Origin of the sequence: Streptomyces mexicanus (genome assembly GCF_902506575.1) — a bacterium.
Lineage (GTDB): Bacteria > Actinomycetota > Actinomycetes > Streptomycetales > Streptomycetaceae > Streptomyces > Streptomyces mexicanus.
This window is the reverse complement of record NZ_LR732544.1, coordinates 2,824,395-2,882,065: the sequence shown is the minus strand read 5'-3', so window position 1 is coordinate 2,882,065 and position 57,671 is coordinate 2,824,395. Positions and strand designations below refer to the sequence as shown.

41 protein-coding genes, 2 tRNA genes and 1 pseudogene are annotated in these 57,671 nt (G+C 71.7%); 36 read left to right on the top strand and 8 right to left on the bottom strand.

All coding sequences use genetic code 11. The annotated features are described in order from the left end of the window. The first annotated feature begins 49 nt into the window (after positions 1–49). The 18 genes from GV126_RS12870 to GV126_RS12780 all read left to right on the top strand — a co-directional run bounded on the left by GV126_RS12870 (position 50) and on the right by GV126_RS12780 (position 27,611). Positions 50–2,674 (top strand): valine--tRNA ligase, encoded by a 2,625-nt coding sequence (locus tag GV126_RS12870; protein ID WP_159665821.1) that lies wholly within the window; start codon positions 50–52, stop codon positions 2,672–2,674. 75 nt (positions 2,675–2,749) lie between these two features. Then, positions 2,750–4,270, top strand: coding sequence for a bifunctional tetrahydrofolate synthase/dihydrofolate synthase (gene folC, locus GV126_RS12865; protein WP_159665818.1), 1,521 nt, complete (start codon positions 2,750–2,752; stop codon positions 4,268–4,270). A 6-nt stretch (positions 4,271–4,276) separates the two neighbouring features. Further along, the gene (locus GV126_RS12860; RefSeq protein WP_159665815.1) at positions 4,277–4,642 is read left to right on the top strand and encodes a DUF4233 domain-containing protein; all 366 of its coding nucleotides are present in this window, start codon (positions 4,277–4,279) and stop codon (positions 4,640–4,642) included. 56 nt (positions 4,643–4,698) lie between these two features. Next, entirely contained in the window at positions 4,699–5,112 is a 414-nt protein-coding gene (ndk, locus tag GV126_RS12855; protein WP_028422118.1) for a nucleoside-diphosphate kinase, read from the top strand. A gap of 321 nt (positions 5,113–5,433) precedes the next feature. Next, positions 5,434–6,453 carry a rod shape-determining protein gene (locus GV126_RS12850; protein ID WP_028422119.1) on the top strand — a complete coding sequence of 340 codons (1,020 nt, stop codon included), beginning with the start codon at positions 5,434–5,436 and terminating at the stop codon, positions 6,451–6,453. A 164-nt stretch (positions 6,454–6,617) separates the two neighbouring features. Next, positions 6,618–7,670: a rod shape-determining protein MreC gene (gene mreC, locus GV126_RS12845; RefSeq protein ID WP_159665812.1), complete on the top strand. Its 1,053-nt coding sequence runs from the start codon at positions 6,618–6,620 to the stop codon at positions 7,668–7,670. Between the two features lie 15 nt (positions 7,671–7,685). Beyond that, a complete protein-coding gene (gene mreD / locus GV126_RS12840) occupies positions 7,686–8,363 on the top strand; it encodes a rod shape-determining protein MreD (RefSeq protein ID WP_159665810.1) in 678 nt (225 codons plus the stop codon). Between the two features lie 158 nt (positions 8,364–8,521). Next, complete coding sequence (gene mrdA, locus GV126_RS12835) at positions 8,522–10,789, top strand: penicillin-binding protein 2 (RefSeq protein WP_159665808.1); 2,268 nt, start codon at positions 8,522–8,524, stop codon at positions 10,787–10,789. Next, positions 10,786–11,985 (top strand): rod shape-determining protein RodA, encoded by a 1,200-nt coding sequence (gene rodA / locus GV126_RS12830; RefSeq protein WP_159665806.1) that lies wholly within the window; start codon positions 10,786–10,788, stop codon positions 11,983–11,985. The genes mrdA and rodA overlap by 4 nt, the downstream gene beginning before the upstream one ends. A 151-nt stretch (positions 11,986–12,136) precedes the next feature. Next, positions 12,137–14,062, top strand: coding sequence for a TIGR03960 family B12-binding radical SAM protein (locus GV126_RS12820; RefSeq protein ID WP_159665802.1), 1,926 nt, complete (start codon positions 12,137–12,139; stop codon positions 14,060–14,062). A 230-nt stretch (positions 14,063–14,292) separates the two neighbouring features. Next, positions 14,293–15,078 (top strand): TIGR03936 family radical SAM-associated protein, encoded by a 786-nt coding sequence (locus tag GV126_RS12815; RefSeq protein WP_159665800.1) that lies wholly within the window; start codon positions 14,293–14,295, stop codon positions 15,076–15,078. A gap of 277 nt (positions 15,079–15,355) precedes the next feature. Continuing rightward, complete coding sequence (locus GV126_RS12810) at positions 15,356–19,210, top strand: Rne/Rng family ribonuclease (RefSeq protein ID WP_159665799.1); 3,855 nt, start codon at positions 15,356–15,358, stop codon at positions 19,208–19,210. Positions 19,211–19,519: 309 nt separating this feature from the next. Beyond that, complete coding sequence (gene rplU, locus GV126_RS12805) at positions 19,520–19,840, top strand: 50S ribosomal protein L21 (RefSeq protein WP_028422127.1); 321 nt, start codon at positions 19,520–19,522, stop codon at positions 19,838–19,840. Positions 19,841–19,854: 14 nt separating this feature from the next. Further along, positions 19,855–20,109 carry a 50S ribosomal protein L27 gene (gene rpmA, locus GV126_RS12800; protein ID WP_023550764.1) on the top strand — a complete coding sequence of 85 codons (255 nt, stop codon included), beginning with the start codon at positions 19,855–19,857 and terminating at the stop codon, positions 20,107–20,109. Between the two features lie 150 nt (positions 20,110–20,259). Continuing rightward, on the top strand, positions 20,260–21,705 hold the full coding sequence (gene obgE, locus GV126_RS12795) for a GTPase ObgE (RefSeq protein ID WP_159665796.1): 1,446 nt from the start codon (positions 20,260–20,262) through the stop codon (positions 21,703–21,705). 316 nt (positions 21,706–22,021) lie between these two features. Then, positions 22,022–23,794, top strand: coding sequence for a stealth family protein (locus GV126_RS12790; RefSeq protein ID WP_159665794.1), 1,773 nt, complete (start codon positions 22,022–22,024; stop codon positions 23,792–23,794). Then, positions 23,791–24,780 (top strand): hypothetical protein, encoded by a 990-nt coding sequence (locus tag GV126_RS12785; protein WP_159665792.1) that lies wholly within the window; start codon positions 23,791–23,793, stop codon positions 24,778–24,780. Before GV126_RS12790 ends, GV126_RS12785 begins: the two co-directional genes overlap by 4 nt. 5 nt (positions 24,781–24,785) lie before the next feature. Continuing rightward, the gene (locus GV126_RS12780; protein ID WP_159665790.1) at positions 24,786–27,611 is read left to right on the top strand and encodes a stealth family protein; all 2,826 of its coding nucleotides are present in this window, start codon (positions 24,786–24,788) and stop codon (positions 27,609–27,611) included. Between the two features lie 93 nt (positions 27,612–27,704). Here the strand turns inward: GV126_RS12780 and GV126_RS12775 are convergent, their stop codons facing one another. From GV126_RS12775 to GV126_RS12765, 3 genes are all read right to left on the bottom strand, one after another. Continuing rightward, a complete protein-coding gene (locus tag GV126_RS12775; RefSeq protein WP_159665788.1) occupies positions 27,705–29,909 on the bottom strand; it encodes a S1 family peptidase in 2,205 nt (734 codons plus the stop codon). A gap of 83 nt (positions 29,910–29,992) precedes the next feature. Then, entirely contained in the window at positions 29,993–30,535 is a 543-nt protein-coding gene (locus GV126_RS12770; protein ID WP_236569973.1) for a hypothetical protein, read from the bottom strand. A gap of 230 nt (positions 30,536–30,765) precedes the next feature. Next, complete coding sequence (locus GV126_RS12765; RefSeq protein WP_159665786.1) at positions 30,766–34,212, bottom strand: ALF repeat-containing protein; 3,447 nt, start codon at positions 34,210–34,212, stop codon at positions 30,766–30,768. Positions 34,213–34,619: 407 nt separating this feature from the next. Here GV126_RS12765 and galE point away from each other — a divergent pair, with 407 nt between their 5' ends. Continuing rightward, a complete protein-coding gene (galE, locus tag GV126_RS12760) occupies positions 34,620–35,591 on the top strand; it encodes a UDP-glucose 4-epimerase GalE (RefSeq protein WP_159665784.1) in 972 nt (323 codons plus the stop codon). 233 nt (positions 35,592–35,824) lie between these two features. Here galE and GV126_RS12755 read toward each other — a convergent pair whose 3' ends face one another. Next, the gene (locus tag GV126_RS12755; protein WP_159665782.1) at positions 35,825–37,669 is read right to left on the bottom strand and encodes an FG-GAP-like repeat-containing protein; all 1,845 of its coding nucleotides are present in this window, start codon (positions 37,667–37,669) and stop codon (positions 35,825–35,827) included. A 112-nt stretch (positions 37,670–37,781) separates the two neighbouring features. Further along, positions 37,782–38,303, bottom strand: a complete 522-nt coding sequence (locus tag GV126_RS12750) for a hypothetical protein (RefSeq protein WP_236569972.1) — start codon at positions 38,301–38,303, stop codon at positions 37,782–37,784. A gap of 788 nt (positions 38,304–39,091) precedes the next feature. On the opposite strand from GV126_RS12750, the gene GV126_RS12745 reads away from it, so the two are divergent. From GV126_RS12745 to GV126_RS12715, 7 genes are all read left to right on the top strand, one after another. Continuing rightward, on the top strand, positions 39,092–42,520 hold the full coding sequence (locus tag GV126_RS12745) for an ALF repeat-containing protein (RefSeq protein ID WP_159665780.1): 3,429 nt from the start codon (positions 39,092–39,094) through the stop codon (positions 42,518–42,520). Continuing rightward, a complete protein-coding gene (locus GV126_RS12740; RefSeq protein ID WP_159665778.1) occupies positions 42,514–42,906 on the top strand; it encodes a hypothetical protein in 393 nt (130 codons plus the stop codon). Before GV126_RS12745 ends, GV126_RS12740 begins: the two co-directional genes overlap by 7 nt. A 284-nt stretch (positions 42,907–43,190) precedes the next feature. Then, positions 43,191–44,297 (top strand): glutamate 5-kinase, encoded by a 1,107-nt coding sequence (proB, locus tag GV126_RS12735; protein WP_159673606.1) that lies wholly within the window; start codon positions 43,191–43,193, stop codon positions 44,295–44,297. Between the two features lie 162 nt (positions 44,298–44,459). After that, positions 44,460–44,993, top strand: a complete 534-nt coding sequence (locus GV126_RS12730; RefSeq protein WP_159665776.1) for a DUF8830 family protein — start codon at positions 44,460–44,462, stop codon at positions 44,991–44,993. A gap of 476 nt (positions 44,994–45,469) precedes the next feature. Next, positions 45,470–46,756, top strand: coding sequence for a glutamate-5-semialdehyde dehydrogenase (locus GV126_RS12725; protein WP_159665773.1), 1,287 nt, complete (start codon positions 45,470–45,472; stop codon positions 46,754–46,756). A 111-nt stretch (positions 46,757–46,867) separates the two neighbouring features. Next, entirely contained in the window at positions 46,868–47,443 is a 576-nt protein-coding gene (locus GV126_RS12720) for an SCO2584 family spore wall biosynthesis protein (RefSeq protein ID WP_438947840.1), read from the top strand. 142 nt (positions 47,444–47,585) lie between these two features. Beyond that, positions 47,586–48,656 carry an SCO2583 family membrane protein gene (locus GV126_RS12715; RefSeq protein WP_159665767.1) on the top strand — a complete coding sequence of 357 codons (1,071 nt, stop codon included), beginning with the start codon at positions 47,586–47,588 and terminating at the stop codon, positions 48,654–48,656. Between the two features lie 48 nt (positions 48,657–48,704). Here the strand turns inward: GV126_RS12715 and GV126_RS12710 are convergent, their stop codons facing one another. Continuing rightward, on the bottom strand, positions 48,705–49,853 hold the full coding sequence (locus tag GV126_RS12710) for a M48 family metallopeptidase (protein WP_159665764.1): 1,149 nt from the start codon (positions 49,851–49,853) through the stop codon (positions 48,705–48,707). Positions 49,854–49,956: 103 nt separating this feature from the next. On the opposite strand from GV126_RS12710, the gene GV126_RS35755 reads away from it, so the two are divergent. The 10 genes from GV126_RS35755 to GV126_RS12670 all read left to right on the top strand — a co-directional run bounded on the left by GV126_RS35755 (position 49,957) and on the right by GV126_RS12670 (position 55,373). After that, a complete protein-coding gene (locus GV126_RS35755) occupies positions 49,957–50,121 on the top strand; it encodes a hypothetical protein (protein ID WP_028422144.1) in 165 nt (54 codons plus the stop codon). A 186-nt stretch (positions 50,122–50,307) separates the two neighbouring features. Further along, positions 50,308–50,463 carry a hypothetical protein gene (locus tag GV126_RS35750; RefSeq protein WP_185947969.1) on the top strand — a complete coding sequence of 52 codons (156 nt, stop codon included), beginning with the start codon at positions 50,308–50,310 and terminating at the stop codon, positions 50,461–50,463. Between the two features lie 100 nt (positions 50,464–50,563). Next, positions 50,564–51,238: a nicotinate-nucleotide adenylyltransferase gene (gene nadD, locus GV126_RS12705; RefSeq protein ID WP_159665761.1), complete on the top strand. Its 675-nt coding sequence runs from the start codon at positions 50,564–50,566 to the stop codon at positions 51,236–51,238. Positions 51,239–51,253: 15 nt separating this feature from the next. Next, complete coding sequence (locus GV126_RS12700; RefSeq protein WP_159665758.1) at positions 51,254–53,107, top strand: LCP family protein; 1,854 nt, start codon at positions 51,254–51,256, stop codon at positions 53,105–53,107. Between the two features lie 77 nt (positions 53,108–53,184). Beyond that, a complete protein-coding gene (gene rsfS, locus GV126_RS12695) occupies positions 53,185–53,631 on the top strand; it encodes a ribosome silencing factor (RefSeq protein WP_028422147.1) in 447 nt (148 codons plus the stop codon). Then, positions 53,622–54,299 (top strand): histidine phosphatase family protein, encoded by a 678-nt coding sequence (locus GV126_RS12690; protein WP_159665755.1) that lies wholly within the window; start codon positions 53,622–53,624, stop codon positions 54,297–54,299. The genes rsfS and GV126_RS12690 overlap by 10 nt, the downstream gene beginning before the upstream one ends. A gap of 143 nt (positions 54,300–54,442) precedes the next feature. Beyond that, positions 54,443–54,515 (top strand) — tRNA-Ala (locus tag GV126_RS12685). Between the two features lie 248 nt (positions 54,516–54,763). Continuing rightward, complete coding sequence (locus GV126_RS12680) at positions 54,764–54,937, top strand: hypothetical protein (RefSeq protein ID WP_159665752.1); 174 nt, start codon at positions 54,764–54,766, stop codon at positions 54,935–54,937. Positions 54,938–54,940: 3 nt separating this feature from the next. Beyond that, positions 54,941–55,174: a hypothetical protein gene (locus GV126_RS12675; protein ID WP_006136074.1), complete on the top strand. Its 234-nt coding sequence runs from the start codon at positions 54,941–54,943 to the stop codon at positions 55,172–55,174. Between the two features lie 126 nt (positions 55,175–55,300). Next, positions 55,301–55,373, top strand: a tRNA-Ala gene (locus GV126_RS12670). A 192-nt stretch (positions 55,374–55,565) separates the two neighbouring features. Here the strand turns inward: GV126_RS12670 and GV126_RS12665 are convergent. Continuing rightward, positions 55,566–57,179 (bottom strand): NADH-quinone oxidoreductase subunit NuoF family protein, encoded by a 1,614-nt coding sequence (locus tag GV126_RS12665; protein ID WP_185947966.1) that lies wholly within the window; start codon positions 57,177–57,179, stop codon positions 55,566–55,568. Continuing rightward, positions 57,176–57,671 (bottom strand): annotated as a pseudogene (locus GV126_RS36425) (cytochrome b/b6 domain-containing protein); the annotation flags it as partial. The pseudogene GV126_RS36425 and the gene GV126_RS12665, both read right to left, overlap by 4 nt.

Below are 57,671 nucleotides of genomic sequence, written 5' to 3'. Positions count from 1 at the left end.
AGAACAAACGCGTTTCGGGACGGTGCCGTGACACCTCTAAACTGTGCCCGTGACCGAGAACGCTCAGCAGCAGCCACCAGCGCCCGCCACCGAACTGCCGACCCAGTACGCGCCGGCCGACGTAGAGGGGCCGCTGTACGAGCGCTGGGTAGAGCGGGGCTACTTCGAGGCGGACGCCAAGAGCGACAAGCCGCCGTACACCATCGTCATCCCGCCGCCGAACGTCACCGGCAGCCTGCACCTGGGCCACGCCTTCGAGCACACGCTCATCGACGCCCTCACCCGCCGCAAGCGGATGCAGGGCTACGAGACGCTGTGGCAGCCCGGCATGGACCACGCCGGCATCGCCACCCAGAACGTCGTCGAGCGCGAGCTGGCCAAGGAGGGCAAGTCCCGCCACGACCTGGGCCGCGAGGCGTTCGTCGAGCGCGTGTGGCAGTGGAAGAGCGAGTCCGGCGGCCAGATCTCCGGCCAGATGCGCCGCCTCGGCGACGGCGTCGCCTGGTCCCGTGAGCGCTTCACCATGGACGAGGGCCTCTCCCAGGCCGTCCAGACCATCTTCAAGAAGCTCTACGACGACGAGCTGATCTACCGCGCCGAGCGCATCATCAACTGGTGCCCGCGCTGCCTGACGGCCATCTCCGACATCGAGGTCGAGTACCAGGACGACGACGGCGAGCTGGTCTCCATCCGCTACGGCGAGGGCGACGCGTCCATCGTCGTCGCCACGACCCGCGCCGAGACGATGCTCGGCGACACCGCCGTCGCCGTCCACCCGGACGACGAGCGCTACCGGCACCTGGTCGGCACCGAGATCGAGCTGCCGCTGACCGGCCGCCGCATCCCGATCGTCGCCGACGAGCACGTCGACCCCGAGTTCGGCACCGGCGCCGTCAAGGTCACCCCGGCGCACGACCCGAACGACTTCGAGATCGGCCAGCGCCACGACCTGCCCGCCCTCGCGGTCATGGACGAGCACGCCGTGATCACCGCCCACGGCCCCTTCCAGGGCCTGGACCGCCTGGAGGCCCGCTCCGCCATCGTCGCCGCGCTGCGCGCCGAGGGCCGGATCGTCGCCGAGAAGCGGCCCTACGTCCACTCCGTCGGCCACTGCTCGCGCTGCAAGACCACTATCGAGCCGCGCCTGTCCATGCAGTGGTGGGTCAAGGTCGGCCCGCTCGCCAAGGCCGCCGGCGACGCGGTCCGCGAGGGCAAGGTCACGATCCACCCGCAGGAGATGGAGAAGCGGTACTTCGACTGGGTCGACAACCTCCACGACTGGTGCATCTCGCGCCAGCTGTGGTGGGGCCACCGCATCCCGGTCTGGTACGGCCCGAACGGCGAGGTCGTCTGCGTCGGCCCCGACGAGGAACCGCCCACCGGCGAGGGCTGGCACCAGGACACCGACGTCCTCGACACCTGGTTCTCCTCCGGCCTGTGGCCGTTCTCCACCCTCGGCTGGCCCGAGCAGACCGAGTCGCTCGCGAAGTTCTACCCGAACTCCGTCCTGGTCACCGGCTACGACATCCTCTTCTTCTGGGTCGCCCGGATGATGATGTTCGGCCTGTACGCGATGGACGGCACCCCGCCGTTCCACACCATCGCCCTGCACGGCATGGTCCGCGACCAGTTCGGCAAGAAGATGTCGAAGTCCTTCGGCAACGCGGTCAACCCGCTGGACTGGATGGACAAGTACGGCTCCGACGCCCTGCGCTTCACGCTCGCGCGCGGCGCCAACCCGGGCGTGGACGTGCCCATCGGCGAGGACTGGGTCCAGGGCTCGCGCAACTTCGCCAACAAGATCTGGAACGCGACCCGCTTCGCGCTGATGAACGGCGCCACGGTGGACGGCCCGCTGCCGGACGTCTCGAAGATGTCCCCGACGGACCGCTGGATCCTCTCCCGCCTGAACTCGGTCGTCGCCGAGGTGGACGCCTACTACGACGACTACCAGTTCGCGAAGCTCTCCGACGCCCTGTTCCACTTCGCCTGGGACGAGGTCTTCGACTGGTACGTCGAGCTGTCCAAGACGACGTTCCAGGCGGGCGGCGAGCCGGCCGAGGTCAGCAAGCGCGTCCTCGGCGAGGTCCTCGACGTCACCCTGAAGCTGCTGCACCCGGTGGTCCCGTTCGTCACGGAGACCCTGTGGACCACGCTGACCGGCGGCGAGTCCGTCGTCATCGCCGAGTGGCCCAAGGACTCGGGCTTCCGCGACGCCGAGGCCGAGCGGGAGATCGCGACCCTCCAGCAGGTCATCACCGAGGTCCGCCGCTTCCGCGCCGACCAGGGCCTCCAGCCCGGCCAGCGGGTCCCGGCCCGGCTCACCCTGGACGGCACGGCCCTCGCCCCGCACGAGGCCGCCATCCGGCAGCTGCTGCGCCTGCAGCCGGAGGGCGAGTCCTTCACGGCCACGGCGACCCTGCCGGTCGCCGGCGTCGAGGTGGCCCTCGACCTGTCCGGCGCGATCGACGTCGCCGCGGAGCGCAAGCGCCTGGCGAAGGACCTGGCCGCCGCGGAGAAGGAGAAGGCCCAGACGACCGCCAAGCTCGGCAACGAGGCGTTCCTGTCCAAGGCGCCCGACCACGTGGTGGACAAGATCCGCACGCGGCTGGCGAAGGCCGAGGAGGACATCGCCCGCATCCAGGCCCAGCTGGAGCGCCTGCCGCAGGCGTAGCCGGGCGTACGTGCCGTGAGGCCCCCGGAGCCGTCGGGTTCCGGGGGCCTTCGGCCACCTACGTACACTTGCCTCGTGAGCGAGCAGCCCCCGAACGGCAACGACGACCAGCCCGACCCCCTCGACTCCTTCGACGAGATCATCGCGGCCGAGACCGACCGCGACCCCGATCTCGCGGTGATCGAGGCAGGCAGCCGCACCCTGCGCACCCAGGGGGGCCCGCCCCAGGCAGAGGTGCCGGCGCGGCCGGCCGACCCCGAGGTGGACAAGGCACTGCGGGAGGTCGAGGCGGAGCTGGCGACCCGCTGGGGCGAGACCAAGCTGGAGCCCTCGGTCAGCAGGATCGCCGCGCTGATGGACGTCCTCGGCGAGCCGCAGCGCGCCTATCCCTCCATCCACATCACCGGCACCAACGGCAAGACCTCCACCGCCCGCATGATCGAGGCGCTGCTCGGCGCGTTCGAGCTGCGCACCGGCCGGTACACCTCGCCGCACGTGCAGTCGATCACCGAGCGGATCAGCCTGGACGGCGCGCCGATCTCCGCGGAGCGGTTCGTCGAGACGTACCAGGACATCAAGCCGTACATCGAGATGGTCGACTCCGCGCAGGAGTACCGGCTGTCCTTCTTCGAGGTGCTGACCGGCATGGCGTACGCGGCCTTCGCGGACGCGCCGGTCGACGTGGCCGTGGTCGAGGTCGGCATGGGCGGCAGCTGGGACGCCACCAACGTCATCGACGGGGACGTCGCCGTGATCACCCCCATCGGCCTGGACCACACCGACCGGCTCGGCTCGACCACCGGGGAGATCGCCGGGGAGAAGTCCGGCATCATCAAGCAGGGCGCCACGGTGATCATGGCGCAGCAGCCGGTGGACGCCGCGCAGGTGCTGCTGAAGAAGGCCGTGGAGGTCGACGCGACCGTGGCCCGCGAGGGCCTGGAGTTCGGGGTCGTGGCGCGGCAGGTGGCCGTGGGCGGGCAGCTGCTGACGCTGCGCGGGCTGGGCGGCGAGTACACGGAGGTGTACCTGCCGCTGCACGGCGCGCACCAGGCGCACAACGCGGCGGTGGCGCTGGCCGCGGTGGAGGCGTTCTTCGGGGTGGGGGCGCAGCGGGCCGAGCCGCTGGACGTCGAGACCGTCCGCCGGGCGTTCGCGTCGGTGACCTCGCCGGGCCGCCTGGAGGTGGTGCGGCGCTCGCCGACCGTGGTGCTGGACGCCGCGCACAATCCGGCGGGCGCGCAGGTCACCGCCGAGGCCGTGCACGAGGCGTTCGACTTCAGCCGGCTCATCGGCGTGGTCGGGGCCAGCGCGGACAAGAACGTGCGCGGGCTGCTGGAGGCGTTCGAGCCGGTGTTCGCGGAGGTCGTGGTCACGCAGAACTCCAGCCACCGCGCGATGGACGCCGACGAGCTGGCGGCGATCGCCGTGGAGGTGTTCGGTGAGGAGCGGGTCCAGGTGGAGCCGCGGCTGCCGGACGCGCTGGAGGCCGCGATCACGCTCGCCGAGGAGGAGGGCGAGTTCGCCGGCGGGGGAGTGCTGGTCACCGGTTCCGTCATCACCGTCGGTGAGGCCCGACTGCTCCTGGGAAGGGGCTGACATCCCGTGCGTACGCTGTGTTCCTCGACGCTGATCGGCGAGTTCTTCGTCATCGGGTTCGCCGCGCTGGTCGCGATGAAGGACCCGGACCTGTCCATGGGGACGGTGTGGACGGTCAGCGGCATCGCGATGGTGCTGTGCGTGCTGCTGTGCGGGAGGGTGCCCCGCCGCTCCGGTGTGGTGCTGGGCTGGGCGCTGCAGATCGCGCTGATCGCCTCCGGGGTCGTGGTGCCCACGATGTACTTCCTGGGCGCGGTGTTCGCAGGGCTGTGGTGGGCGTCGGTGCACTTCGGGCGGAAGGTCGACGCGGCCAAGGCGCGGTTCGCGGCGCAGGCCGCCGAGGGCGGCTCCGCCTCGGCTGACGCTGTGTGACGAAGGCCCTGTACCCTTCGTCCCACCGCATCTCAAGCAGGAGAAGGAGTCCTCCCGTGACCCAGCGCACCCTCGTCCTCCTCAAGCCCGACGCCGTCCGTCGTGGCCTGACCGGCGAGATCATCAGCCGTATCGAGCGCAAGGCCGGCTGGCGGATCACCGCGCTGGAGCTGCGCACGCTGGACACCGACACGCTGGAGCAGCACTACGGCGAGCACAAGGGCAAGCCGTTCTACGAGCCGCTGGTGGAGTTCATGTCCTCCGGCCCGGTCGTGGCCATGATCGTCGAGGGTGAGCGGGTCATCGAGGGGATGCGGGCGCTGGCCGGTCCGACCGACCCGATCGCCGCCGCGCCGGGCTCGATCCGCGGGGACTACGGCGTGATCGTCCGGGAGAACCTGATCCACGCCTCCGACTCCGAGGAGTCCGCCGAGCGCGAGGTGAAGATCTTCTTCCCCGGCCTGGCCTGACCCGCGGACGGCACCGGTCGCGCGCGGGAACGACGTTTTTCTGACGTATCGTCAGCTCATCGGGCTGTCTGACCTGGGCGGCCGTGTCGTTTCCGGCCGCCACCGGCATACGCGGTGCCGATCGGGGGAACGCGTGCCCCCGATGGGACGTCTCCACAAGCGAGGCGGTACGCCATCTGCTGACAATGGCGAAGACCCTCGCGCAGTGTTCGTGCAGGCGCGTCTACGATGGAAGCCTTCACGTCACAGCACCCACCTCGCCGACCTGAAATGCCCTCACGGCTTTTCGGGTGGGCCAGACGAATCCTGATGGGGAACTCTATGTCGTTCATCGGCCGTGACATGGCTGTCGACCTCGGGACCGCCAACACGCTGGTGTACGTCAGGGGTCGCGGGATCGTACTCAACGAGCCGTCCGTCGTCGCGATCAACACGAACACCGGTGGCATCCTCGCGGTCGGCGCCGAGGCGAAGAAGATGATCGGGCGCACGCCCGGCAACATCGTTGCCGTGCGTCCGCTGAAGGACGGCGTCATCGCGGACTTCGAGATCACCGAGCGGATGCTCCGCTACTTCATCCTGAAGATCCACAAGCGGCGCTATCTCGCGCGGCCGCGGGTCGTGGTCTGCGTGCCCTCCGGTATCACCGGAGTCGAGCGGCGCGCCGTCATCGAGGCGTCCTCGCAGGCCGGTGCCCGCCAGGTGCACATCATCGAGGAGCCCATGGCCGCGGCCATCGGCTCGGGCCTGCCGGTCCACGAGGCCACGGGCAACATGGTGGTGGACATCGGCGGCGGCACCACGGAGGTCGCGGTCATCTCCCTCGGCGGCATCGTCACCGCCCAGTCCATCCGGGTGGCCGGCGACGAGCTGGACAACGCCATCATCCAGCACGTCAAGAAGGAGTACAGCCTTCTGCTGGGTGAGCGGACGGCCGAACAGATCAAGATCACGATCGGTTCGGCGTACGACCTGGACACCGACGAACACACCGAGATCCGCGGCCGTGACCTGGTCTCCGGGCTGCCGAAGACCGTCGTCATCTCCGCCGCCGAGGTCCGCAAGGCGATCGAGGAACCGGTCAACGCGATCGTCGACGCGGTCAAGACCACCCTGGACAAGTGCCCGCCGGAGCTGTCCGGCGACATCATGGACCGGGGCATCGTCCTGACCGGCGGCGGCGCCCTGCTGCGCGGCCTGGACGAGCGGCTGCGCCGGGAGACCGGTATGCCGATCCACATCGCCGAGGATCCGCTGGACAGCGTGGCGCTCGGCTCCGGCAAATGCGTCGAGGAGTTCGAGGCACTGCAGCAGGTCCTGGACGCCCAGCCGCGCAGGTGACAGAAAATTTCGGGTCCGCCGTACGAGATGATCTCCTCTCGTACGGCGGATCGTTGATATAGAGGCATAAGCTCCCGCAAACAGGCCCCTTGGAATTGCGCTCACGTCCGAGCGTTTTCTCGGGGGCCACCCGGTTCCTATGAGGAAGGGCACGGCCGCCGCACGTGAGGGACACGAAAGAGAGCCGGCTGCTCCTGGTGCTGCTGATCGCGATCGCGTTCGCGCTGATCACGGTGGACATCCGTGGCGGGGAGAACTCCCCCGTGCAGGGCGCCAGACGGGCCGCCGCCACCGTGTTCGGCCCCGTGGAGAACGGCCTGTCGTCCGTGGTGAACCCGGTCGGCAACGCGGTCTCCGCCGTCCGTGACTCCGGTGAACGCCACGACCGGCTGACCGCGCTGGAGAAGGAGAACGCCGCGCTGAAGGCCAAGCTGGGCAGCGACGCCCGCAACCGCAGCCGCCTGTCCCAGCTCGACCGGATGCTGAAGCTGGCCGGCCAGGGGCAGTACGGCATCAAGGGCGCCCAGGTCATCGCCATAGGAGCCGCGCAGGGCTTCTCCTGGACCATCACCATCGACGTGGGCTCCCACGACGGCATCCAGCGCGACATGACCGTCCTCAACGCCGACGGGCTGGTCGGCCGGGTCACCACCGTCGGCCCCGACTCCGCCACCGTGCTGCTCGCCAACGACCCGGACTTCACCGTCGGCACCCGGATGGAGGGCACCGACGAACTCGGTTTCGCCTCCGGCCAGGGCGACCGCCCGATGCGGGTGCAGCTCCTCAACGGCAAGGCCGAGGTGAAGAAGGGCGACCGGCTGGTCACCTTCGGCTCGCAGGGCGACAAGCCGTTCGTGCCGGGCGTGCCGGTGGGTGTCGTCTCCCGCGTGGACCCCTCCGGCGGCGATCTGACCCGCACGGTGTACGTGACGCCGTACGTCGGCTTCACCAAGCTCGACGTCGTCGGCGTCGTCGTCCAGGCCCCGAAGAAGGACCCGCGGGACGCGGTCCTGCCGCCCAAGCCCAAGCCGACCCCGACGCCGACGGTGACCGTGACGGTCACCCCGTCCGCCGGCGCGGACGGGAACGCGAACGACGGGAACGCGAACGACAGCGGGAACGCGAACGACGGCACGAACGCGAACGGCGGCGGCAGCCCGAACGCGACCAGCAGCGGGCGGCCCGACGCGCAGTCCACCGACAGCCAGCAGCAGTAGGAGCTTCGAAGTCCCATGCGCCTGAACCGGATCCTGCTCTCCACCGCGCTGGTCGTCGTCGCCCTGGTGATCCAGGTCAGCGTCCTGTCCCGGCTGCACCTGCCGGGCGCCGTGCCCGACCTGCTGCTGCTCACCGTCCTCGGCCTGGCCATGGTCTACGGCCACGTCGGCGGTGCCCTCATCGGCTTCGGCGCCGGACTGCTCGCCGACCTCGCCCCGCCCGCCGACCACGCCGCCGGGCGCTACGCGCTCGTGCTGTGCGTCATCGGCTACTTCGCCGGACTCATCAAGCCGGAGACCGGCCAGGTGAAGTCGGCCACCGGCCCCATGGCGGTGGTGGTCGGCGCCGCGCTCGGCTCCACGCTGCTGTACGCCGGTGTCGGCGCCCTCGTCGGCGACACCGCCGCCCGCCATGTCGGCCTGCCCGGCCTGCTGTTCACGGCCGCGGTGTACGACCTGCTGCTCGCCCCCTTCGTCGTGCCCGGCATCATGGCGCTGGCCCGGCGCACCGACCACGACCCGCTCGCCGAGGCCGGCGGCGCCGGCCAGGGCACCGACCTGTCCTCCGGCTGGCTGTCCTCCGGCACCGGGCTGCGCATCGGCGGCCAGCGCGGGGCGCTGGGCGGCCTGAAGACCAAGGCCCGCACCCGCTCCGTCCGGGTGGGCCGCATCAAGGGGGTCAAGCGGCTGTGAGCCCCGCAGAGTTCACCCGAACGGGGACGGTCCGGCGGAACGAGGGCTCACAGGTCCGTCGTTCATCATGCGTACGCACGCAAACGCCTGTACGCGTCCACGCACACACGTCCGCACGCGCACACACGTCGGCACGCTGAGAGGGGGAGGCAGCACCAGTGACCAACATCCCCGAGACCGGCCGGACCCCACGGGTCCGCACCCGTCTCGTCGTGATCCAGATCCTCGTCCTCTCCCTGCTCGGCACCCTCGGCGGCCGGCTGTGGTACCTGCAGATCCGCGAGGGCGCCTACTACCAGAAGGAGGCGTCCGGCAACCACGTCCAGCAGGTCGTGCAGCCCGCCACGCGCGGCTCGATCCTGGACGCGCGCGGCGTGCCGCTCGCCGACAACGAGACCCGCCTGGTGGTCTCCGCCTCCCGCACCGACCTGCTCAAGCAGAAGGACGACGGCAAGGCGGTGCTGACCAAGCTGGCCGGTGTCCTCGGCATGAGTCCGCAGGAGGTCATGCAGAAGGTCCGGCTGTGCGACGCCAAGACCCCGCAGCCCTGCTGGAACGGCTCGCCGTACCAGCCCATCCCCATCACCGACGACGCCACGCCCCGGCAGGCGCTGCAGATCCGGGAACGCGCCGAGGACTTCCCCGGCATCACCGCCGAACCCGAGGCCGTGCGCCGCTACCCCGGCCCGGGCAAGTCCAACACCGCCCAGGTCCTCGGCTACCTCTCCCCGGTCACCGACGAGGAGATCCAGCAGGCCAAGGACACCTCCTCGCCCTATCTGCGCTCCGACATGGTCGGCCGCTCCGGCCTGGAGCGGCAGTACGACAAGGAGCTGCGCGGCAAGGCCGGCGTGACCCGCTACGAGGTCGACAACCTCGGCCGGGTCATCGGCAAGGCCAAGTCGGACGCCGCCCAGCCCGGTTCGAACCTCGTCACCAGCATCGACGCCCGCGTCCAGCGCGTCGCGGAGTACGAGCTGGACAAGGCCATGAAGGCCGCCCGCCAGCAGTACGACGACATCACCGGCTCGAACTACAAGGCGGACTCCGGTGCCGTCGTCGTCATGGAGGCCAAGACCGGCCGGATCGTCGCCATGGCCTCCGCGCCGACGTACGACCCGAACGTCTGGGTCGGCGGCATCTCCGCCAAGGACTACAAGGCGCTCACCGGCAAGAACTCCGACTACCCGCTGCTCAACCGCGCCATCCAGGGCCAGTCCGCGCCGGGCTCGACGTTCAAGGTGATCTCCACCTCCGCCGCCGTCCAGGCCGGCTACGACTTCAACGGCAACTACCCCTGCACCAGCTCCTACTCGGTCGGCGGCCAGGTCTTCAAGAACTTCGAGGGCGAGAACTTCGGCGACATCAGCCTCGGCCGGGCACTGGAGGTCTCCTGCGACACCGTCTTCTACTACCTCGCGGACAGCGAGTGGAAGAAGGACGGCGGCATCAACCCCAAGCCGGGCCAGCCCAAGGACTGGTTCTTCAAGACCGCCCACCAGTTCGGCCTCGGCAAGAAGACCGGCATCGACCTGCCCAACGAGGTCACCGGCCGCGTCCCCGACCGCCAGTGGAAGCAGCGGTACTGGGAGGCCAACAAGGACGCCTGGTGCAAGAGCGGCAAGAAGGACGGCAGCTACGTCGAGAAGATCGCGTACGAGAACTGCCTCGAAGGCAACAAGATGCGCGAGGGCGACGAGATCAACTACTCGATCGGGCAGGGCGACACGCTGCTCACCCCGATCCAGGAGGCCGTCATCTACGGCGCCATCTCCAACGGCGGCACCATGTACACCCCGACCATCGGCAAGGCCGTCATCAGCGCCGACGGCAAGCACGTCACCGAGATCAAGCCCCAGCCCCGCGGCAAGCTGCCGATCAGCAAGGCCACCCGCGACATGATGGACCAGGCCCTGGCGGGCGTGGCCACCCGCGGTACCGCCGCCTGGAAGTTCGCCGGCTGGCCGCAGGACAAGATCCCGCTGCATGCCAAGACCGGTACCGCCGAGGTCTACGGCAAGCAGACCACGTCCTGGCTCGCCACGTACAGCAAGGACTACTCGGTCATCATGACCATCTCCCAGGCCGGTACCGGCTCGGGCGCCTCCGGTGAGGCCGTGCGCAACATCTACAGCGCCCTGTACGGCGTCCAGGCCGACGGCTCCATCGACCACAACAAGGCGCTGCTGCCCTCCCCGCAGAAGGGCCTGCCCAAGATCCAGACCGACGGCACCATCGCCGCTGCGAAGATCCCCGGCGACCCGGCCAAGGACCAGGAGAAGGTCGCCCAGCAGCAGGCCACCCAGCAGGGCGACACCACGCCCAACGGTGACCAGACACCGGCCACCACCACCTCGCCGCCGACAGGCAACCGTGACACCCGCAGGCGGGCACGCCGCAGGGGAAGCCGGAGGACGACCGCATGACCGGCGCGAACAGCTTCTCCGTCTCCGGGTACGGACCCGAGCGGGCCCGCTGGACGCGGGTCTTCGCCCGCGACTCCGTCGCCCGCCGCCTCGACTGGCCGATGCTGCTGTCCGCGCTCGCCCTGTCCGTGATCGGCACCGCCCTGGTCTTCTCCGCGACCCGCAACCGCACCGAGATCAACCAGGGCGACCCGTACTACTTCCTCATCCGGCACCTGGTGAACACCGGCATCGGGCTCGCCCTGATGATCGGCACCCTCTGGCTCGGCCACCGCGCCCTGCGCAACGCCGTGCCGATCCTCTACGGCGCCTCGCTGCTGGGCATCCTGCTGGTGCTCACCCCGCTCGGCGCCACCATCAACGGCAGCCGCAACTGGATCGTGCTGGGCGGCGGGTTCTCCATCCAGCCCTCGGAGTTCGTGAAGGTCACGATCATCCTGGGCATGGCGATGATGCTCGCCGCCCGGGTGGACGCCGGTGACAAGGAGTACCCCGACCACCGCACGGTCCTGCAGTCCCTGGGCCTGGCCGCCGTGCCCATCCTGATCGTGCTGCTCATGCCCGACCTCGGCACGGTCCTGGTCCTGGTCGCCATCATCCTCGGCGTGCTGCTCGCCTCCGGTGCCTCCAACCGCTGGATCTTCGGCCTGCTCGCGGCGGGCGCCATCGGCTGCGTGGCCATCTGGCAGCTGCACATCCTGGACGAGTACCAGATCAACCGGTTCGCGGCCTTCGCCAACCCCAGCCTCGACCCGGCCGGCGTCGGCTACAACACCAACCAGGCCCGCATCGCCATCGGCTCCGGCGGCCTGACCGGCGCGGGCCTGTTCCACGGCTCCCAGACCACCGGCCAGTTCGTGCCCGAGCAGCAGACCGACTTCGTCTTCACGGTCGCGGGCGAGGAGCTGGGCTTCGTCGGCGCGGGCCTGATCATCGTGCTGCTCGGCATCGTCCTGTGGCGGGCCTGCCGCATCGCCCGCGAGACCACCGAGCTGTACGGCACCATCGTCGCCGCCGGGATCGTCGCCTGGTTCGCCTTCCAGTCCTTCGAGAACATCGGCATGACCCTGGGCATCATGCCGGTCACCGGCCTGCCCCTGCCGTTCGTCTCCTACGGCGGCTCGTCGATGTTCGCGGCCTGGGTGGCGGTGGGCCTGCTGCAGTCGATCAGAGTGCAGCGGCCGATGTCGGCGTAGCCGCCCCCGGCGGCCCCCGCCGGGGGCGAGCACGTTCCCGTACGGCACCCCATACGGGGGAAGCGGCGGGCCGCCGAGGCGGCGGCGCGGCCTGCCCTCCGTCCGGGTTAGGCTTGATGGTCACCCCTGTCAGCTGATGAAGGTTCGCGAGATGCCTGTCGAGTCGGTTTTCCCGCAGCTCGAAGCTCTGCTCCCCCATGTGCAGAAGCCGATCCAGTACGTCGGCGGAGAGCTCAACTCCACCGTCAAGGACTGGGACGAGTGCGACGTCCGCTGGGCACTCATGTACCCCGACGCCTACGAGGTCGGCCTGCCCAACCAGGGCGTGCAGATCCTCTACGAGGTGCTCAACGAGCAGGACGGCGTCCTCGCCGAGCGCACCTACAGCGTGTGGCCCGACCTGGAGGCGCTGATGCGGGAGCACGGCGTCCCGCAGTTCACGGTGGACAGCCACCGCCCGGTGAAGGCGTTCGACGTGCTCGGCATCAGCTTCTCCACCGAGCTGGGCTACACGAACATGCTGACGGCGCTGGACCTGGCGGGGATCCCGCTGGAGTCTAAGGACCGCACCCTCGACGACCCGATCGTCATGGCCGGCGGCCACGCGGCGTTCAACCCCGAGCCGATCGCCGACTTCATCGACTGCGCGGTGATCGGCGACGGCGAGCAGGCGGTGCTGGAGGTCAGCGGCATCATCCGCGCCTGGAAGCAGGAGGGCCGCCCCGGCGGCCGGGAGGAGCTCCTCTTCCGCCTGGCGAAGACCGGCGGCGTGTACGTCCCGGCGTTCTACGACGTCGAATACCTCCCCGACGGCCGCATCGGCCGGGTCGTGCCCAACCGGTCCGGCGTGCCGTGGCGCGTGTCCAAGCACACCGTGATGGACCTGGACGAGTGGCCCTACCCCAAGCAGCCGCTGGTCCCGCTGGCCGAGACGGTGCACGAGCGGATGAGCGTGGAGATCTTCCGCGGCTGCACCCGCGGCTGCCGCTTCTGCCAGGCCGGCATGATCACCCGCCCGGTGCGCGAGCGCTCCATCACGGGCATCGGCGAGATGGTGGACCGGGGCCTGAAGGCGACCGGCTTCGAGGAGGTCGGCCTGCTGTCGCTGTCCTCCGCGGACCACTCCGAGATCGGCGACATCGCCAAGGGCCTGGCCGACCGCTACGAGGACGACAAGATCGGCCTGTCCCTGCCCTCGACCCGGGTGGACGCCTTCAACATCGACCTGGCCAACGAGCTGACCCGCAACGGCCGCCGCTCGGGCCTGACCTTCGCCCCGGAGGGCGGCTCGGAGCGCATCCGCAAGGTCATCAACAAGATGGTCTCCGAGGAGGACCTGATCCGTACCGTCGCCACGGCGTACGGCAACGGCTGGCGGCAGGTGAAGCTGTACTTCATGTGCGGCCTGCCCACGGAGACCGACGAGGACGTGCTGCAGATCGCGGACATGGCGACCCGCGTCATCGCCAAGGGCCGCGAGGTCTCCGGCTCCAACGACATCCGCTGCACGGTCTCCATCGGCGGTTTCGTCCCCAAGCCGCACACCCCCTTCCAGTGGGCCCCGCAGCTGAGCGCCGAGGAGACCGACGCCCGGCTGGAGAAGCTCCGGGACAAGATCCGCGGCGACAAGAAGTACGGCCGCTCGATCGGCTTCCGCTACCACGACGGCAAGCCCGGCATCGTCGAGGGCCTGCTCTCCCGCGGCGACCGCCGCATCGGCGCGGTGATCCGCGCGGTCTACGAGGACGGCGGCCGCTTCGACGGCTGGCGCGAGCACTTCTCCTACGACCGCTGGATGGCCTGCGCGGAGAAGGCGCTCGCCCCCTACGGCGTCGACGTCGACTGGTACACCACCCGCGAGCGCTCCTACGAGGAGGTCCTGCCCTGGGACCACCTGGACTCCGGTCTGGACAAGGACTGGCTCTGGGAGGACTGGCAGGACGCCCTGGACGAGACCGAGGTCGAGGACTGCCGCTGGACGCCGTGCTTCGACTGCGGCGTGTGCCCGGCGATGGACACCAGCATCCAGATCGGCCCCACGGGCAAGAAGCTGCTGCCGCTGACCGTCGTCAAGTGACCGGCGCCGCGTCACCGGTGAGAAGGTGACCGCCGCCACGGTGTGGTGACCGGCGGGTGGCCCTCGGGTGACCCGGCCGGGAACTCCCGGAACGGGGAACACGTACCCTAGACAAGAGGACCGGGCGCGACCTCCCGCCGACGCGGGTGCCGCCCCGGACCGTCCGCCGTACACGAGGAGAAGTTCCACTGGGCAAGCGACAGCCCGAAGGCCCGCCGCCCGCACCCGCGGTGCAGCGCATCCGACTGCGCTACACCAAGCGCGGCCGCCTCCGGTTCACCAGCCACCGTGACTTCCAGCGCGCCTTCGAGCGCGCGCTGCGCCGAGCCGAGGTGCCGATGGCGTACTCGGCGGGGTTCACGCCGCACCCGAAGGTCTCCTACGCCAATGCCGCACCCACCGGCACGGGCAGTGAGGCGGAGTACCTCGAGATCGCGCTCACCGCACCCCGCGACCCGGAGCGGCTGCGCAGCCTGCTCGACGCGTCGCTGCCCGCCGGGCTCGACGTGATCGACGCGGTCGAGGCCCGCACCCCGGGGCTCGCCGACCGGCTGACCGCCTCCGTGTGGGAGCTGCGGCTGGACGGAGTGGACCCGGCCGAGGCCGAGCGGGCCGTGGCGGCCTTCAACGCGGCCGAGACCGTCGAGGTCCAGCGCCTGACCAAGAACGGCATGCGCACCTTCGACGCCCGCCCCGCGGTCGTGAGTCTGCAGAGCGTGACACCGCACGAATCGGCAGCTGATGGGCCGATCGACCAGCCCTGTGCGATACTGCGGCTGGTTGTTCGGCACGTGACGCCTGCCGTACGACCCGACGACGTCCTGTCCGGTCTCAGCGCCGTGGCCGACCTGGCGCCGCCGGTCCCCGCAGCGGTGACCAGGCTGGCGCAGGGGCTGCTCGATGACGAGACCGGCGCGGTGACCGACCCGCTCGCGCCCGACCGCGAGGCAGACCCGGCCGCCCCGGCCGCTTCCACAGGGGCCGCCGACGCTGCCACCGCGAAGGCACCTGCTTAGGGAAGGTCCCGCAGGGACGGACGCCGAAAGCGCCGCCCTCGTACTCGGGAGCCACCTGGGTCGGGCAGCGCACCGACCAGAAGACTTTCGCCAGGCCGTATGCGACAAGGCGTACGGAACCGGCGAGACAGGACACAGAGAGCTCCCGTGCGGCGCCCGCGCCCCGGACGGCGGTCAACGCGCAACTGCGCGGCCGCGGACGTCAACGGCGGCCGATCGATGCGATCGGCGCCGGACCAGGCGCGGCGCCCGGGAGCCTGACGGGAGATACGCCCGCATGCTCGGACCGAACGAACCCACGGGTTCCGAAGAACTGAACACCCCCAGCGACACCCTGCCGCCGCGTCGTCGGCGCCGTGCCGCGTCCCGCCCGGCGGGCCCGCCCGCCGGGCGGGACGCGGCACGGCGCCGACGACGCGGCGGCAGGGTGTCGCTGGGGGTGTTCAGTTCCGCCGGCCGCCGCGCGGCGCGCCCGCGGGCGGGGGCCCCCCCCCCGCGCCCCCCGCGCGCCCGCGCCCCCGGCCCCGCCGGTCCCGCCCCGGGGCCGGGGCGGGCGCGGCGGGCCGAAAAGGCCGAGCCCGCCGTGTCGGCCGAGCAGGCCGCCGTGGTCGAGGAGTCCGCGCCGCGCCGCACGCGTCGGCGTGCCACGCGCGCCGTGGCCGCGCCCGCCGCCGAGGAGACCGCCGCGCAGACCCCTGCCGAGACCCCGCAGACCCCCGCCGCCGAGCCGGCACCCGTGAAGGAAGCACCGGCGAAGGACGCACCCGCCGCCGAAGCACCCGTCGAGGAGGCCGCGCCGCGCCGTGGCCGGCGCCGCGTCGTCCGGCGCGCCGCGACCGGGTTCGCCGCCCCGGCCGCCGAGCCCGCCGCGCCGCAGACCCCGGCCGAGGAGGCCGAGGGCGCGCGCCGCCCGGCGCGCCCGGCCGTCGCCGTGTTCCAGCCGCCGGTCTTCACCGAGCCGAAGTTCCAGACCCCGCAGCGGGCCGCCGCCGAGGCCGCCGAAGCCGCCGAGGTCGAGGAGACCGCCGAGGCGGAGGGAACCCCGCTGCAGGAGCGCGAGGAGCAGGCCGGCACGCGGCGCCGCCGCCGTCGCCGGGGCGCCGGCTACGGCGAGGAGCCCGAGGAGCGGGCCGTCGAGGACGAGACCGAGGCCGAGGCCGAGGAGTTCGAGGAAGGCGACGAGGGCGAGGAGTCCGGCGGCCGGCGCCGCCGCCGTCGCGGAGGCCGCCGCCGTCGCCGTGGCGAGGCCGCCGAGGGCGGTGGCGAGGACGAGGCGGAGGAGAGCGTGCAGCTCGCCGCCGCCCAGGCCGCGCAGGACGCCGAGGACACCGCCGAGCAGCTCGAGGAGGACGTCGAGGACGAGGCGGCCGAGGAGCACACCGCGCAGGGCGGCGAGGGCGAGGAGCAGGCGGCCGGCGCGGGCGCCGGCTCCAGCAGCAGCCGCCGGCGCCGCCGGCGCCGGCGCCGGGCCGGGGACAGCGCCGTGGACACCGAGCCGTCCGCCGACGACCCCGAGCGCACCGTCGTCAAGGTCCGCGAGCCGCGCAAGAAGGACGAGCGCTCCGGTGACGTCACCGACGAGGTGCAGTCCATCAAGGGCTCCACACGTCTGGAGGCCAAGAAGCAGCGCCGCCGCGAGGGCCGCGAGCAGGGCCGCCGCCGGGTGCCGATCATCACCGAGGCCGAGTTCCTGGCCCGGCGCGAGGCCGTCGAGCGCGTGATGGTCGTCCGCCAGCACGGCGACCGTACGCAGATCGGCGTCCTGGAGGACGGCGTGCTCGTCGAGCACTACGTCAACAAGGAGCAGGCGGTCTCGTACGTCGGGAACGTCTACCTCGGCAAGGTGCAGAACGTCCTGCCGTCGATGGAGGCCGCCTTCATCGACATCGGCAAGGGCCGCAACGCCGTGCTGTACGCGGGCGAGGTCAACTTCGAGGCCCTCGGCATGGCCAACGGCCCGCGCCGCATCGAGTCCGCCCTGAAGTCCGGCCAGTCGGTCCTCGTCCAGGTGACGAAGGATCCGATCGGCCACAAGGGCGCACGCCTGACCAGCCAGGTCTCGCTCCCCGGTCGCTACCTCGTGTACGTCCCCGAGGGCTCCATGACCGGCATCAGCCGCAAGCTGCCCGACACCGAGCGGGCCCGGCTGAAGACCATCCTCAAGAAGATCGTCCCCGAGGACGCGGGCGTCATCGTGCGCACCGCCGCGGAGGGCGCCAGCGAGGAGGAGCTGCGCCGGGACGTCGAGCGGCTGCAGGCGCAGTGGGAGGACATCCAAAAGAAGGCCAAGAACGGCTCCAACGCCCCGACGCTGCTGTACGGCGAGCCGGACATGACCGTCCGGGTCGTGCGCGACATCTTCAACGAGGACTTCTCCAAGGTCATCGTCAGCGGTGACGAGGCGTGGGAGACCATCCACGGCTACGTCTCGCACGTCGCCCCGGACCTCGCGCCGCGCCTGCAGCGCTGGACCAGCGAGGTGGACGTCTTCGCCACGTACCGGATCGACGAGCAGCTCGCCAAGGCGCTGGACCGCAAGGTCTGGCTGCCCAGCGGCGGTTCGCTGGTCATCGACCGGACCGAGGCGATGGTCGTCATCGACGTCAACACCGGCAAGTTCACCGGCCAGGGCGGCAACCTGGAGGAGACGGTCACCAGGAACAACCTGGAGGCGGCCGAGGAGATCGTGCGCCAGCTGAGGCTGCGCGACCTCGGCGGCATCATCGTGATCGACTTCATCGACATGGTCCTGGAGTCCAACCGCGACCTGGTGCTGCGCCGCCTGCTGGAGTGCCTGGGCCGCGACCGCACCAAGCACCAGGTGGCCGAGGTGACCTCGCTGGGCCTGGTGCAGATGACCCGCAAGCGGGTCGGCCAGGGCTTGCTGGAGTCCTTCTCCGAGACCTGCGTCCACTGCAACGGCCGCGGTGTCATCGTCCACCTGGACCACGCCACCGCCGCCGGCGGCGGCAAGCGGCGCAAGCGCGCCCGTGCCGGTGCCGAGCAGCCGCAGGAGGCGGTGGCCGCCGAGGCCGTGGCGCAGACCGCCGAGGAGGAGGCGGAGAGCGAGGCGGAGGCCGTCGCCGAGACCGCCGAGCCGGTCGCGGTGCCCGCGCCGCAGCCGCTGACGGACGGCATGGCCCCGGACGAGGAGCTGTACAGCAGCGTCGCCGAGGCGGAGGCCGCGGCCGCGCGGGGCCGTGGCCGGCGCCGGGCGAGCCGGAAGGCGTCCGCTCCGGCGGGCGCGCCGAAGGCGCAGACCGAGGCCGCCGCCCCGGCCGCCGAGGCTCCCGCGGTCCAGGCCCCCACGGCCCAGGACGTCACCGCCGCCGAGGAGGCCGAGCGCCCGGTGCGCCCGGAGCCGGCCGCCCGGGCGCAGGCCGAGCCCGAGGCCGTCGAGGACCCGGTCGTCGCCGCCCGGAAGGCGCGGGAGAGCGCCGAGGCGCCCGCCGAGGAGGCCGCCCCCAAGGGTCGTACGCGCCGCCGCGCCACCCGCAAGGCGACCGCGCCGGCCGGTTCCCCGGCGGGGGCCGAGGCGGCCGTGGTGACGGTGCCGGAGGCCGCGCCGAAGACGGCTCCGGCACAGGCCGAGCAGGTCGAGGCCCCGGTGGCCGAACCGGCCGCGCAGGCCGAGCAGCCGGCTGTGGCCGAGGCGCCCGCGGAGCCCGCCGCCCCGGCCCGTCCGCGTCGGCGCGCCGTGCGCAAGCCCACCGCGCCGACCGCACCGGAGGAGGCGGCCGTCGTGGTCGTCCCGTCGGCGACGGCCCGACCGGAGGCCGCCGAGGCCGCTGAGGCCGCTGAGCCGGCCGCGGCGCAGGCGGAGGCGCCCGAGGCCGCCGAGCCCGCGGAACGGCCCGCCGAGGGTGCCGAGGGCGCCGAGGAGGCGGCCGCGGCCAAGAAGACGGCGCGCAAGACCGCCAAGAAGGCCACGGCGAAGAAGGCCGCCACGAAGAAGACGGCGGCCAAGAAGACCGCCGCCAAGAAGACGGCGGCGAAGAAGACCACGGCCAAGAAGGCGGCGAAGACCGCCAAGACGGCCACGGCCGCGAAGAAGTCGGCGTCGAAGAAGACCGCGGCGGCCCAGCAGTCGGCGTCCGCCCCGGCCTCCTCCGGCTCCTCCGACGAGGGCTGAGCCGGGTCGTCCGACGAGCGCCGAGCCGGGCCCTGGGGCCCGGCTCGGCCCGTCCGGCCGGTCCACCGGCGCGGTGCGGACCCGGTGCGGTCCTGTCCCCTCACGGGCAGGGCCACACCGTCCGGGCAGCCCGGTTTGACCCTCGGCGGGCGAGCCCCGTAACCTTGACCGTCGGCGTGTCCACTGAGCACGCCACATCCCCGTAAACCTCTTCCTCCCGGGCACAGGGTTGGCCGGGAGAGGTCGCCCGCCGTGCCGGGCGGCTGGCCTGCGGGGGTGCCGTTCCCGAGCGAAGAGAGTGAGATCCGCGTGTACGCCATCGTGCGCAGCGGCGGTCGCCAGCACAAGGTTGCTGTGGGCGACATCGTCGAGGTTGACAAGATTTCCACTGCCAAGGTTGGCGACACGGTCGAGCTCTCGACCCTGCTCGTTGTCGACGGCGACTCCGTGACCAGCGACCCGTGGGTGCTGGCCGGTATCAAGGTTCAGGCCGAGGTCGTGGACCACCACAAGGGCCAGAAGATCGACATTCTGCGCTACAAGAACAAGACCGGCTACCGCCGTCGGCAGGGCCACCGCCAGCAGTACACGGCGATCAAGGTCACGTCGATCCCCACGGCTGCGAAGTAAGGGACTGAAGAGAGATGGCACACAAGAAGGGCGCATCGTCCACCCGGAACGGTCGCGACTCCAACGCCCAGCGGCTCGGCGTGAAGCGCTTCGGCGGTCAGGTCGTGAACGCCGGTGAGATCCTGGTCCGCCAGCGCGGCACCCACTTCCACCCGGGTGCGGGCGTCGGCCGCGGCGGCGACGACACGCTGTTCGCGCTGCAGGCCGGTGCGGTGGAGTTCGGTACCCACCGTGGCCGCAAGGTCGTGAACATCGTTCCGGTCGCCTGAACCACCTGATCGTCCGATCGGCTGATTCAGCACCGTACGCTTTCGCGAGGCGGACCTCACTTCTTTGGCCGGGACCTCCCGGCCGGGAAGGCGGGTCCGCCTTTCGCGTGTTGACGTAGAGACATACCAGCACTTTCTGGAGGCACTGCAATGACCACCTTCGTGGACCGCGTCGAGCTGCATGTCGCCGCGGGTAACGGGGGCCACGGCTGTGCCTCCGTGCACCGGGAGAAGTTCAAGCCGCTCGGCGGCCCGGACGGCGGCAACGGCGGCCGGGGCGGCGACGTCATCCTGACCGTCGACCAGTCGGTGACGACACTGCTCGACTACCACCACTCCCCGCACCGCAAGGCCACCAACGGCAAGCCCGGCGAGGGCGGCAACCGTTCCGGCAAGGACGGCCAGGACCTGGTCCTGCCGGTGCCGGACGGCACGGTCGTCCTGGACAAGGCGGGCAACGTGCTCGCCGACCTGGTCGGCCACGGCACCTCGTACATCGCCGCGCAGGGCGGCCGGGGCGGCCTCGGCAACGCCGCGCTGGCCTCCGCCCGGCGCAAGGCGCCCGGCTTCGCGCTGCTGGGCGAGCCCGGCGACGTGCAGGACATCGTCCTGGAGCTGAAGACCGTCGCCGACGTGGCGCTGGTGGGCTACCCGAGCGCCGGCAAGTCCTCGCTGATCTCCGTGCTCAGCGCGGCCAAGCCGAAGATCGCCGACTACCCGTTCACGACCCTCGTGCCGAACCTGGGCGTGGTGACCGCCGGTTCGACCGTGTACACCATCGCCGACGTGCCGGGCCTGATCCCCGGCGCCAGCCAGGGCAAGGGCCTGGGCCTGGAGTTCCTGCGGCACGTGGAGCGGTGCAGCGTGCTGGTGCACGTGCTGGACACCGCGACCCTGGAGTCCGACCGCGATCCGGTCTCCGACCTCGACGTCATCGAGGCCGAGCTGCGCGAGTACGGCGGCCTGGACGACCGCCCGCGGATCGTCGTGCTGAACAAGGTGGACGTGCCCGACGGCAAGGACCTCGCCGAGATGGTCCGGCCCGACCTGGAGCAGCGCGGCTACCGCGTCTTCGAAGTGTCGGCCGTGGCGCACATCGGCCTGCGCGAGCTGTCGTTCGCGCTGGGTGAGCTGGTCGCCGCGGCGCGTGCCGCCAAGCCGAAGGAGGAGGCGACCCGGATCGTCATCCGGCCGCAGGCCGTGGACGACGCCGGCTTCACCGTCACCCGCGAGGAGGTCGGCGGCGAGCCGCTGTTCCGGGTGCGCGGCGAGAAGCCCGAGCGCTGGGTGCGCCAGACCGACTTCAACAACGACGAGGCCGTGGGCTACCTGGCCGACCGGCTCAACCGCCTCGGCGTGGAGGAGGAGCTGGTGAAGGCGGGCGCCCGGTCCGGCGACGGCGTCGCCATCGGCCCGGAGGACAACGCGGTCGTCTTCGACTGGGAGCCGTCGCTGACGGCGGGCGCGGAGATGCTCGGCCGGCGTGGCGAGGACCACCGCTTCGAGGCGCCGCGGCCCGCGGCCCAGCGCCGCCGGGACCGCCAGGCCGAACGCGACGAGGCGCAGCGGGAGTTCGACGACTTCGAGCCGTTCTGAGCGGACCGGCTCCCGTGCCGTCCCGAGCCGCAGCCGTGGGGCAGGTCCCCACGGGGCGGCGGCCAGGGGTGCCACGTCGCGGCGGGCGCACCGCCGGGGCCCCGACCCGGCCCGTGGACGGGCGGCGCACTGTGACAATGCCGACGCGCCTGCCCGAATGTTCCGATATGCCTGGTTTTAAAGCCGATTGATGGCGTGGCAGCACCCTGCAGGTGTGAGGTAAACACACTGCATACTTGGTATTGCCTTAGCTTTTATCGGCGGTTGTCGGCGTGCGACGTTCACCGATCGGCCGCCCATCGGAGGAGTTCCCACAGTGCGAAACCCTGAAGCGTCCCGGTTGGTCGGCGTCTATCGTCGCGCGGTGCCGGTCGGCGCGCGACGGATGATCGCGCAGCATGTGGGCACGGATCTGAGGGAGCAGGTGAAGTCCCGGATCGCCGCCGCGGCCGAGGTGCGGGACCAGGTGAAGCGGGTCCGGGTGACGCACCGGCACAAGGCCCTGCTCGCCCGGTACGACCGGCGAGTCGTCAGCGTGGCGGGTACGCCGCGCATCGCGCACGTCGTACCCGACATCACCCCGCTGCAGGCGCGCCGGGCGAACCTGGACGAGGTGATCGCCGCGCTGCGCGGCGCGGGCGTGCCGTTCTTCTGCGTGCGCTCCGCCTCCGACACGGCAGCCGCGGTCGCGGTTCGGGCCGAGGACCGCGAGCGTGTGCTGACCGCGCTGCGCCAGGCATGCCGGGCGAGACCGGGGTACGTGGTCCCGGTACGCAAGAGCGAACCGGAAGAGGGCTCCGCCCTGCCCGGCTACGGACCGGGTCCGTGGAAACGGGTGGCCCGTTCGGACGTCCTGCGGTGCACCTGGTACCTCACCGACCAGACCGGCCGTCTCGTCCTGGGCCTGCGCTACGGCTGCGACATCGAGTTCTGGCGGCAGGAGGACGGCCGGCTCCTCTCCCCTCGGCGCAACGGGATAGCCGAGGAGGTGCCGCTGGACGAGCCGGTCGTCGAAGCCGACGAAACCCTGTTCACCGACTTCGCGCCGCTGCCCGGGGAACAGCCGCTGCCGGAGGAGCACATACCCGTGCGCGTGCCGACACGGCCGGCCTTCGCCGCGGGAGCCGTCGGACGCAGGACCTTCCCCATCGACGTCGTGTACACCTGGGTGGACGGCTCGGATCCGCACTGGCTGCGGCAGCGGGCGAGCTTCTCCGACCGGCCGTACCACGAAGAAGCGGCCAACGCCGCGCGCTACCTCAGCCGGGACGAACTCCGCTATTCGCTGCGCTCGCTGCACCTGTACGCGCCGTGGGTGCGCACCATCTACCTGGTGACCGCCGAGCAGACACCCGAGTGGCTGAACACGGACCATCCGCAGATCAAGGTGGTCAGTCACAAGGAGATATTCAAGGATCCGGCGGCTCTGCCCACGTTCAACTCGCACGCCATCGAGAGCCAGCTGCACCACATCGACGGCCTGTCCGAGCACTTCCTGTACTTCAACGACGACGTGATGCTCGGCCAGGAGATCCTTCCGCAGCACTTCTTCCTGCCCAACGGTCTCGGGAAGTTCTACCTGTCGTCTGCCCTGGTTCCCTTCGGTGAACCCTCCCCGGAGGATCCGCCCGTGGCGGCCGCCGGAAAGAACAACCGCAGGCTCATCGCCGAGCGCTTCGGCGACACCATCTTCCGCAAGATGAAGCACGTGCCGCACGCGCTGCACCGCAGCGTGCTGGACGAGATCGAGGCGGAGTTCCCCGAGGAGCACCGGCGCACGGCGGCGAGCAGGTTCCGCAGCGTCACCGACGTGTCGGTGACCTCTTCCCTGCACCACTACTACGCCTTCCACACGCAGCGTTCGTTCCCCGGCGAGGGGCTGGTGTACCGCTATTGCGACGTCGGCAAGCCGAACGTCGAGCGGGTGCTGGGCCGGTTGCTGGCCCACCGCGACGCGCACGTCTTCTGCCTCAACGACACGACTTCCACGGAAGCGGACATGAGCCGCCAGCAGAACCTGATGAGCCGCTTCCTGGACGAGTACTTCCCGTTCCCGAGCCCCTACGAGCGTGGTGCAGACAACCGATGAGACAACTCCCCACCCCGCACAAGGTGATGCGCAAGGGGTACGCAGTGGTGCGCTCGGCGCGGTCGCGCCTGGACAGCCTGGTCCTGGTTCCGCCGAGCACCGATGACTGGCCGCGCGTCACCGCGGAGCATCTGTCCCTCCTGGACGGCAGGACCTTGAACTTCTGCGTCCGCGTGCCGGAGGAGCTGACCGCCGCGTCGGCCTCCCTGCTGCTGGGCGGATCGTCCCCGGTCGTCATTCCGCTCACGCTGGTCCAGCGCAGCGACGGATACGTCGAGGCGCAGGGCACCGCCGTCCTCGACCTGCTGGAGGCGGACGCCGGCCGGCAGCACCCGATGCCGGCGGGGGTGCGCAGGTTCCTGCTGGCGGCGGGACAGTGGCGGCTGTCCGTCGTCTTCACCGACGCCTCCGGTACGGAGCACCGGTACGCGGTGGCCAAGGCGCCCCGGCTGATGCCCGACGGGCCCACGGTTCCCGAGCCGGTGCGCGAGGACGGGACGTACTGCCGGCTCATCGCCTCCGGTACCGGACGCGCGTATGTGTCCCTGGGCAGGGACGAGGCGCAGGCGGAGATCGTCTCGCTGCGGATCGGCTGGTCCGAGGTGACGCTGGAGGGCCGGCTCGTCAACGCGCCCGCCGAAGACTGCTGCGGGGACGTCGAACTGGTCCGCCGCAACGGCAAGGCCACCCGCGTCGTCCCGGCGACCTGGCACGGCGACACCTTCGTCTGCTCGCTCAAGCCCGCCGACTTCGGCGACCTCGGGGCCAAGGAGCAGATCTTCGACGTGCGTCTGCAGCGTCCGCACCGCCGGTCGCTGAAGATCTCCCGTCGGCGCACCGACGTACGCACCCCCGGAGACGTCTTCCGGATGCCGTACCGCCTGCTGAGCACGGAGGACGACAGCGCCGTCCTCAGAATCAACCCGTATTACACGCCCATCGGCAGCCTCGCCTTCCGTGCGGCCCACCTCCCCTCTGGATGTTGACACCAATGAAGATCACGTTTCTCCTCACCTGGGGCGACGAGATGGGCGGCACGGAGCAGGCCGTCTACACCCAGGCGACGCACCTGGCGCCCCGGCACACCGTCGAGGTGCTGAGCGTCTTCAAGACGCGTGAGCGTCCCTTCTTCTCCGTGGACGAGCGGGTCTCCGTGCGGTACCTGGTGGACCGCACCGGCAAGACGCAGCGGCCGGTGCGGGACAGCGGCCTCGGTGCCGAGGAGTGCCGTCGGCTCGCCGGGCTGCCCAGCGAGCTGATCAACCCGTCGTGGGAGGCGACGTTCGACGCCCTCTCCGACGTCGAGATGAAACGCGCCCTGCGCACCATCGACACCGACGTCCTCATCAGCACCACGCCCGCCCTGATGTCCGCCATCGCGGATCTGGCGCCCTCCCGGGTGATCACCATCCACCAGGAGCACCGTTCGTCGCAGCTGCGCGGCAGCACCGGTGAGCCCCTGCTGCACCGGGCTCCCGAGATCGACGCGATGGTGGTGCTGACGGAACGCACCCAGCAGTGGCTGGAGGAGTCGCTCGGCAAGGCCGCCCCCCGCCTGGAGGCCATTCCGAACGCCATACCCGAGGGGTTCCGGCCCCGTTCCAGCCTGACCGGCAAGAGCATCGTGATGCCCAGCCGGCTCGTCCCGGAGAAGCAGGTCGACCACGCCATCCACGCGTTCGCCAAGGTTCTGCCGGAGTTCCCCGGGTGGCGCCTGCGCATCTTCGGGGACGGCCCGCAGCTGTCCCGGCTGCGCAACCTGGTCCAAGGACTCGGCCTGCACGACTCCGTCGAGATCCTCGGCTCCACCCAGCACATGACGGAGGAGTGGGCCAAGGCGAGCCTGGCCGTGCTGTCGTCGAAGGGCGAGGCGTTCCCGCTGGTGCTGCTGGAGGCGTTCGCCGCGGGCGTCCCGGCGGTGGCGTACGACGTCGTCACCGGCCCGGCGGAGATCATCCGGCACGGCGTGGACGGTCTGCTCGTCCCGCCCGGCGACGTGGACAGTCTCGCCGAGGCGATGGCCAAGCTCATGGGGGACGAGGAGCTGCTGCGCTCCTACGGGCAGAACGCCTACGAAGGCTCGGCGCGCTTCGCCGCCGACGTGGTCGTCAAGCAGTGGGAAGCACTCTTCACCGAACTCGTCTACCGGCGCGACGCCCCCGAGCGGATGGCCGAGCGGGCGGACCGCATGGCTCACCGTGTGGCGAACGGCGGCGCGGGCCGCTTCCATCCCGCGGTCGCCGCGGACCGGACGGCGCCGTCCTCCGGTGACCAGCGAGCCCGGGAACTCGTGATCGGCGCGGCCAACCGCTCCCTCGTCCGGGCGGCCGGCCGACTGGCCGAGGTCCGTGACGACCTGCAGGCCGTGGACATCCTCCAGCGGAACTTCGAGACGGTCGTCGCCGCGCTGGAACACCATGAAATCCCCTACGTGCTGCTGCGCGGCAGTGACGACACCCAGCGGTACCGCGTGGCCGTGGACGCCGAGCACCAGACGCGGACCCGCAAGGCGCTCGCCGCCGAGTACGAGGGCAAGGCGGTCTACGCCGAGCTGCTCAAGCCCCGCACGCACGCCCCGGGCGTGCTGCTGGCCGAACGCCTGGAGCCGGTAGGAGAGGTAGGCGGACTGCGGGTGTTCCGTCCCGTCGTCACCTCCAGCCGGACGCTGCGCTTCGGCCCCGCCTACGGGTGCGACGTGGAGTTCTGGCGCCGGGTGCCGGAGGAGGACGGCGGCGACGGGCAGTTCGCCGCGCCGTTGCGCTCCAGTGCGGCCGGATCCAGGCTGCCCTCGCTGACCGCCGACGCCACGCTGCGCGTCCGGGACCGTGAGTACCCCACGCTGGAGCCGTTCACCAAGAAGCTGGTGAACGACATCACCTTCCCCATCGACGTCGTCTACACCTGGGTCGACGACACCGATCCCCGGTGGCAGGAGCGGCGCGCTCGGCGCCGCGCCGACCTCGGCCTGCCCGCTCAGGCGTCCGGGGACGAGGCGGCGCGCTTCCGCAACCGGGACGAACTGCGCTACTCGTTGCGGTCGATCGCGATGTTCGCGCCCTGGGTGCGCAAGGTCTACCTCGTCACCGACGACCAGCAGCCCGCGTGGCTGAACACGTCCCACCCGGGCGTGGAGGTCGTCTCGCACCGCGACATCTTCACCGACCCCAGCTGCCTGCCGTCGTTCAACTCGCACGCCATCGAAAGCCAGTTGCACCACATCGACGGCCTGTCCGAGCAGTTCCTGTACTTCAACGACGACTTCTTCATCGGCCGGCCGCTCAACCCCCAGAAGTTCTTCCTCGGCAACGGCATGAGCCGCTTCTTCTGGACTCCGACGACCGTGCCGATAGGCGAGGCGACCGAGGAGGACGAGGGTTACTTCGCCGCGGCGAAGAACAACCGCCGCCTGCTGGAGGACCGCTTCGGGGTGACGGTGACTAACGGCTTCGCGCACGCCCCGTACGCCCTGCGCAAGAGTGTGCTCGAGCAGATCGAGGCGGAGTTCCCCGACAGCGTGGCCCGCACGGCGGCCAACCCCATGCGCGGTTGGCGCGACGTCTCCATGGTCTCGTCGCTGCACCACCACTACGGCTACCTGACGGGTGCGTCCGTGCCCGGCAGTATCCGGTGCGCTTACATCGACGTCGGCACCTACGCCCGGCACCCCGAGCTGACGCGTCTGCTGACGGCCCGCGGACACGACGTGTTCTGTCTCGCCGAGTCCCCGGACGCTGAGGTCCCCGCCGAGGAACAGGCCCGCATCATCGGCTCCTTCCTGCGCGCCTACTTCCCGGTCAAGAGCCCGTACGAGCTCTGACGCGGGAGCGCGCGGCACCGAGCGCGACGCGAAGAAGGGGGGCTTCCCCGGCCCGAGAGCCGGGGAAGCCCCCCTTCTTGGTTCCGGTCCGAACTAGCGGACCACGTAACCGAAGCGGCCACCGGCGGCCGGCAGACCGCCCTGGCCCGGCGTGTACGTGGTGATCGCGGCGTTGGAACCGCCCGCGGTCACGTTCGACATCGGCAGGGCGTACACCGTGCCGTAGCTGCCCGGCCCGTACGGCATGCCCAGGTACAGCTTGGTGCCGGTGTAGTGGATGCTCTGGCCGAGGTGCTGGTTGGCACCCGCGGGGCCCGGGATACCGGAGGTGCCGGCCTCGATCCAGCGGTTGTTCGTGTCACGGGAGCTGAGGAGCGAGAACGTGGTGATCGCGCCGGCCTTCGCCGTGGTGCCGATCGCTTCGTCCGTCAGGCCGACGGCCAGCTTCATCGTCGCCGTGGTGCTCACCTCGCGCGGCGCGGTGTTCACCGCGGCCACGGACTGGCCGAAGCGGTCGCCGGCCTCCGCGGTTCCCGGGACGGCGTCGTCGGCGGTGCCGGAGTGGTAGACGTACATCTCCTTGTACGAGCCCGCGGCGGTGACGTCGAACGTGATGACCTCACCGGCGTCGGCCTTGCTCACACCGTCGATGTCCAGGTCCTCACCGGGAGAGCCCACCGCGAGGATGGAGTCGGTCGCGGCCGTCGCTCCGGACGGGCGGTAGGGGACCAGGGCCAGGGACTTGCCGAACTGGTCGCCCGCCTCGGCGCCCCCGGAGACGGTGTCCAGGTCCTGGTCGAGACCGAACAGCGGGGTCGGCCGGCCCTCGGAGTTGAGCTTGTGGCTGAAGACCGCCAGGTTGCCGGCGCCCGCGTCGGTGCCGATGGTCTCGTCCGGAGCGCCGATCGCGATGTGGTTGGCGTCGGCCGCGACGACGGCACCGAAACCGTCGTTGGCCTCCACCGCGCCCGGCACGTTCGTGCTGTCCTGGCTGATGCCGATGTTGGTGTCGCCGTGCACGTAGACGGCCATGCCCGCCTTGGCGACCGAACCGATGGACTCGCCCGGCATACCGATCACCACGAACGGCTCGCCGTCGGCGGTGGTGCCCGCGGCCACGGCCGCACCGGTGCGGTCGCCGGACTCGGGGGCGGACCCCTTGAGGGCGCCGTTGCCGTAGCCCTGCTCGAAGTGGGTGTCCTTGAGCGTCCCGGTGCCGATGCCGCCCGGCGCACCGTAGAGGATGTCGACCATGCCGGCGTCGGTCGCGGTGCCCAGGTCCTCGGAGGGCGTGCCGACGACCAGGTCGGTGCAGCCGTCCTGGTTGTAGTCGACGGTGTCCGTGGCCTCACCGAACCAGTCGCCGGCCTCCGCGCCGCCCGGCACCCAGTCGAGGTCCTGGTTGATCTCGGCGGTGCCCTTTCCGCCGCCGTACACGATCCGGACGACACCGGCTCCGTCGTCGCCGCCGACGGCCGCCTTCGGGTCGGAGATGGCGACGTCCTCGACGCCGTCGCAGTTGAAGTCGGTGACGGGCAGGGCGCCGACGGTGGACTTCACCCAGGAGCTCAGGTCGTCGACACGGGCGGCGACGCCACCCGTGCGGCTCTCCGCGGCGTCGATGCCGAAGCAGCCGCCCTGGTACGAACGACTGGTGAGCGCCACCAGCTGCGCGGTGCCGTTGACCGTACGGACCACCGGGCCGCCGGTGTCGCCCATGCAGGCGGCCGCGCCGTCCTTGCCGGTGACGTCGGCCGTGGTGGCGCCGGCGGCGTCCACGGTCAGCGCGCCGGTGTGCAGCTTCAGCGGCGCCCACTCGGTCTTGTTGCGCCCGTACCCGGCGAACTTCAGCTCCTCGCCGGCGGCCGGCGCGCTGGTGGCCAGTGCGACGGGGGCCACGTTGGTGACCGGGCGGTCGAGGCGGGCCAGGACGACGTCGCGGTCGGTGCGGGGCACGAGCTGGACCACGTCGCGCACCGCTCCGTCGGAGCCGCTCAGGTCGGAGCGGCCGATGGTGGCGGTGGTGTGCTTGGCGGGCTTGCCCGCGGGCACCGACAGGCTCGTCGCCGGGTCGTCGGCGAAGCAGCTCGCCGCGGTCAGCAGCCACTCGGGGGCGACCAGCACGCCGGAGCAGCCGCGGTCGTGATCGCCGACGATGACCTGCGCGGTGTAGCTGAAGGAGTTGTCGGTGACCGGCGTGCCGGTCACCGCGGACGCGGGCGAGGCGCAGAGCGCCACCGGGCCGACGACCAGGGCGGCTGTGAGCGCGGCGAGACGCAGATGTCTCGTGTGTCGCATGATCTGATTCCTTGGACTCGAGGTCTGCCGGGCCGAGCGGCCTCGGGCAGCGTGGGACAAGCCGACGGGGCGTGCGCCCAGGGCTACTTGGTGGTTCGGATTTCCACGAGCATGAATTCGCGGCCCTGTTCGTCGGCGCTCTCGCCGACCGCGGTCCAGGTGTTCTTGTCGATGTCGAAGGACTTTTCCTCGGTGCCGGTGGTCATGTCGACCTGGGTGGCGTAGTCGTTGCCCTTGATGCCGTAGACGGAGGGGATCTCCAGGGTGAGCCAGCCGGAGTTGCCGGTGACCTGGAAGCAGATCTTGTCCTTGCTGCGGGCCCAGACCTCGAGCTGTCCGGTGCCGCTGACGCAGTCGGCGAGGGTGATGTGGCCGTCGCCGCGCTTGAGGACGATGTTCTTCTCCGCGAGGATCTTGTCGGCCTGCGGGTAGTTGAAGTCCTCTACGGCGTAGCCGGGAGCCTCGCCCGCGACGGGTGCCGTCGCCCGGCTGTCGGTGGTCGGGGCGGGGGAGGAGCCGGCCGGGACGGCGAGCCAGGTCAGGGCGCCGGCCGTGGCCGCGGCCAGCAGCGTGCCGACGATTCTTTTGCGCTTCGGCATGGCCGAGAGAGCGCTGAGCGATGTCATGGATGTCCTATGAGTCGGTTACGGTGAAATAGGGGAGTACGCCCGGAACGGGGCTGTTCGCCGCCGGGCGGACAGCGTGGCGCCGGGCGGACAACGGGGCGACGGGTACGGCGCGGCCGTACGGCACGACCTGCGCCACCGGGCGACAGGACCGCGCCCGCGCCCGTGATGCTTGCCGAAGCCGGAACCCCACTGCCGTGCGGTGAGGTTCCGGCCCGGTCCGCATGCGTCTAGAAGATGGAGTTCCATCCGTCGGAGATGGCCCCCCCGATGTCGGAGGCCACATCGCCGACCTTGTTCCACGACGTGGTTGCGAAACCGACCGCGGGACCGACCAGTTCGTGTCCGACCCGGGTGGCGAGCACCGTGCCGCTCTTCAGGCCTTCGGCGCCCCACTCGATCACATGGGACAGGCCGGGCACCTTGATCTTGCCCAGCGTGAAGCCTCCGGTGAGCGCGCCGACCGCCAGACCGGCGACGGAACCGAAGAACGCGTCGGAGGTCCATCCGTCGGTGAAGCCCGTGATGACGGCCGAACCGATGCCCGTGACCCAGGAGATGGTGCCCGCCACACCCGCGATGGCCTCCCCGGCGGGCGGGGGAATGAGCAGGCTGAACGCGGCGACGGTCCCGGAGACGGCGCTGATCGCGTTGAGGGCCTGCGCGACGTTGCGCCAGTCGTCCTTGCTGCCCCAGCCCTCGGGGTTGTCGACCTTGTCGTTGTCGCTGGTGTCGGCAGGGTCGACGCCGTTCTGCTGGTTCTGCTTCGCCGCCTGCGCCGCCGCCTGCGCGGCGGCAGCCAGTTCCTGCTGACGCTTCTGGGCGGCGATCGTGCGGGCCTCGGAGGCGGCCTGTGCGGCGGCCGCCGCGTCCTTTCCGGCCTCGTAGGCGGACTGGCGTGCGGCGTTGGCCGACGCCTGGGCCTGGTTGGCGGACTGCACGGCGGCAGCGGCGGAGGCCACGGCCTGGTTGGCGGAGTAGTTCGCCCGCCGTGCGGCGCTGCGCGCGGAGGCGGCCGCGGCCTTCGCCTTGTCCGCCGAGGCCTGCGCGTCCTGTGCGGAGCGTTCGGCGGCGTCCGCGTTCGCGTCGGCCTGCTGGGCGTAGTCGGCGGCCTTGTCGGCGGAGGCCTGCGCCTTGGTCGCCCACTGTGCCGCCTCGTCGGCCGCCTTGCGGGCATCGGCCGCGGCTTTGGACGCTTCGTAGGCGTCCTTCTGCGCCTCCTGGGCGATCTTCGCCGCGTGGGCGATGGAGGCCCGGACGGCGGCGACGTGGGCACTCCAGTCGGAGTCGAGCTGCGCGGTGCGGTGGTGCACGGTGGTGACGAAGTCACGCCGCATCCACGACGGGCCCTCCAGCGCGACCTGGGCGGCCGCCTTGGTGTACGGGCCGGCGGTGTCGAGGATGGAGAGGACGGCGACCTGGTCGTCCTCGACGACCTTGTCGGCGTAGCCCAGGAAGAAGTCGTGCAGGGCCTTGGCCGAGCCGTCGTCCAGGGCGGCCTGCGCCGCCGCCTTGACGGCGTTGCCGGGGTTGTCGGCGAGGATGCGCAGGATGGCGATCCGGTTGTCCGCCGCGGCGGCTTCCAGGATCCCGGTGGTCAGGAAGTCGCCCACGGCCTTGGAGTCCTCGGCCGACAGCGCCGTCTGAGCGGCGTTGGCCACGGCTTCGGTGGAGACCTTCGCCAGGGCGAGGACCGTCTCGCGGTCGTCCTGGGTCTGCGCGATCCGGCGGTCGGTGGAGACCCAGGCCAGCACGTCCTCGTCGGCTCCGGCCAGGGCGTACTCGGCGGCGCTCCGGCTCCAGGTGCCGATCGTCGTGGAGATCAGGTTCATCGCCGCCCGGCGGCCCAGAGCGACGGCCTGGGCCGTGTCGCCGGAGGAGTAGGCGGACTCGGCCTTGGCGATCAGGTCCTTGGTCGCGGCGTCCAGGGCGTCCGCCTGGGTGGCGGCGTTACGGGCCGCCTCCCGGTCCTCGGCCTCCGCCTGCGCCAGCTCCCGGGCCTCGGCGAGCGACTGCTCGGTCTCCTCCGCCAGTTTCTCGGCCTCGGAGTCGCGCGCCGCCTGCTCCACGTCCTGGGCGTCCTGGACCGCCTTCACCGCTGCTTCGGCGGCCTTCACCGACTCGGCGGCCCACGCCGTGGCCTTGGTGGCGTAGTCGGCGGCCTGCCCGGCCGCGTCGGCGGCCTCGTCGGCCGCCTTCGCCGCGTTGTCGGCGTGGGTGGCGGCGGAGTTGGCCGCGTCACGGGCGGTGCGTGCCGCCTGCGCCGCGGTGTTGGCCAGGGACTGGGCGGTGTTCGCGGCCCTGGTGGCCCGGGCCGCCTGGGCGTCCGCCTCCGCGGCGGCGGCCTTGGCGGCGGCCGCCTCCGACTGGGCGGCACCGGCTGCCTGCGCGGCAACTGCGGCGGAGTTGGCCGCGGAGGCCGCGTTGCGCGCCGCCCCGGCCGCGGCGGACCCGGCTGCCGCCGCCTGACTGGAGGCGGTCGCGGCCGCGTCGGCGGCGGCCGCCGCGGTGCGGGCCTTGGCGGCGGCGTTGCGGGCGCCCTGTGCCGCGGCCCGGGCGGCGCTGGCCTTGGAGGCGGCGTGGGCCGCCGCGATGGCCGCCGAGTAGGCCGCGGACGCGGCTCGGCCGGCGGGCGCCGCGGCCCGGGCGGCGGCGGTGGCGGACAGCGCCGCGCGGCGGGCGGCGTTGTGCGCGGCGGAGGAGGCCTGGACGGCGGTGCGGGCGGCGGAGGCGGCGCCCTGGGCCGCGGAGGCCGCCTTGCGGGCGGCGGCACCGGACTTGGCGACGTCCTCGCGGGCCGCGTCGGCCTCGGCGGCGGCCTTCTCGGCAGCCTCCTTCGCCTTCTCGGCGGCTTGCTGCGCCTTGTCCGAGGCGGCGACGGCGCGGTCGGAGGTGAGCTGGGCGCGCTTGCCCTCGCGTTCCACGATCGCCACCAGCTGATCGATGGTGGCGCTCTCCTGGTCCCGGGCCCGCGCGATGTACTGGCCGGTGGTCAGGAACCAGTTGATCGCCGACGGGGAGCCGTCGTCCAGGGCGCGCTCGGCGTACTTCTGCACCTCCGGAGAGGCGGTGGAGAGGATACGGAACACCTCGGCCCGCTCGTCCTCCTGGCGGGCGGTGATCTGGGTGTCCAGCAGGAACAGCGACAGGGCGTCGCTGGTGCCGTCGGTGAGGGCTTTCTGCGCCTCCCGCCGGATCGCCGTACCACCGGCGTTCATGATGGACAGGGTGGTGACGCGGAGATCCTCCAGTTCGGCGGTCTTGTATCCGCCGGCCAGGAAGGCGGCGATGGCGTCGTCACCGCCGTCGAGCGCGGCGGAGGCGTCACGGGCCGTGCCCTTGCCGCTGGCGGGCAGGGCCTTGAGGAGGGCGAGGCGGTTGTCCTCGGCGGTGGCCTGCGCCAGCCCCTGCGACAGGAAGCCGTCGACATCGGCGCCGGTGCCGGTGAGCGCCTGGGCGGCCACGTTCTTGACCGTGCGCCCGCCGATCTTCCACGCGGTGACCGCCCGGGCCCGGGCGGTGTCGGGAAGTTCCGGGAGCCTCGGCAGATCCGCTCCGGTCGTGGACGTGGTGGCGGCCAGTGCCCGGGAGGGTGCCGCGAGCGGGATCGCGGTCGCCGCGGTGGCCGCCCCGATGGCGGTGAGGACGCGGCGTCTGCTCCAGTAGGTGGTGTCCAAGGAATGTCCCCCCTCGTTGTGTGTCCGGCGTCGGCGCGTGGTGTCCGCCGACGGAACTGCCGGGCGTGTCGTGAGCCCGAGGGGTGAACCTATGTGCGACGCGCCACAAGTGACCACCCGTCAGGAGCACGCGAGGCACATGAGAAAACCCACACCGGTCGTATGGCCGTATTCGCCTGGATACTCCGGGTGGGATCGGTTGCGGACGGGGCGTGTGCGTGTTTCGATGATGTGATCACGTCACGAACACAGACGCTCCGCTCCCCCTCCGGCGTCGGGCGGCCCGGTCGCCGCGCTCGACTTCGTCATCGCCGGAATCACCCGAGATGCCCTGATCTGCCGGATTCGATTTCGTGCAGGTCATGGGCGAAGGTGGTCCCAGCTGTACGGACGGAGGAGGCACAACGATGAACTGGTTGGTCACGGGTGGAGCCGGGTACATCGGCGCCCATGTGGTGCGCGCCATGACCGAGGGCGGCGAACACGTGGTCGTCTACGACGACCTGTCCACCGGTGCGGCCGACCGCGTGCCCGCCGACGTGCCGCTGGTCGTGGGCAGCGTGCTGGACCAGGAGCTGCTCGAGCGCACCTTCCGTGACCACGACATCGCCGGTGTGGTGCACATCGCGGCCAAGAAGCAGGTGGGGGAGTCGGTCGAACGCCCCCTGTACTACTACCGGGAGAACGTCACCGGCCTGCAGACCCTCCTCGAGGCCATGACCGCCGTCGGCGTCGACCGGCTCGTCTTCTCCTCCTCCGCGGCCGTCTACGGCATGCCCGACGTGGACCTCGTCACCGAGGACACCCCCTGCGTGCCCATGAGCCCCTACGGCGAGACCAAGCTGGTCGGCGAGTGGTTGATCGCCGCCGCGGCGCGCGCCCACGGCCTGAAGGCCGCCGCCCTGCGCTACTTCAACGTCGCCGGGGCCGCCACGCCGGAACTGTCCGACTCGGGGGCTTTCAACCTCATCCCCATGGTGTTCGAGCGGCTGGAGGCCGGCGAGGCGCCGCGCATCTTCGGCGACGACTACGCCACACCGGACGGCACCTGCGTGCGCGACTACATCCACGTCGCGGACATCGCCTCCGCCCACCTCGCGGCGGCGCGGCGCCTGGCCGAGGCCCCCGCGGGCACGTCCCTGACCCTCAACATCGGCCGGGGCGAGGGAAGCTCCGTACGACAGATGGTCGACCGCATCCTCAAGGTGACCGGCCGCGAAGACCTCGCCCCCGAAGTCACCGCACGCCGCCCCGGCGACCCCGCCCGGGTCGTCGCCTCCGCCGACCGCATCCACGCGGAACTGGGCTGGAGCGCCCGCCACGACCTGGACGACATGATCGAGTCGGCCTGGCTGGGGTGGCGCCACCGGCACGGCTGAGCCGCGTCTTGTCGCTCCGGCCGGGCCGGTGCCCCCGGCACGGCTGAGCCGGGGGCGATCGGTGTCGGACCGCGGTACCGCTGAGCGCGCCGCGGCAGGAGGACCATGGTCCGGCGGCCGCGGCCCGCTGCCGCCGGGCGGCCCACCTGTACCGGCCGGACGGCGACCCCTGCCCGCGCCGTACGGAGGAGCGGACAGGGGGAGAGGTCAGACAGAGACGTTCGGGCCACTCGTCACCGCAGGGCGCTGTCCCAGTCGAGGTGCGGGCCGGTCATGCCGTCACCGGTGCTGGTGAAGTTCCACAGGCCGTGACGGGTACGGCCGTCGGCGCTGTGTCCGTAGTCGTAGAAGACGGCGAGGTCGCTCTTGCCGTCACCGTTGAAATCACCGGACACGGGCTGGCTGGCGTTCCAGTTCCAGCTCGTGGTGCTGTCCCAGACCTTCTTCGCCGGCGCGACGCCGGTGTCGGTGCCCGCCATGGTCCACAGACCGGTGTGGTTGCGGCCCTCGCTGTCCTGACCGTAGTTGTACAGAACGCCGATGTCGGCCTTGCCGTCACCGTCGTAGTCGCCCGAGGTGAGCTTGCTGGAATTCCAGTTCCAACTGGTGTCGCTCGTCCAGACCTTCTTCGGGGAACCGAGGCCGTCGGCACCGCCGACGAACCACAGACCGGTCTGGTTGCGGCCGTCGGCGGCCTGTCCGTAGTCGTACAGCACGGCGACGTCCGTCCTGCCGTCGCCGTTGAAGTCGCCCGACGTCAGTTTGCTGGCGTTCCAGTTCCAGCTGCCGGTGCCGCTGTCCCAGACCTTGGCCGGTGCCTGGAAGCCGTTGCCGACGCTGGTGAACACCCACAGGCCGGTGTGGTTGCGGCCGTCGGCGGTACGCCCGTAGTTGTAGAGAACGCCGATGTCGGCCTTGCCGTCACCGTTGTAGTCGCCCGAGGTGAGCTTGCTGGAATTCCAGTTCCAGCTCGTGCTGCCGCTGTCCCACAGGATCGTCGGTGCCCGAAAACCGTCCCCGGTGCTGGTGAAGATCCACAGCTTGGTCCGGTTGACGCCGTCGGCGTTCTGTCCGTAGTTGTAGAGAACGCCGACGTCGGCCTTCCCGTCTCCGTTGTAGTCGCCCGACGTGAGCTTGGTGTTGCTCCAGGTCCAGCTGGTGTCGCTGTTCCACGTCACGCGCGGCGCACGCAGCGCCGTGCCGTCGCTGTCGAACACCCACAGACTGACCAGACCGCGGCCTGCGGCGTCCTTCCCGTCGTCGTACAGCGCCGCGACGTCGGCCTTGCCGTCACCGTTAAAGTCGCCTGCGGTCACCTGCGCCTGCTGGGGCAGACCGCGGACCTGCTGGATCCACGCGTTCAGATCGTCCACGCGGGTGTCGACCGCTCCGGTGCGCGTTTCGTCGGCGTCCACGCCCCAGCAGCCTCCCTGCCAGGAGCGGCTGTGGACGGCGACGAGTTCGATCGTTCCGTTCTTCTCGCGCACCAAGGGGCCGCCGGCGTCACCAGGGCAGATGGCGTCGCCGTTCTGCCCCGTGAGGGACAGGCCGGTGTCCTCCACGGTGTCGGTGGTGAAGGCCCCGGTGTGCTGCCTGAGCGGCGACCACTCGGTCCTGGTGCGGCCGAATCCCACGGCTTCGAGGGTCTCCCCCGCGATCGGCGGGGTGGTGGAGAGCGCGACCGGGGTGATCCCTGTGGCTGGCTGTGCCAGGCGCCCCATGACCAGGTCGCGCCCTGGGTAGGGGACGAGCTCGGTGATCTCGGTCGCCATGCCGGCCGTGGTGGTCAGATCGGGGCGGCCGACGATCACCTTGGCGGTCTTGGCGGGTTTGCCGGCGGCGGGGACGGCACCTGAGGCCGGGTCGTCCACGAAGCACGATCCCGCGGTGACGACCCATGAAGGGTCGACCAGGGCGCCGGAGCAGGCGCGCTCGCCGTCGCCGATGTCGATGCGAGCGGTGAAGGCGTAGGCGTTGTCAGTGACTTCCGCGCCCACCACTGCGTCGGCCGGCGCGGCGGTGAGCAGGGCCGGTGCCGCGATTGCGGCTGCGACGCCGACTGCCCATGCCCTTGACATGGAAAAGCGTCTGTGAGACATGTGTGGCTCTTTCCAGGAAGGCGTATCCGGTGCGTGGCATGAAGTGACTCTCGGAGTGGATCCACCCAAGAGACGCGCAATCGCACCAGGGCTACTTGGTGGTTCGGATTTCCACGAGCATGAATTCGCGGCCCTGTTCGTCGGCGCTCTCGCCGACCGCGGTCCAGGTGTTCTTGTCGATGTCGAAGGACTTTTCCTCGGTGCCGGTGGTCATGTCCACCTGGGTGGCGTAGTCGTTGCCCTTGATGCCGTAGACGGAGGGGATCTCCAGGGTCAGCCAGCCGGAGTTGCCGGTGACCTGGAAGCAGATCTTGTCCTTGCTGCGGGCCCAGACCTCGAGCTGTCCGGTGCCGCTGACGCAGTCGGCGAGGGTGATGTGGCCGTCGCCGCGCTTGAGGACGATGTTCTTCTCCGCGAGGATCTTGTCGGCCTGCGGGTAGTTGAAGTCCTCCACGGCGTAGCCGGGAGCCTCGCCCGCGACGGGTGCCGTCGCCCGGTTGTCGGCGCTCTGGGCGCCGGAGGAGCCGGCCGGGACGGCGAGCCAGGTCAGGGCGCCGGCCACTGCTGCGGCCAGCACGGTGCCGACGAATCTCTTGTTTCTCGGCCTTGCCACGATTGCGCCACGCGCCTTCATTGAAGTCCTTGGGGTCGATGCTGGTGGTACGTCAGAGCGCGTACGGTTGCGAGCGTCGGCTGCGACGGGCCGGGTCGGCAGAAGCCGGCGCGAAATGAGCACACTCAGAAATGTGCATGGCCATGGAACCGCCCCCCGAAATGAGCCATCGGTGTGAGAGGACTCTCCGCATCGCAAGTGCGAAACTCGCCCGCAGCTTCGTTCATCCAAGCTGGAATTCTTGATCCATGTCCACAGGGCGAAGGGTGGCAAAACACCTACTTGGCGCGAGTGCAGGGTGGCGTACATCACATGACTGACAGATCGTCGCCACATATGTGAAGGTTTTCGTCGATGGCCAACTTGGCCAAAGATGAAGGCAGTTCGCCCTCGACTGCGCCGGTTTCGCCGCGACGGCCGAATTGTCGAAGGACCGTCAAGGATGAGTAAAAAATTCGTTGATTTCTCTCCCTTTTGTGGATGACTGTGTCAGGCGGGGAGGGTCGCCCGTGGTTTTGCAGCCCTCCTTTACGTGCACCGAAAAAGTGTGTGAGGATCCCTTTTCGATTGGCACGCAACAGAGGTGACGGGGGAATTGTGACCGTGCGCCGAAACGGGGCGGCCCGCACGCACGCAGCACGGTCATCGCAGCCGATGGCCGCCGCGCCAGGCGCTCAGAGCGCCCGCCGCCTCAAGCTCCACCGGCTCCCACCACAAGCGCGCCCGCCGGTGTCGCGTGCCACCGGCCACTCCGCTCTGTCAGTCAGCACCTCGAGGACGACATACACATGCAGACAACTTTCTGGAGCAGACGGCGCCTTATCACCGTGGCAGCCGCCACCGCGGCAGCCACGGCACTGCCACTGAGCAGGACGTCCCAGGCCTTCGCCGCCACGACCGGCACCGGCGACACCCCCACCATCCCCTCGCTTCCCGACACGCCGCGGGCCAAGGCCGTCGCCGCCTGGCAGGGTGGTGGCAAGGCGACCAAGGCCGCTGCGGCCGCCGCGCTCGTCGGCACCGACGCGGACGTCGAGGCGTTCCTCACCACGGCACTGCCGGCCGCCATCGCCGAGGACAACCGCGCCGCCGTCTTCAAGGCGCTCTCCCTGGCCGGCAAGGGCACGATCGCCGAGATCTCCCGCGTCCTGGAGGCGGGGGACGCGGAGATCTCGGCCTTCCTCGCCGGCGGGTACAAGACGGCGCAGGCCGAGGACATGCGCGTCCTCGCCCTCACGCTGCAGTCGGTGGGCGGCAGGAGCGTGCAGTCCGCCGCGCAGGCCGCCCTTGACGACGGTTCCGGCGACGCGCTGCTGAAGTTCATCACCGACACCCAGTTCTCCGCGCGTCTGGAGGACGAGACCGCCGAGGTCTTCAAGATCCTCAACGGTGCCGGGCCCGAGCTCAGTACGTACGCACAGCGCGCCCTGGACGACGGCGGCCCCGACGCCATCCGCTGGTTCCTGGAGATCGGGCAGAACATCGCCCGTGCCCGGGACGACGAGGCCGCCTCCATCGAGCAGCTCGTCGCCGTCACGGAACGGCAGTCCAAGCGAGCCCAGTTGTCGACGGAGAAGGCGAAGGAGGAGTCCGACAAGGCGAAGACCGCCGCCGCCGAGGCCAAGAAGGCTGCGCTGGAGGCCGCCGACGAGGCGCAGGCCGCCAAGGAGGACGTCGCCAAGTCCGCCGCCGCCGCCCGCAAGGCCGCGAGCGCCGCCAAGGGTGCGGCCAACGCCGCGTCCATCGCCATCTCCGCCTCCTACGCCGCCCAGACCGCCGCCCGCAAGGCCGCCTGGGCCGCGCACGCGGCGACGTCCGCCGCCGCCACGGCCGCGCACGCCGCCTCCGCCGCCTACCAGGCGGCCATGGCCGCCTCCAAGGACGCGTCCAAGACGGCGGCCGCCAAGGACGCTGCGATCGCCGCCCGCACCGCCGCGGCCAGGGCGCGTACCGCCGCCAAGGCCGCCGACGCCGCCAAGATCGCCTCCGCCCAGTCGGTCGCGGCGGGCAACTCGGCCGCTGCCGCCGCCCGCGACTCGGCCGCCGCCGCGAACGCCGCGGCCACCGCCGCCTCCGCGGCCGGCGCCGCCACCTCCGAGGCCGCCGCAGCCCGCGCCGCCGCCGCCGAGGCCGACGCCCAGGCCGCACGCGCCACCAGGGCCGCCTCCTCCGCACAGTCCCTGGCCGACACCGCGGCGACCGCGGCCGCAGCCGCCCGCGACGCGGCCAACTCCGCGGCCGACCATGCGGAGAAGGCGGCTGCCGCGGCCGACGAGGCGGTCAAGTACGCGGGCCAGGCCCTGGACTTCGCCAACAAGTCCACCGCGTACACCAACGACGCCCAAGCGGCGGCCGATGCCGCGGTCAAGGCCGTCCTGGACGCGCAGGAGGTGGAGCAGAAGGCCCGCGACGCGGAGCAGGCCAGGCTCGACGAGTACACCGAGCAGGGCAAGGCCGACGCCGCCGCGCTCGCCGAGCTGGAGAGGCAGGACACTGAGGCGGCCCGCAACCAGCTGACCCAGCAGCAGGCCACGGACTCGGCCACGCTGGACCTGATCGCGGCGGCCGAGAAGGCGTTCAAGGACGGCGACCACCCGAGCGCCGTGGACCACGGCCGCAAGGCATGCCTCGCCCTGTTGTCGTCGCACGGCACCTGGACCCGCGAGGCCGCGGCATTCGCGCTCGCCGCCGGTGACGAGGCCATCCTGACCTGGATCGACACTGACCGGGTTATCGCGCAGAAGCAGGACGACCGCGAGACCGTCCTGTTCCTCAGCACGGTCTCCACACCCGATGTGGCGGCCGCGGCACAGGCGGCCCTGGAGTCCGCGGACGACGCCGCGCCCGCTGCCTTCCTCACCACCGGTGCGATCGACGCGGCCAGGGAGGACCAGACCGCGGCGATCTTCAGGATCCTGGCGGGCAATCCCGGCAAGGCGGTCAGACAGGCGGCGAACGATGCGCTCAATGACGGCTCGGCGAAGGCGGTGCACGAGTTCTTCACCGTCAAGTACGCGCCAGCGCAGGCCGAGGACGACAACGTGGCCGTCTTCTCGGCCGTCGACTCCGCGGGCCCGTACACCAAGATGATGGCGACCGTGGCGCTCGAGGGCCCGAGCTGGATGCGCCGCAACTTCGTCACCACCGTCTATCCGCGGACGCTGCAACTCGACGCGGACTCCGCGTCCCACATCGCGGCCATGCAGGCCATGCTCGCGCACGCCGCGAAGCTGGCGCAGGACGCGACGACGAACGCTGCCTACGCCCAGAAGGTCGCGGCGGAGGCGCGCAAGGCGTCGGACGAGGCGCAGAAGTGGGCCACCGCCGCAACGGAATCCGCCGCCAAAGCGCAGACGTACAAGCAGCAGGCGGAGGCCCACGCGGACGCCGCGGAGAAGTCCGCGGCCGAGGCCCAGGCATCCGCCGACAAGGCGAAAAGCGCGGCGCTGGCCGCCCGGAGCGCCTCGCGGCGTGCCAACTACTCGGCCAACCAGGCGACCGCCGCCGCGGCCGCGGCGACCATCTCCGCCAACAACGCCCAGGCTTCCGCCAACGCGGCCGCCGCCTCCGCACTCCAGGCCGGCAAGGACGCCACCGCGGCGGCGAAGGCCGCGTCCGAGGCGAGGCAGATCCTCGCCACCAAACGTAGGCAGGAGCAGATCGCGGCGGCCAAGGCGGCCGCGGAAGCGGCCGCGAAGGCCAAGCAGAACGGCGTCGACCCGGCGGACAACTCCGACAACGACGGGGCGAAGGAACCGTACAAGTTCCTGGGCGGTACGGCCGATGACTGGAAGGGTGCCGCCGACACACTCGGCACCATCTCCACTTACACCGGCTACGCCGCAGCTCTCTCGCTGCTGGTCCCGCCGCCGGCCGGTGAGGCCCTGTACGGGTTCTTCGGTGGGGTGTCCCTGATCACCGGTGTGGCCAGCACGGTCATCTACGGGTTCGCCGAGGGGCCGTTCTCCTCGGACTGCCTGACCTCGGCGTTCGGTGTGGCTGTCGGTGTCTTCACCACCGGCCTTCCGTGGGGCAAGTTCGGCGGGGTGATCGGCGATGCCCTCGGACCGCTCGAACACGGCGCCCTGTCCGTCGGCGCCCAGATCCAGCGCGTCGGTACGGCGGCCCTGTCGCCGGCCACCGGCGCCATCGTTGCCGGCGGCAAGGCCGTGGGTGATGCCATCAGCGACACCTGGCATGATCTGACGCCATGGTGAGCGACCATGTCACCACAGCAGGCTGGGTCCTCGTCGCCGCCGTCGTCACCCTCGTCCACCTGGTGGCGATGCGCTGGTGCATGCCGACCCCCGGGGCGAAACTACGCGTCTCGGTCGCGCCGTTCGTCGGCCTGGTCTTCCTCGTGCCCACGGCCGTGCTGAGGGGCTACTCCCTGCCCCACACGCTGTACTTGTACAGCTGCGTCCTGCTCATGTTCGTCATCATGCTGGTGCCGGTGCGCAAACGGGTGATGGCCGACATCGTCGAGCAGCGGCAGAAGCCCTGGGAGAAGGTCCCGTTCAACACGGTGAGCCTGTACTGGGTGACGTTCTCGGCCACCGGCTGCATCATCGCGATGATCTACCTGTGGCCGGTCCTCGCATAGCGGGCCGCACCGCACGACGAGGCGGCGCACGCCCGTGATCCGGGTGTGCGCCGCCTCCGGGCGTCCGGGCCTCCGGGCGGTGGCCGGGCCCCAGGCTCCGGCCCCGCGCCGCCGTACCGGATCCACGGCCCGACCGGCGCCGGGCGCCGCTCCGTCCCGGTCCGCGTACTGGAACTCCCGCGCGGTCACCGACCCGCTTCGCGTAGATTCGGCACGTGGACACGGGTGTGCAGCAGCAGCGGCGTGAGGAGACGGGCGGCAAGGTGGCAGGGGCAAGGCAGGCCGTGCGCGAGGCCCGCAGGATCGTCGTCAAAGTGGGCTCCTCGTCCCTGACCACCGCGGCCGGCGGCCTGGACGCCGACCGCGTGGACGCCCTCGTCGACGTCCTCGCCAAGAGCCGCAGCAAGGGGGAGCGGGAGATCGTGCTGGTCTCCTCCGGCGCCATCGCCGCCGGGCTCGCCCCGCTGGGCCTGCGCCGCCGCCCGCGGGACCTGGCCCGCCAGCAGGCCGCCGCCAGCGTCGGCCAGGGCCTGCTCGTGGCCCGCTACACCGCCTCCTTCGCCCGCTACGGCATCCGCGTCGGCCAGATCCTGCTGACCGGCGAGGACACCAGCCGCCGCGCCCACCACCGCAACGCCTCGCGCACCCTGGACAAGCTCCTGGCGATGGGCGCCCTGCCGGTCGTCAACGAGAACGACACCGTCGCCACCGACGAGATCCGCTTCGGCGACAACGACCGCCTCGCCGCGCTCGTCGCCCACCTCGTCCACGCCGACCTGCTGGTGCTGCTGTCCGACGTCGACGGCGTCTACGACGGCGACCCCAGCAAGCCCGGCACCTCCCGGATAACCGACGTGCGCTCACCGGCCGACCTGGAGGGCGTCGAGATCGGCAGCGCGGGCAAGGCCGGTGTGGGCACCGGCGGCATGGTCACCAAGGTCGAGGCCGCCCGGATCGCGGCCGCCGCCGGCATCCCCGTGGTGCTCACCAGCGCGGTCCACGCCGCCGACGCCCTCGCGGGCAAGGACACCGGCACCTACTTCCACCCCACCGGCAAGCGCTCCGCCGACCGGCTGCTGTGGCTGCAGCACGCCTCCACCCCGCAGGGCTCGCTCACTCTCGACGACGGGGCGGTCCGCGCGGTCGTCGAGCGCCGCAAGTCGCTGCTCCCGGCGGGCATCGCCGCCGTCGAGGGCGCCTTCACCGCCGGCGACCCGGTCGAGCTGCGCGACGGGTCGGGCCGCGCGGTGGCCCGCGGACTCGTCAACTTCGACGCCACGGAGATCCCCCGGCTGATCGGCCGCTCCACCCGGGAACTGGCCCGCGAACTGGGACCGGCGTACGAACGCGAGGTCGTACACAGGGACGACCTGGTGCTTCTGGAGCCGTAATGGGTCGAAACGTCCCGCGGCCCGGCGCCTGAAGGTGGGGGACGTTCCGCAAAACCGCCCCACGGAGCCGCGCGGCCTGCTGCACTTTGTCCCAGGGACACAGTCCGCACGAGCACCCGGTGCGCGCCGCGCCGGGTCACGCACTGGGAGAAGGAGGCCGTCGTGAGACGAGTACGCCCGGGGGCGGCGTCCCGCGGTGGTACCGGCGGGTCCGCGTCCCGTGCGGCCGGCGAGGAGCGCGCCCTGACCAGCGTGGCCGCCGGGGAGCGCTACGCCAGGGAACACGCGGCCGAAGGGGCGCGGGGGACCAGCGAGGCGCCCGAGGCGTCCGACGCGCCGGAGACCCGCGCCGAGCTGCCCCGGCTGTGGCACATCACCCTGCGGGTCTGCGGCACCCGCACCCCGCTGGAGGAGGTACGGCGCGGCCTGGAACAGCTCGCCCACGACCACCCCTTCCTGCTGACCAGCCGCTACGCCGACGACCACGCGGAGATCCGCTACTGGGAGGAGGCCCGCGACCTGCACGACGCGGCCGCCGTCGCGCTGCGCCTGTGGGGCGAGCCCCGGCGCGGCGCCCAGCTGCCGCCCGGGGAGATCGCCGGCCGGGAGGTCGTCGCCCGCGACCCCTCCCCCCAGCGGCTCGCCGAGGGCTGCGGCCCGCCGCCCGCCACACCGGTCGGGGTCCATCCCTTCTGATCGGGGTCTGCCTTCCAACCGGGGTCCGCTGACCGGTGCCGGCTTGCTGACCGGGGCCGGCCGTCCGCACGTCGGCCGCAGGCCGTGGCGGAGGGGGCCGGGGCGTGGCTGGAGGGCGTTCGGGGCGGCGACGGGGGCCCGTGGTCCGGGCGCGGCTGCGCGGCTCACGGCCGTACGGGTCGGCGCACGCGGCTCACGGCCGTACGGGTCGGCCCATGCCGCTCGTGGTGTCCGGACCGGCGCATGCGGCCTGTGGTGTCCGGGCCGGCGCATGCGGCCGGTGGTGTCCGGGTCGGCGATGCGGCCTGCGCGCGCCCGGGCACGGATGCCCGGCCCCGGTCGCGCCCGCCTGCCTCACCGCCGCACCGGCCCGCGGCGGGTCCCGCCGCGGCCCGGGGTGTTTTGACCCGCCTCGTGGTGTCTCGCGCTGTGGAACACCCGCTGAAGACGCCCGCGCAGCGCACTACGCTTCCCCCATGACCACGCTCTCGCCGTACGACTCGATGTCCCCGGTCGCCCAGGCCGCCTACCGGGCCAAGGCCGCTGCCGCCGACCTCGCGCCGCTGCCGCGCGCGGAGAAGGACGACGCGCTGCTCGCCATCGCGGACGCCCTGGAGGTCCGTACCGGCGAGATCGTCGAGGCCAACGCCAAGGACGTCGCCAAGGCCCGCGCGGCCGGCACCAGCGATGCCATCGTCGACCGGCTCACCCTCACCCCGGAGCGGGTGCGTGCCATCGCCGCCGACGTGCGCCACGTGGTCGCGCTGCCCGACCCGGTCGGCGAGGTGGTCCGCGGCTCCACCCTGCCCAACGGCCTGGACCTGCGCCAGGTCCGCGTCCCGCTCGGCGTGGTCGGCATCATCTACGAGGCCCGGCCCAACGTCACCGTGGACGCCGCCGCCCTGTGCCTGAAGTCCGGCAACGCGGTGCTGCTGCGCGGCTCCGCCTCCGCCTACGAGTCGAACACCGCCCTGGTCCGGGTGATCCGCGACGCGGTCGGCGGGGCCGGGCTGCCCGCCGACGCGGTGCAACTGGTGCCCGGCGAGAGCCGTGAGAGCGTGCACGAGCTGATGCGCGCCCGCGGCCTGGTCGACGTGCTCATCCCGCGCGGCGGCGCCTCGCTGATCCGGACCGTCGTCAACGAGTCCACCGTGCCCGTGATCGAGACCGGCACCGGCAACTGCCACGTCTACGTCGACGCGCACGCCGACCTCGACATGGCCGTCGACATCCTGATCAACTCCAAGGCGCAGCGCCCCAGCGTCTGCAACGCCGCCGAGACCCTCCTGGTCCACCAGGACATCGCCGCCGACTTCCTGCCGCGCGCCCTGGACGCGCTCGCCGACGCCGGGGTCACCGTGCACGCCGACGAACGGGTGATGGCCTACGCGAAGGACTCCCGGGCCACGGTCGTGGAGGCCACCCCCGACGACTGGGACACCGAGTACCTGTCCTACGACATCGCCGCCGCCGTCGTGGACTCGCTGGACAAGGCCGTCGCCCACATCCGGCTGTGGTCCTCCGGGCACACCGAGGCGATCGTCACCTCCTCGCAGCAGGCCGCCCGCCGTTTCACCCGACTGGTGGACTCCACCACCGTCGCCGTGAACGCCTCCACCCGCTTCACCGACGGCGGCCAGTTCGGCTTCGGCGCGGAGATCGGCATCTCCACGCAGAAGCTGCACGCCCGTGGCCCGATGGGCCTGCCGGAGCTGACCAGCACGAAGTACATCGTCACCGGCGACGGCCACATCCGGCGCTGACGGCGAGCCCGCCGCGGCGCCGGCCGCACGCCCGGCGCACCGGCGTCTCACCTGGCGGATGAATTTCCATACCGTCTGCCCAAATTGACCCCCCAGGTCTACTCTGGAGGCGTGCCGGAGGACGTGGGGGGCACGCCGTTCCCTGACGGCTGGGAGCCCGACGACGACCACGACCGCGGGGTGTCGGACGAAGAGTTCGCCTCCGTGGTCTTCGACGAGGCATTCGTACGGGCGGCCGTGATCCACGAGCCGAGCGCCGTGGAACGCCTCCTGGCCGCCGCCCAGGCCAGAGCCGAGGCCTCCGAGGCCGAGGCCCGCCGCCGCGCCCACGCGCGAGGCGAGCGCTACGAGGACGGCTACGGCCCCGACCGGCCGGGCTTCGGCCACGACGGCGACCTCGACGACCTGGACGACCCCGACTTCCTGGACGGCCGCTCCGGCGGCATCGGCCCCTTCGGCAGACAGGTGCGCTGGCACCGCCCGGTCGCCTGGGTGCTCGCCCTCGTGATGGGCATCGGCATGGTCGCCCTGGCCTTCGCGGCGGTCTACCGGGGCAGCGGGTCCTCCGGCAGCCGGGACCAGGCTCCGCCGCCCGCCTCCACCGGCCTGGGGCAGGGCAGCGCCGCGCCCTCCGCGTCGGCCGACTCCTCGCCGCCGCTCGTCTCGGCGGTCCCGCGCACGCCCTGAGCCCAAGCGCCTCGCGCCCCTGCGCGTGCAGCCCCGGCGCACCCCGGACGCAGGCCGGGAGCCCGAGGCCCGGTGGAACGCTGTGCGTACTTGTCGCGCACCTGTGCGTTTACCAGCGCTTGCGGAGACCTACCCTGAATATATGGGCGGGCCCGGAGAGCCGCCTGAAGGGACTCCCGAGGGCACCCCGTCAGGCGCGGAGGACGAATACCGATCCGTCGTGTTCGACGAGTCGTTCGTGCGTGCTGCCCGCCTTCAGGAGTACTCCGCGCGGGAGCGGATGACCGACCACACCCCCGCGGTGCGCCGCCGCCCCGCCCTGCGCCGCGGGCTGCCCCGCCAGGCCCTCGTCCTCTTCCTGCTGATCGCCCTCGCCTTCGTCACCGCGGTCTACCTGGGCGTACGCAGCCCGTACCGCGCCCCGCAGGCCCAGCGGCCCGCCGCCCCGCTCACGACGACCGTCATCCCGCTCGCCCCGCAGGGCAAGGTGCCCGGCGCCGCCGACCCCGCGCAGTTGTACGCGCACAGCCCGGCCAAGCGGTACCTCGCCGGAGCCGAGGGCATCGCGCTGCCCACCCACCGGGCCGGCGCGTACTTCTCCGACAGCCAGGTCGTCGCCGCCCTGAGCTACGCCAGGGAGTACCTCGTCGCCTCCTCCCTCGACCCGGCGGTGCTCATCGCGGGCCGGTACGACGGCGTGCGCTCCCTGCTCGACACGGACCAGCTGCAGCAGTTCGACCAGAGCGCCGGGCATCCGGCCGCCGACGGCCGGCACGCGCTCACCGGCTGGCTCGTCCACTTCGCCCCCGACCGCGCCCGGCTGGCCGACCCGCAGGTTCGCGCACAGGGCGCCCTGCAGGTGCGCGAGGACGACGCCGCGGCCCTGGAGGTCTCCGCGGACGTCACCTTCGTCTATGCCCTCAGGCAGGCCGGGTCCGCCGCCCACGCGCCGGCCTCGCTGTTCACCGTCCGGCGGGAGCTGCGATTCCGCTTCGACCGCGACGACCTGCGCCGGCACCAGGTCCAGCTCGTGGCCTCCACCGTCCAGGCCGGCCCGCTGTCCTGCGCGGAGGACGCCACGGCCCACTTCGACCCGGTCCTGGCCGGACAGACCGCCAAGGGTGGCGGCCCGGCCGCCACGAACCCCTACGCCCAGGGCGGCGCCACGCCCCTGTGCGGCACCCTCTCCCCGGCGGCGCAGCCCCAGGTGTGAGCCCGCCACCGTCCGGCCCACGACGCACGCGCCGACCGGTCTTCCTCCTCAGTCCCCGGCCGACTGCGAGCCGTCCGAGCGCGGCTCGTCCGAGGGCGATTCGTCCGCCGGGCCGTCCTTCGGGCCGTCCTTCGCGCCGTTCTTCGCGGACCCCGTGCCCGTGAAGCCGCCGAAACCGCGCCGGACCCGCTCGCCGAGGTCGCCCGCCCCGCCCGCCAGGTCGCTGACCAGCTTCATCAGCGGGTCCTTGGAGCTTTTCACGTGGTTGGCGTAGTGCGCCGCCGAATCCCGGAAGGAGTCGCCGACCGAGGCGTCCTTGTCCTCGCTGCGCCGCGGGTAGTGGCCGTCCACGATCCGCTGGTAGTCGCGGGAGGCGGCCCACTTCTTCAGCTCCGCCGCCCGCACGGTGGCGAAGGGGTGGGTGCGCGGCAGCACGTTGAGGATCTTCAGCACGGAGTCGCGCAGGTCACCGGCCTCCTCGTACTCCTCGGCCTGCTTCAGGAACGCGTCGACGTTCATCTCGTGCAGATGGTGGCCGCCGGCCAGCTTCATCAGGCCCCGCAGGGAGGCCTGCACGTCCTGCCCGACCAGCAGCCCCGCCCGGTCGGCCGACAGCTCCGACTTGCGGAACCACTCGCGCAGCGCCGTGACGATCGCCATGATCGCGATGTTGCCCAGCGGGATCCAGGCCACCCGGACGGCCAGGCTGGTCAGGAACAGCAGGATCGTGCGGTACACCGAGTGGCCGGACAGGGCGTGCCCGACCTCGTGGCCGACGACCGCCCGCATCTCCTCCTCGTCGAGCAGCTCGACCAGGCCCGTGGTGACCACGATGATCGGCTCGTCCAGGCCGATGCACATCGCGTTGGGCTGCGGGTCCTGGTTGACGTACATCGGCGGGACCTTCTCCAGGTCCAGGATGTAGCAGGCGTCCCGCAGCATGTCGTTCAGGTGGGCGAACTGCTGGTCGGAGACGCGCACGGAGTCGGACAGGAACAGCAGCCGCAGGCTGCGCTCGGGCAGCAGACCGCTGAGGGCCTTGAAGACCGTGTCGAAGCCGCTGAGCCGGCGCAGGGCGACCAGGGCGGACCGGTCGGCCGGGTGCTCGTACGCCCGCGAGGAGATCCCCGGGAAGCGCGAGCGCCGCCTGCTCGGCACCTGCCGGTGCCCGTTGTGCTCGTGGCCGTCGTCGGACATGTGATTCCCCCATGATGTCTGTGGTGCCCCATGTGCCCCCGAAGCAGGAGCCAGCCTAGGCGGCGTTACCGTGGACGGGCAGTACAGCGAAGGAGACCATGCCATGGAGCACCATCCCGCAGTCGCCCGGCTCACCGAGGCCGCCGGTGCCGCGACCCAGCACCAGGGATCGGGTGACCTCCTCCGGGTCGTCCTGGTCGTGATGATCCTGGGCTGCGTGCTGACCGGCTGGCTGCTGTTGCGCGGCTACAAGCGGAACGACGACTGAGCCCGCCGGAAGGTTCCCGAGACGTCCCCGGCCCCGCGGGCGCGGTCGTCCCGCACATCCGACCGCGCAGGTCGGGCCGGGCGCGTGGGGCCCGCAACGGTGGAGTCGGCGTGAGGCGCGTGAGGGCGGGCGCTTACGATGAGCCGACGTCTTTATCCCGCCCACACCCGGATAGGTCTGCCGAAGATGAGCTTCCCCAGCACCGCTGCCCAGTTGGTCAACCTCGCCGAGGCCGAGGGCGGCCACCACGAGAGTCTCAACCCGGCCGTGACGGGCGGCGCCGCGCTCGTCGTCCTGCTGCTCCTGCTGTGGATCACCACCCGCTTCAACCGCGACCGCTGACCCGCCTCGGCCCGCTCCGGGGCCTGTCCCGGGCCCCGCGCGCCGTCCCCGGCCATCTCGCCGCCGGGGTGCTCGGGCCGGGCCGGTAGGGTCTGCACGCATGGGAGAGCAGGACATGCCTACCGGTCCGGCGAGTGACACGGTGAAGCACCCCGAGCACGGACCGGGCAGCGGCCCGGTGTCGACGGGCAAGCGCCGCCTGGGCGTCATGGGCGGAACGTTCGACCCGATCCACCACGGGCACCTCGTGGCGGCCAGCGAGGTCGCCGCCCAGTTCCCCCTGGACGAGGTGGTGTTCGTCCCCCCCGGCCAGCCCTGGCAGAAGAGCCACCGCCGTGTCTCCCCGGCCGAGGACCGCTATCTGATGACGGTCATCGCCACCGCCGAGAACCCGCAGTTCTCCGTCAGCCGCATCGACATCGACCGCGGCGGCCCCACGTACACCGTGGACACCCTGCGCGACCTGCGCTCCCTCAACCCCGACACCGACCTGTTCTTCATCACCGGCGCCGACGCGCTCGCCCAGATCCTGACCTGGCGCGACTCGGAGGAGCTGTTCTCCCTCGCCCACTTCATCGGCGTCACCCGGCCCGGCCACAACCTCAACGACCCCGGACTGCCCGAGGGCGGCGTCTCGCTGGTCGAGGTCCCCGCGCTCGCCATCTCCTCCACGGACTGCCGTGCGCGCGTCGCCAAGGGGGACCCCATCTGGTATCTGGTGCCCGACGGAGTCGTGCGCTACATCGACAAGCGCGAGCTGTACCGCGGCGAGTAGCCGAGAGGGGCACCGGTGAACGACCGATACGACGCTGGGTACGGGAGCGAGGGCTACGAGCTGGTCGGCTACGACGACTACGGCCGCCCGGTGTACCGCCAGGTCCCCGTCCAGCAGACCCCGCAGCAGACGTACGACGCCTACGGCCACCAGGACCCGCAGACCGGACCGGCCGCACCGGCCGGACAGGGCTACGGCTACGACCCGTACACCACCACCGGACCGCAGCACCCGCAGCAGCCGTACGAGCCCTACCCGCCCTACGGGACCCACGACGCGCACGACGCGCCCGGCTCGCACGACGCGCAGGGCTTCTACGCGCCTCCCGGCTCCCCGGGCGGCGGCCCCGGCGCCTACGACCCCTACGGGACCGCGGCACCGGCCCCCGGGACCGCCCCGGAGACCGGGACCGCCTACGACCCCTACACCCCCTACGACCCCTACGGGCAGGCCGCGACCAGCGGGCAGCAGCCCCGCGTCGCCGAGCAGACCGCGTACATCCCGCAGCAGGCCGGCCCCCAGGACGGGCACGCGCCGCTCCAGGAGCGCCGGCAGCCCGAGGAGCCCGACGAGGGCGCGCGGCAGCCGGAGTACCACACCGAGCAGTTCGCCTTCGTGGAGGAGCCGGACGACGACTCCGAGGACGTCATCGACTGGCTGAAGTTCACCGAGAACCGCACCGAGCGCCGCGAGGAGGCCCGGCGCCGCGCCCGCAGCCGCCTCATCGCCCTGGTCGTCGTGCTGGCCCTGGTCGCGCTCGGCGGCGTCGGCTGGCTCTGGTACGCCGGGAAGCTGCCCGGGCTGTCGTCGTCCGGCACCGAGCAGGGCGCCGCCACCGCCGCCGGCGCCCAGAAACGCGACGTGATCGTCGTCCATCTGCACGACACCGCCAAGGGCGGCACGTCCACGGCACTGCTGGTGGACAACACCACCACCAAGCAGGGCACCACCGTGCTGCTGCCCAACTCCCTGGCGCTGACCGGCGACGACGGCACCACGACCACCCTGGCCAAGTCCGTCCAGGACGACGGCTCCTCCGGCACGCGCGACCAGCTCGACACCGTCCTGGGCACCAGTATCCAGGGCACCTGGCGCCTGGACACCCCCTACCTGCAGAACCTGGTCGACCTGGTCGGCGGCATCGACGTCGACACCAATGCCGACGTCCCCGACCCGGACACCAAGAAGAAGGGCGCCTCGCCCCTCGTCCACAAGGGCGCGGACCAGAGCCTGAGCGGCAAGATGGCGGTCGCCTACGCCACCTACCGGGCCTCGGGGGAGTCCGACAACGCCCAGCTGGAGCGGTTCGGGCAGGTGATGCAGGGCGTGCTGCGCAAGCTGTCCTCCGACCCGCAGTCCGCCACCGTCACCGTGCAGACGCTGGCGCAGATCCTCGACCCCTCCCTCACCGACAAGGACCTGGGCACCTTCCTGGCCAAGCTCGCCGACCTCGCCAAGGGCGGCGACTACAGGACGGCGCTGCTGCCCGTGCAGCCCGACGGCACACTCAGCGCGCAGACCAGCGCGAGCGTGGTCAAGGACATCCTGGGCGGCGCGGCGAAGAGCCCCGACCAGGGAGCGGCCGTGCGGGTGTCGGTGCAGAACGCCTCCGGCACCAAGGACGCCACCGACAAGGCCCGTGTCGTCCTCCTCAACGGCGGCTTCACCTTCCTGGAGGGCGGCACCGCCTCCACCGCCCGCTCCACGTCCCAGGTGATCTACGCGGACGCCGCCGACAAGGAGAACGCCACCGAGGTCGCCAAGACCCTGGGCCTGCCCGACGGCTCCGTGACGAAGGGCACGGTCACCTCCGGCGCGGACGTCTCGGTCGTCCTCGGCCGGGACTACAAGCCCTCGTCAGGCGGGTGATCCGGTAATGACGTGGGGTGCTGTCGGCGGTCCGTGAGACCCTGGAGGGCAAGTGACCGCCGACGGAAAGCCCTGTAGTGACCGCGACCGACCGCTCTCTGGAGCTCATCAACACCGCCGCCCAGGCGGCAGCCGACAAGCTCGCCCACGACGTCATCGCCTATGACGTCAGCGACGTGCTGTCGATCACGGACGCCTTCCTCCTGGCGTCCGCACCCAACGACCGCCAGGTCAAGTCGATCGTCGACGAGATCGAGGAGCGACTGCTGAAGGAACTCGGTGCCAAGCCGGTGCGCCGCGAGGGCGACCGCGAGGCCCGCTGGGTCCTGCTCGACTACGTCGACATCGTCGTGCACGTCCAGCACAGCGAGGAGCGCGTCTTCTACGCCCTGGAGCGGCTGTGGAAGGACTGCCCCGAGATCGAGCTGCCCGCCGACGCCCGGGCCACCCGAGGCAAGGCCGAGGAGCACGCCAGGCTGCAGGCCGCCGAGGAGCCGGCCCAGCCGGGTGGTGAGTGGCGGTGAGCGGCGCCGCTGAGGGGGCGGCCCGCACGCCGGGCCGGGGTCGCCGCATCATCCTGTGGCGGCACGGCCAGACCTCCTGGAACGTCGAGCGGCGCTTCCAGGGGTCCACGGACGTCGAACTCACCGACACCGGCATCGGTCAGGCCCGCCGCGCGGCCCGGCTGCTGGCCTCCCTCGGGCCCGACGCGATCGTCTCCTCCGACCTGCGGCGGGCCGCGCGCACGGCCGCCGAGCTGGCGACCCTGACCGGTCTCGACGTCACCCTGGACGAGGGCCTGCGCGAGACCTACGCGGGCGTCTGGCAGGGCCTGACGCACGAGGAGATCATCGCCCGGTACGGCGAGGAGTACGCCGCGTGGAAGCGCGGCGAGCCGGTGCGCCGCGGCGGCGGCGAACTGGAGACCGAGGTGGCCGACCGCGCCGCCCCGGTGGTGCTGCGGCACGTGGAGAAGCTGCCCGAGGACGGCACGCTGGTGGTCGTCAGCCACGGCGGCACCATCCGCACCACCATCGGCCGCCTCCTCGGTCTGGAGGCCCGACACTGGGAGAGCCTGGGCGGCCTCTCCAACTGCTGCTGGTCCGTCCTCGGCGAGGGCAGCCGGGGCTGGCGCCTGCTGGAGCACAACGCCGGCACGCTGCCGGAGCCGGTCCTCGGCGACGACGACTGAGGCCGTCCGGGGCCGCGTGCGGCGGCCGTGCGGCACCGCGCCGGACCCGGATTTCACTTTCTGGCAGGTCGCAGGCTAAAGTTCTTCTTGTTCGCCCCGCCGAGCGGGGCGAAACAAGACACGCGGCCCGCCGCGTGACGCAAGGGGCTATAGCTCAGTTGGTAGAGCGCCTGCATGGCATGCAGGAGGTCAGGAGTTCAATTCTCCTTAGCTCCACGGATGAATCCCGTCCCCTCAGGGGGGCGGGATTTTTCGTCGCTTGAGCGGCAGGCGTCCGTGGGGCGTATACCTCGGGGAAGGCGCTCTCGGCGCTGGCGCGGGCAGGGTGCGGGTGCGTGCGGTGGCCGGCGGCCGCGGCGGCCGTCGTGGCCGGACTGGTACCGAGGCGTCGCTGACCGTATCGGTCCGGCCGTGGCAGAATCAAACGGCCGGAAGGGGACGCGGCCCGACGGGAGGGAGTAGCGATGCCTGCCAGCATCCACGGGGAGGTCGGCGACCTCCTCGATGCGGCGTTGATACGGAACACGGCCACTCGTCTCGTCTGCCCCTCCTGCGGCTCCCTGCACGTGGCTCAAGTCCTCGGCGACAACGGAGGGATCTCGTACGTGTGCACGGCCTGCGGCCACAGCTGGAGCTGATCGATGGGTGCCCACAGGCGAAAGTGCGACTGGTGCGGCAGCGGTACGCCGATCGTCCGTGACATGGAGCCGATCAACCCCGACTACCAGTACTGGTGCGAGGAGTGCGCGCGGGCGCTGATCATAAAAGGCGACCCGATCGAGACGTACCGCGAGCTGGAGGGCGAGCCGATCTACGGCCGGCTCCTGGAGGAACACTGCACGCTCAAGCGGTTCTACTCCTTCGTCACGGCGTGACGAATCGGGCGTATGCCACCCGAGCGGGGCGCTCGGAGAACGGATTTGGCGCTGCAGCCCGGGACCTGTAATGTTTACGTCGTCGCCGGGGGAACCGAGAGGGAAACCGGGCGGCGCACCGAGCAAGGGGCTATAGCTCAGTTGGTAGAGCGCCTGCATGGCATGCAGGAGGTCAGGAGTTCAATTCTCCTTAGCTCCACAGCAGTCGAGGGCGGGTCATCCGAAAAGGATGGCCCGCCCTCGACGTATTGCGCGCGTCACATCGGTGCGGTGGGGTCGGACCCGGGCACCGGGAACGGTGAACCCGAGGACCCGAGGCACCCGGGGACCCGAGGCACCCGGGAACCCGGGAACCCGGGAACCCGGGAACCTCGGATCCGACCCCTTCACATCAGCGGCCCAGCGCCCGTCGCCCCCGTCCCTGCGACAGCACCGGCAGGTTGCCGCGCGCGGACGACTCCGCACGCGTGTCCTCCTCGACGCGCAGCGCCAGCGCCGGGCAACGGCGCACCGCCCGCAGGGCCTTCGCCTCGGCGTACCGGGGCACCGGCGCCTGCGCCACCGTCGGGAAGCCGTCCGCGCCCAGTTGGAAGACCTCCGGCAGGATGTCCGCGCACAGGCCGTGGCCGCGGCACAGCGTCCAGTCGACGTGGATCCTCTGCCGGCTCGGGCCGGTCTCCTCGGCCGCTCCGCCGCCCGGGACGCCCGTCGGCGCCCGGCCCCCCTCGAACAGCGGCAGCAGACCCTGCACGGGCCGTCCGCAGCCGTCGCCGAGGACGTGCGCGGCGAGGTCGTCGGTGAACGCCCTGACCGTCGACTCCAGGAACATCGCCGAGCCGTCCGGATGCGAACACGCCCCACGCCGCTTGACGTTCCTCGCGACCTGCTTCAGCGCCTCCAGGGCGGCCGGGCCGCCGCCGTTAAGGATGTCCTCCATGCCGCGCGCGGCGGCCGGCAGGCCCAGGTAGCAGGGGCCGCACTGGCCGGCGCTCTCCTCGGCCAGCCACTGCGCCACCCGCAGCGACTCGCCCAGCGGGCAGGTGTCCTGACCGATCGGCAGGATCGCCCCGGCGCCCAGCGAACCGCCCACCGCGTCCAGGGAGTTGCGCGAGACGATCGCCTCGTTCACCGTCGCCGCGTCGATCCACTTGCCGTGGTAGCCGCCGGTCAGCACGCCCTGCGGCACCGGCGGGGCGCCCGCCAGCTGGAGCACGTAGCGCAGCGGCACACCCGTGGGGACCTCGATCACCATCGGGCGGGCCACCGCGCCGGACAGCGTCAGCATGACGGTGCCCGGCTCGTCGTACAGGCCGGTGTGGCCGTAGCGCTCCGGGCCGATCCGGGCGGCGATCGCCAGCTGGGCGAACGTCTCGGCGTTCGACAGCAGCGTGGGCGCACCGCCCACGCCGCTCTGCGAGGCGCTGGTCTTGCGGCCCGGCGGGATGGCCGGACCGCCGTCGATGGACCGGATCAGCGAGGCCGCCGCGCCCGTGACCATGCGCACCGGATTGCGCTGCACGCGCGCGCGGATCGCCGAGCGGCGCCCGTTGCTCAGGCCGCGTTCGGCGAGCGCGTCCTCCATGGAGCGCTGCGTGGAGGCCCGGGTGACGCCGACCACGAGGGTGCGGGCACCCAGGGCCTCGGCGCACAGCAGGGCGCCGTCCAGGATGAGATGCGGGGCGCGGTTGATCAGCACCGTGTCCTTGCGGCAGGCCGGCTCGTCCTCGCTTCCGTTGACGACCACCACCGGCCGCACCCCGCGGCGGATCGCCGACTCGGCGACCGACCGCAGCTTTTTGTGGAAGGGGAAGCCCGCGCCGCCGCGGCCCCGGAGGTTGACGGCCTCGGCGAGCTGCGCGAGCTGTTCCCCGCCCAGCGGCTCCAGCGGCCCGTGCACCTTCAGGTGCATGGACAGATCGAGTCGCTCGACAAGGTCGAAGCCCGACGTGAGCTGGGGGAGCCCGACCACGCGGACTTCCGGGACGTCGGGCAGGGCCTCGTTCACCTGTGGCCTCCGGACGGCGTGTTCCAGGGTTCGCCCGAACCCGGCGCGCCGAAGGGCGTGCCGGGGAGTGTTTCCGTGGCGGGACCGCTCGTGTACGTGTCGTTCGGGTGGTACGCGCCCGAGGGGCGGTTCGTCTCACCGATGTCGTGCACATCACGTCCGCCGTGGCCGTACGGGTCCGCGGCGGCGTACCGCGGGACGGAGGGCCCGGTGTCCCGCAGCGGGTCGTACGCCGACGGGGGCGCCTCGCCGACCGGTGGCGGCGAGGGGATCGGCCAGCCGCCGGCGTCCGGGGGCGCCTGCGGGCGGGCGGCCTGCTCCGCCGCGAAGGGCTGCTCGGGCGCGAAGGGCTGCTCCGCCGTGTAGGGCTGCGGGGCGGCGAAGGTCGGCTGGGCGGCGTAGGGCTGCGGGGCCGCGTAGGGCTGCTCGGCGACGAAGGGCTGCTGGGCCCGCGCGGGCCCAGCAGCCCTTCGTCGCCGAGCAGCCCTACGC

What these genes read in the sequence shown, in the direction of transcription:
- GV126_RS12850 (WP_028422119.1), top strand. Translation starts at nt 5,434, where the DNA reads ATGTCGTTCATCGGCCGTGACATGGCTGTCGACCTCGGGACCGCCAAC.
- mreD (WP_159665810.1), top strand. Translation starts at nt 7,686, where the DNA reads ATGCGCCTGAACCGGATCCTGCTCTCCACCGCGCTGGTCGTCGTCGCC.
- rodA (WP_159665806.1), top strand. Translation starts at nt 10,786, where the DNA reads ATGACCGGCGCGAACAGCTTCTCCGTCTCCGGGTACGGACCCGAGCGG.
- GV126_RS12820 (WP_159665802.1), top strand. Translation starts at nt 12,137, where the DNA reads ATGCCTGTCGAGTCGGTTTTCCCGCAGCTCGAAGCTCTGCTCCCCCAT.
- GV126_RS12810 (WP_159665799.1), top strand. Translation starts at nt 15,356, where the DNA reads ATGCTCGGACCGAACGAACCCACGGGTTCCGAAGAACTGAACACCCCC.
- rpmA (WP_023550764.1), top strand. Translation starts at nt 19,855, where the DNA reads ATGGCACACAAGAAGGGCGCATCGTCCACCCGGAACGGTCGCGACTCC.
- obgE (WP_159665796.1), top strand. Translation starts at nt 20,260, where the DNA reads ATGACCACCTTCGTGGACCGCGTCGAGCTGCATGTCGCCGCGGGTAAC.
- GV126_RS12785 (WP_159665792.1), top strand. Translation starts at nt 23,791, where the DNA reads ATGAGACAACTCCCCACCCCGCACAAGGTGATGCGCAAGGGGTACGCA.
- GV126_RS12780 (WP_159665790.1), top strand. Translation starts at nt 24,786, where the DNA reads ATGAAGATCACGTTTCTCCTCACCTGGGGCGACGAGATGGGCGGCACG.
- GV126_RS12775 (WP_159665788.1), bottom strand. Translation starts at nt 29,909, where the DNA reads ATGCGACACACGAGACATCTGCGTCTCGCCGCGCTCACAGCCGCCCTG.
- GV126_RS12770 (WP_236569973.1), bottom strand. Translation starts at nt 30,535, where the DNA reads ATGACATCGCTCAGCGCTCTCTCGGCCATGCCGAAGCGCAAAAGAATC.
- galE (WP_159665784.1), top strand. Translation starts at nt 34,620, where the DNA reads ATGAACTGGTTGGTCACGGGTGGAGCCGGGTACATCGGCGCCCATGTG.
- GV126_RS12755 (WP_159665782.1), bottom strand. Translation starts at nt 37,669, where the DNA reads ATGTCAAGGGCATGGGCAGTCGGCGTCGCAGCCGCAATCGCGGCACCG.
- GV126_RS12745 (WP_159665780.1), top strand. Translation starts at nt 39,092, where the DNA reads ATGCAGACAACTTTCTGGAGCAGACGGCGCCTTATCACCGTGGCAGCC.
- GV126_RS12740 (WP_159665778.1), top strand. Translation starts at nt 42,514, where the DNA reads ATGGTGAGCGACCATGTCACCACAGCAGGCTGGGTCCTCGTCGCCGCC.
- GV126_RS12725 (WP_159665773.1), top strand. Translation starts at nt 45,470, where the DNA reads ATGACCACGCTCTCGCCGTACGACTCGATGTCCCCGGTCGCCCAGGCC.
- GV126_RS12715 (WP_159665767.1), top strand. Translation starts at nt 47,586, where the DNA reads ATGGGCGGGCCCGGAGAGCCGCCTGAAGGGACTCCCGAGGGCACCCCG.
- GV126_RS12710 (WP_159665764.1), bottom strand. Translation starts at nt 49,853, where the DNA reads ATGTCCGACGACGGCCACGAGCACAACGGGCACCGGCAGGTGCCGAGC.
- GV126_RS35755 (WP_028422144.1), top strand. Translation starts at nt 49,957, where the DNA reads ATGGAGCACCATCCCGCAGTCGCCCGGCTCACCGAGGCCGCCGGTGCC.
- GV126_RS35750 (WP_185947969.1), top strand. Translation starts at nt 50,308, where the DNA reads ATGAGCTTCCCCAGCACCGCTGCCCAGTTGGTCAACCTCGCCGAGGCC.
- nadD (WP_159665761.1), top strand. Translation starts at nt 50,564, where the DNA reads ATGGGAGAGCAGGACATGCCTACCGGTCCGGCGAGTGACACGGTGAAG.
- GV126_RS12680 (WP_159665752.1), top strand. Translation starts at nt 54,764, where the DNA reads ATGCCTGCCAGCATCCACGGGGAGGTCGGCGACCTCCTCGATGCGGCG.
- GV126_RS12675 (WP_006136074.1), top strand. Translation starts at nt 54,941, where the DNA reads ATGGGTGCCCACAGGCGAAAGTGCGACTGGTGCGGCAGCGGTACGCCG.